This window comes from Tessaracoccus lacteus (assembly GCF_029917005.1).
Taxonomy (GTDB): Bacteria; Actinomycetota; Actinomycetes; order Propionibacteriales; family Propionibacteriaceae; genus Arachnia; species Arachnia lactea.
The window spans coordinates 2,797,726-2,855,396 of the sequence record NZ_CP123967.1; the positions used below are offsets into that span (position 1 = coordinate 2,797,726).

Sequence of the window (57,671 nt, forward strand, 5' to 3'; positions counted from 1 at the left end):
CCAGTACCCCGTCGGCGTCCCACACCTCGACCGAGTGGACCCAGCCGGTGCGGTGGAGGTGCGAGTAGGCGGTGCGGATGCGCGAGTCGATCCAGCCGTCGGGCCTGGTCGGGGATCCGCAGGCCGCCATCACGCGCGGGAAGGCGTGGTCGACGGTGGTGGAGTACCGCTTCGCCATCTTGCGCAGCGACCGGGTGACGCGGACCCCGTCGATGGGGATGAGCCCGCGCTGCATCGGCGACCACCAGCCCATCGCCTCGCTGTCGAGCGGCATGGGGAAGACACCGGCGCGGTAGGCCTCCAGGGCGAGCGCGGCGTAGAACTCGTCGGAGTAGCCGATGAGGTCGCGGGCTGGCCACTGGTCCGGGGAACCGAACAGCGCTGACAACACGTGCACAGTCTGGCACCCGCCACCGACCAGCGGGCGACGCGCTCACGGGACGGCGTGGCCTGGCCGCGGGACTGCCCGCACGTTCCCCTGAACCGACCCCGTCCGCCCCCTGAGAATCCTGGATTGCGGATTCCACGTGTGACACTGTTGAAGGCGGAAGGAGGCCCGATGAGTGAGCCGAACCAGGTCGTCGCCCTGACGGAGGGCATCACGGCGGGCGCTTTCCACGAGATCCTGGACCTCGCGATCGAGGGCCGCGGCAAGCTGCCCGGAGCGAAGCAGTCCGCCAAGCAGCTGCTCCTGGCGAAGAACGACGCGGAGGACGCCATCGCGCGGATGGTCGCCTCCCACGTGGCGATGGCCTCCGGGCAGGGGTTCGCGACGAACTGGGGCGGGTTCCTGGTCTCGATCGTGACCATCCCCGCCAATGTCACCGCCGCCGCGTTCATCCAGGCCCGGCTGGTCGCGGGCATCGCGCACCTGCGCGGCTACGAACTCAGCGACCCGCGCGTGCGCACCGCCATCCTGATGGTGATGCTCGGCCCGTCGGGCAACGCGAACCTCGTCGCGAACGGCGTGCTTCCGTCGTCACCGCTGGTCGTCGCGACGGCGCCGGTCTTCGACGCGCGGCTCGACCGGCAGGTCGCCAAGGCGCTGCTCGACCGTTCCATGAACCAGCTGACCGGCAAGCGCTTCGGCGTCTGGCTGGGCAAGCGGATCCCGATGGTCGGGGGCGGGGTCGGCGCCGTCGTCGACGGCTGGTCGACCGCGTCGATCGCCAAGCACGCGCAGGCCGAGTTCCCCAGTCGTCGGCCGAAGCTCACCGGCACCGTCGTCCAGGCCGGCTGACGGGCTGTATCCCCGTCGAACCTTCGTGGTGGGACCATAGACGCCACCCTTGTCGACGGGCGCCACCGTTGTCGACCGACGCCACCCTTCTCAACCGACGCCACTCTTGTCGACCGACGCCACCCTTGTCGACCGACGCCACCGTTGGACACGCATGCCACCGCTATGGCGGTGGCTCTATCGCAAGCGGTAGCGCCTGCGTGTAAGGGTGGCGTCGGGAGCCAACCCGGTTCCCTGAGCTCGTCGAAGGGCGCCGAGCGCAGCGAGGCGGAGCACCGGCACGAAGACCCACCTGGGCAACGGGTCACACGTAGTCGCGGGGCACGCGCTCGGTGATCAGGCACGTCACCTCGTACGTGATCGTGCCCATCAGCTCGGCGAGTTCCTCGACGCCAATGCGCTGGTCGCCGTCGGACCCCATCACCACCACCTCGTCGCCGACGCTCACCGTCGGGTGGTCGGGGCCGAGGTCGACCATGATCTGGTCCATGCAGACGCGCCCGACGACCGGATAGCTGCGGCCGTCGATCAGCACCCGGCCCCGGTTGGACAGCAGGCGCGAGTAGCCATCTCCGTAACCGATGGCAGCGGTGGCGAGCCAGGTGTCGCGGGGCGCGGTCCAGGTGCGGCCGTAGCCGACGGTCTCGCCCTCGCGGATGCGCTTGAGGAACGACACGCGCGTGATCCAGCTGCCGACGTCGCGCAGGGCCCGGGTGTGCTCCGTGAGCGGGTCCGGGTAGGAACCGTAGATCATGACGCCGGGGCGGACCATGGTTGTGCGGCCGAGGTCGTGGCCGAGCACGGCGCCAGAGTTGGCCGCGTGCACCAGCTCGACCGGTCCAACCACCGCCTCCAGGTCGTCGACGGCCTGCTCGAAGCGGGCGAACTGGGCGCGGGTGAACTCCTCGCCCGCGGGGACGTCGCTGATGGGCAGGTGGGTGAAGATCCCGCCGACGTGCAGGTCGGGGCAGTCGGCGAGGACGCGCGCGAGATTGCCGACGTTCTCCGGCTCGGTCCCGACGCGACGCATGCCCGTGTCGACGGCGACGTGCACGTCCACCCGTCGTCCCGCCTCGGCTGCGGCAGCCTGGGCAGCGCGGGCCTCGTCGACGGACCCGACCGACAGCGTTATGTCGGCCGCGATCGCTTCGGCCAGGTCTCCGGGCAGCGTCGGGGTGAACTTCAGAATGGGCAGTGTCACCCCTCCGTCGCGCAGGCGCGCTCCCTCCGACGTAATGGCGACGCCGAGCCAGTCGGCGCTGCCGCGCGCCTGGATCGCCCGGGCGACGGGCACCAGCCCGTGGCCGTACGCGTTGGCCTTGACCGCGGCGAGCACCTTGCGCCCGCCTGCCAGGTCGCGCGCGGCGGCGAGGTTGGCGTGCAGGGCTTCCAGATCGACTCGGAACCGCGTGGGCGTGGGCATGGCTCCAGTCTGGCCCCGTGGCGGCCCGATGTGAAACGCACTCCCCCCGTCGCCCAACATTCCGTGCACAACGATGCGTATACCGGGAGCGCTGAGCCTATGTTGCAGCGCTCCGGGTATAGGCATCGTTGGCACGCCACACCCCAGGGATAGGGAGGCCGTGGACGGGAGGCCCTGCGTCCGCAGGTGACGCCCCAGCCGACTGCGCGTGGACTCCGCCTCGCTCCGCTCGGCGCCCTTCGACGAGCTCAGGGAACCGGGCTGCCTCAGGGAACCGGGCTGCCTCAGGGACTGGGCACAACGATGCGTATACCGGGAGCGCTGAGCCTATGTTGCAGCGCTCCGGGTATAGGCATCGTTGTGCACGCACCCAGGAACCGGGCAGCTGTGGACGTCGGAGCGTGGCAGACTCGACCCCATGTCGAACCAACAGTGGAACAACGGCCAGGGCTCGAACGAGTGGGCCAAGCCTTCCTCCGCCGAGTCCGCGCAGGAATGGGCCAAGCCGTCGTCAGCACAGTCCGCGCAGGAGCCGCCGGCGGGCACCTCCTGGGGCCAGCCTCCGGCCTCCGGAACATCGGCACAGGAGTGGTCGCAGCCAGCCCAGGGCACCAGCCAGTCGGCACAGGAGTGGGCCGCCCAGGGATCCGGCCAGCCCGCGCAGGAGCCGCCGGCGGCCACCTCCTGGGGCCAGCCTCCGGCCTCCGGAACATCGGCACAGGAGTGGGGCTCGGCTCCCTCCCAGAGCTGGGGACAGCCCCAGCAGCCTGCCCAGGACTGGAGCCAGTCCCAGCAGCCATCCCAGGACTGGAGCCAGCCCCAGCAGCCCGCCCAGGACTGGAGCCAGCCCCAGCAGCCCGCCCAGGACTGGGGGCAGACGCAGGGCGGACAGCAGTGGGGCCAGCAGCCCCAGCAGACCTGGGACCAGAGCCAGCAGCCCACCGGCCAGGGATGGGACCAGGCCCAGCAGCCGCAGCAAGCCGGCCAGCAGTGGGGCCAGCAGGGTTGGGGACAGGGCCAGGGCCCGCAGGTCCAGCCCGCCACCCCCGTCGAGCCGAAGCCCAGCCCGTTCGACCTCAGCGTCCGTAAGCTCTCCCTGCCCGACGCCGCCGGACTCATCTTCATGCTGGGCGCGATCGCGCTGGTCGTCGAGTGGCTGTTCGGTTTCATCGCCGTCCTGGCCAGCGGCAACGACTTCATCGCACCCTCCGGCTGGGCCATCCTCCAGTCGCTGATCGGCGGGCTGGCCGGGGTTCTGTTCAAGCTGCTGGTGCTGCGCGTGCTCGTCGAGATCGGCGTGGCCGCCACGCGGATGCTCGCCCGAGACGGCAAGGTCAAGGACACGACCGATGAGGAGCCGCCCGCCGCCTGACCGGACGGTCCCACGCCCGGGCTGGTTGACGTCGACCCGACGGCAACCGTCCCAGGCCGGGGATCCGCTCTGGCGTCCCGCGCCTCGTGTCCGGCCTGACATCCCCCTCGGTCCCCCGCACCGCCGGCCGCCTGCGGGCGAGTCCGCGGGTGCCTCTGTCACTGGGAATTACGCATGTCCGAACTGGCCATCCTCCGCGCGGCCGGGTCCGACGAGTACCCGGAACTCGTCGCGATCTGGCGCGGAGCAGTCGACGCCACGCACGACTTCATCTCGGTGAGCGACCGCGAAGATATCGAGGCTAGGCTCGCCTCCGTCTACTTCCCTGCCGTCAATCTGTGGGTCTCCGAACGCGACGGTCCTCCCATCGGTTTCGCCGGGGTGATCGGCGCCAGGCTGGAGATGCTGTTCGTCGATGCAGCCCAGCGCGGTAGCCCTGTCGGTTCAGCCCTCCTGGACCACGCGGTCGGGGTGCTCGGCGTCACCGAGGTCGATGTCAACGAGCAGAATGCGTCGGCCGTCCGCTTCTACACCCGCCGGGATTTGCCGTCGTCGGCCGAGAGAGCGACGACGAGGGGCGCCCCTACCCGCTGCTTCACCTGCGCCTCACGCCGTCGGTCCAACCCACCGCCTCGCTCCGCTCGGCGCCCTTCGACAAGCTCAGGGAACCGGGTCGTTGAGCCTGTCGAAACGCCCTGAGCGAAGCGAAGGGGACCCCTTGACCACCGCCTCTTGACCACCGCCTCGCTCCGCTCGGCGCCCTTCGACAAGCTCAGGGAACCGGGTTGAGCTCAGGGAACCGGGTTGAGCTCAGGGAACCGGGTTGAGCTCAGGGAACCGGGTCGTTGAGCCTGTCGAAACGCCCTGAGCGAAGCGAAGGGGACCCCTTGACCACCGCCTCTCGACCACCGCCTCGCTCCGCTCGGCGCCCTTCGACAAGCTCAGGGAACCGGGTTGAGCTCAGGGAACCGGGTCGTTGAGCCTGTCGAAACGCCCTGAGCGAAGCGAAGGGCCCAACCTGATCACGCCTCGCTCCGCTCGGCGCCCTTCGACAAGCTCAGGGAACCGGGCTGAGCTCAGGGAACCGAGTTGAGCTCAGGAACCGGCCAGGCTCAGGGAGCCGACCGCAGCCTCCTAGAAGAGCAGCGCCAGGGCCGGCTCGGCGAGGATCTCCGCGATGTCATGCAGGAAGCTGGACCCCTGTTCGCCGTCGACGATGCGGTGGTCGAACGAGATGGCCAGCGTCGTCACCCAGCGGGGTTCGACGCGCTCGTCGGCGCCCGTCCCGACGACCCACGGCCGACGCTCGATCGAGCCCATGCAGAAGATCGCCGACTCGTTGCCGTTGATGATCGGCGTGCCCGCGTCGATGCCGAACACGCCGACGTTGGTGACGGTGAAAGTGCCGCCCGCGTAGTCGGCGGGCTGCAGCTTCCCCTCACGGGAGACCTGGACCAGCTGGTTGATCGCCTGGCACAGCTGCAGAAGGCTCAGCCGCTGCGCACCCTTGATGTTGGGCACCATCAGTCCGCGCGGGGTGGCCGCGGCGATGCCGAGGTTCACGTCCGCGTAGTAGACGATCTCCTGGTTCTCCTCGTCCCACGACGTGTTGAGGTCGGGGTTGCGGCCCAGCGCGAGGCACACGGCCTTCGCGTAGACGAGCAGCGGCGAGATGCGCAGGCCGGTGAACTCCCGACGCGACTTAAGCGTCTCGACGAACTCCATCGTCCCCGTGACGTCGACGGTGACCCACTCGGTCACGTGCACGTGCGTGTTGACGGAGCGGACCATGTTCTCGGCCGTCACCTTGCGCACACCCTTGATCGGGACGCGACGCTCGGCGCGGCCCTGGAACGGGTCGTAGGCGCCCAGCCCCTCCGTCGGCCCGAACCCTCCGCCGAAGCTGGAGCCCTGGTAGGGGTGACCCGCATGGGTGCCCGGCTCGCTGGCCGACGACTGGAAGAACGCGTTGTCGTTGAGGATCCGACCCTGCTTGGGCTGCTCATCCAGGTGGAGGAATGCGGCGGCTGCCTCGACGTCGCGGCGCGTGATGGTCCCGCCGATCCCGGTGCCGACGACCCCACGGAGGTCAACCCCCAGGTCCTTGGCGTACTGCCTGACCGGCGGCTTGGCGCGCACCGCATCGGCGTCGGAGGCGAGCACGAGCGTGGACTCCCTCGGCGCCTCGCCCGTCGACGGCAGCGGGTCACCCTCCGGCTCGGCCTCGACGGCGGCGGCGGGCTGGACCTCGTCCGTGCGACGACCGGGCTCGTGCTGCGAGTAGGCCGTCGACAGCGCGTCGGAAGCGGCGGCCTCGCGGGCCTCCGGGCGGCCGCGTCGACGACGCCGGCTCGGCTCCTCGCTGGCCCCGTAACCCACGAGGTTCGGAGCGGACCCCTCCTCGTCAGGCTCCGCGACGGCCGCCTCGCCCTGGCCGTCCTCGATCTCGACGATCGGCGTGCCGACCTCGACGGTGCTGCCCTCGGAGACGAGCAGGCCGGTGACGGTTCCGGCGTACGGGCTGGGCAGCTCGACGAGCGACTTGGCCGTCTCGATCTCCACCAGCACGTCGTTGATCTCGATCACGTCGCCCTCGGCGACCCGCCACGCGACGATCTCGGCCTCGAGCAGGCCTTCACCGGGATCGGGCAGAAGGAAATGCCTCTTCATGTTCGGTCCTCTCAGTAGGCCAGGGACGTGTCGACGGTGTCGAGGATGCGGTCGATGCTCGGCAGGTACTCCGACTCGACGCGCGCGGGCGGGTAGGGCATGTCGAAGCCTGCCACGCGCAGAACCGGCGACTCCATCACGTAGAACAGCTCCTCGGTCAGCTTGGCGGCGATCTCGGCGCCAAGCCCCAGCGTCAGCGGAGCCTCGTGGACGACGATCGCGCGACGGGTGCGCCGCACCGACGACATGACCGTCACCCAGTCGACGGGGCTGATCGTGCGCAGGTCGACGACCTCCAGGTCGGTGCCCTCCTCCGCGGCGACGGCGGCCGCGTCGAGGCAGGTCTTGACCATGGGCCCGTAGGCGAGCAGCGTCGCGTCCTTGCCGTGGCGCACTATCGATGCCTGGTGCATGGGCGCGGGGCGGTCGGTGAAGTTGACCTCGCCCTTCTGCTGGTAGCGGCGTTTGGGCTCGAGGAAGACGACAGGGTCGTCGGAGCCGATGGCCTGCTGGATCATCCAGTAGGCGTCGTTCGGGTTGGCGCAGCTGACGACCTTCAGCCCGGGCGTGTGCGCGAAGTACGCCTCGGGTGACTCGGAGTGGTGCTCGACGGCGCCGATGCCGCCGCCGAACGGGATCCGGATCACCATCGGCATCTTCTGCCGACCCCCGGTGCGCATGTGCATCTTGGCCACCTGCGACACGATCTGCGCGAAGCCGGGGAACACGAACCCGTCGAACTGGATCTCGACGACGGGGCGGTAGCCGCGCATGCACAGGCCGACGGCGGTGCCGATGATGCCCGACTCCGCCAGCGGCGAGTCGACGACGCGATTCTCGCCAAACTCGGCCTGCAGTCCCTCGGTGATGCGGAACACCCCGCCGAGCTTGCCGATGTCCTCGCCCGCGAGCAGCACCTTCGGGTCGGCCTGCAGCGCGCGGCGCAGCCCCCGGTTGAGGGCCTTCGCCATGGTCAGCTTCTCGTTCATGCGTCCTCCCCTGCGAGGTAGGCGGCGTACTCGCGGCGCTGCGACTCCAGCGCGACGGTGGGTTCGGCGTAGACCGTCTCGAACAGTTCGTCCATGGTGACGTCCTTCAGTTCCGCGATCGTGGCTCGCACGTCGGCGCCCAGCGACTTCGCCTCATCCTCGACGGCGGCCAGCCATGCGTCGTCGACCGCCCCGAGGTTGCGGAGGTAGGTGGTGAGTCGCAGGATCGGGTCGCGGCCGCGCCAGGCCTCCTCGTCGGAGGACTCGCGGTACTTGGTCGGGTCGTCCGAGGTCGTGTGGGCGCCCATCCGGTAGGTGTAGGCCTCGATGAACGTCGGCCCGTCGCCATGACGGGCGCGCTCCATGGCCCAGTCGGTGACGGCCTTGACGGCCAGTACATCGTTGCCGTCGACCTGGATGCCCGGGAAGCCGAAGCCCTGGGCGCGCTGGAACAGGGGGATGCGCGACTGCAGCGCGATCGGCTCCGAAATGGCCCACTGGTTGTTCTGGCAGAAGAACACGACGGGGGCGTTGTACGAGGCGGCGAACACGTACGCCTCGTTGACGTCGCCCTGACTCGCCGCGCCGTCGCCGTGGTAGACGATCGCCGCCGCGTTCTGGCCCGAGTCGTCGTTGCCGACAGCACCGTCGAGCTGGATCCCCATGGCGTAGCCGGTGGCGTGCAGCGCCTGGCAGCCGATGACGATCTGGTAGTTCTTGAACTTCTCCAACAGCTCCCAGTGGCCGCCGTCGGTGCCCCGGAACAGCCCGAGAAGGTTGGACAGCGGCACGCCGAGCACCATCGCGACGGCATGTTCCCGGTAGGAGGGGAAGCAGACGTCGGCGGCGCGCAGGGCGTGGGCCGAGCCGACCTGGGCCGCCTCCTGACCGATCAGCGGGGTCCACAGCCCCAACTCGCCATGCCTCTGCAGCGCCGTTGCCTCGGCGTCGAAGCGCCTTGCCAGGATCATGTCGCGAAGATAGCCGGCGAGGTCGTCGGCGCTTCCCGTGAACTCGAAGTCGTCGTTGGCGACGCGCTCGCCGTCGGGCGTGAGCAGCTGGACCATCTCGACACTCTGACCGCGCACGTGGCCCCCTTCCTAACCTACGAAACCGTAACTTACGCCAGCGTAGCCTCTACCCTCCGCGGTTCTGAGTCCTCGCGGTCCACACCTCGGCCCCGCCATTTGTGGGAAGCCGACAAACACCGCAAGCAGTCCGCCGGGCGTGACCCTCCCCATTGAAAGAGTGAGCGTGGCCCACGGGCCCTCACCGTTGTCGACAGCACAGGGAGACCCCATGAGTTCACATCCGAGACGCCTGACGGCGGGCTTCGCCGCGACGGCGCTGGTCGCCGGCGGCATCGCCCTCACCAGCGCGGCACCGGCCAGCGCCGCCGCCGGCCAGGTATGCACCGACCCCGCCAGCACCGTGAGCCTCTTCGGCTTCAACGACTTCCACGGGCGCATCGAAGGCGCCGCCGCACTCTTCACCCCCGTCGAGGAGGAGCGTGCGGCCAAGGGCGACGACAACGTCGTCCTGCTCAGCCAGGGCGACAACATCGGGGGCTCCACCTTCGTCTCCGGGATCCTGGACGACGAGCCGACCCTCGACATCCTGTCCGCCATCGGCGTCGACTCGGTCACGGCCGGAAACCACGAGTTCGACAAGGGATGGAGCGACCTCCGCGACCGCGTCATCCCCCATGACACCGACATCCCCTACCTGGCCGCGAACGTGTACGACGCGGGCACCGAGGACGTGGCCGCCGGCCTGCAGGAGTACACGATCGTCGAGGCCGGCGGGCTGAACATCGCCGTCGTCGGTGTGGTCACCGCGGCCCTGCCCACGCTCGTCTCCCCCGCCGGCATCGCGGACCTGACGATCGGGGACCCCGTCGAGGCGGTCAACCGCGTCGCCGACGAGCTGGCCGAGGACCCGAACGTCGACGTGATCGTCGCGAGCCTCCACGAGGGCGCGCTCGACGGCAGCTCGACCATCGAGGCCAACGCCTCGGCGTCCGAGGCGTTCCGGGAGATCGCGGAGGATGTCTCCCCCGACGTCGACCTCATCCTGGGCGGCCACACGCACCAGGACTACGCCTGGACCACCGCGAACGGGGCCCCGATCCTGCAGGCGTGGGAGTACGCCAAGGCGCTGTCGAAGATCGAGCTGGGAATCGGCGCCGACGGTGGGTACTGCGGCATCGCGGGCGACCCTAAGGTCGTCACGATCGACTCGGCGCACGTCGGCACCACCCCCGCCATCCAGGAGATCAACCAGATCGTGACCGACGCCAAGGCCATCGCCGACGAGCTGGGCGCCGAGGTCGTCGGCGAGGCCGACGCGGCCATCTCCACGCCGGCGAACGGCGGCACGGGCACACGCAACGTCGAGTCCCCGCTCAGTAACCTCGTCGCGCAGATGTTCTACGAGACCCTGAGCAACGGAGACGAGAACTTCATCGGCCTTCAGAACCCCGGCGGCACGCGGGCGAGCTTCGACGCCGGTGACATCACGTACAAGGAGGCGGCGGAGGTCCTGCCGTTCGCCAACACGCTGATGACGACCAAGGTCACCGGCGCGCAGTTCAAGAAGGTCCTCGAGCAGCAGTGGCAGCGCAAGGCCGACGGGTCCCTCGACCCGACGATCACGCGCCTGTACCTCGCGCTCGGCATCTCTGAGAACGTCACCTACACATTCGACGAGTCACGCGAGTGGGGCGACCGGATCACCTCCATCACGGTGGGCGGCGAGCCCATCGACCCGGCCGGCACGTACACCGTCGGATCGGGGTCGTTCCTGATCGCCGGCGGCGACAACTTCTGGGAGCTGGGCAACGGCACGGACACAGCGGACACGGGCCGCGTCGACCTGGAGACGTGGGTCGGCTGGATCCGGGAGTCGGGCGCGCTCAGCCCGGACTACACCAAGCGCGGCGTGTCCGTCACCGGCGCCACGGCCCTGACCGAGGGCACCGCGTCGAGCTTCACGCTGGGCCAGCCCATCTCGGGTGCGCTGGCACCCGACACCCTCGACATGCTGCTCGACGCCACGGGGGCCCGGGTCAGCCCGCGGCTGCCCAACACGGAGGTGACGGCGAAGCTCGGCGACGTCGTCGTCGGAACCGGGACCGTGACGGCCGGGGCGTCGACGGTGTCGGTGACCATCCCCAAGGGGACCGTGAAGGCGTCCGGAGCGCGGACCCTGACGTTCACCGTCGAGCCGTCGGGGACGACGGTGTCGGTGCCGGTCACCGTCACCGCGGTGCCGAAGGACAAGCCGACCAAGCCGCACAAACCCGGAAAGCCCCATAAGCCGGGCAAGCCCCACAAGCCGGGCAAGCCCCACAAGCCGGGCAAGCCGCACAAGCCCACCCCGTCGAAGCCGGGCAAGCCCGGCAAGCATGACGGGAAGGGGCCGTCGAAGGACAAGGGCAAACCGCACAGGCCCGGCGGCGGAAGGACGAGTGCCCGCGCCTGCTGACCGCTGACAGTTCACGGCGTATTCCCGTCCCGTTCACCCAAGGGGCGGGAATACGCCTTGTCTGCTTTCTAGGGTGATGAGCGCCATGCACACCACCGAAAGATTCCGGCCCAGCGCGGGAAGAACGCAGAATCCGATGAATCCTGTCGACGTGACCGTGATCATTCCGGCGCACAACGCCGAGGAGACCATCGGCGAGCTGCTGGACTCCGTCCTCAGCACCCCCGAACTCGCGATCCAGGTGATCGTCGTCGACGACTGCTCCTCCGACGCCACCGGCGAGATTGTCGGGGGCTACGCCGAGCGGGACCCGCGCGTGGCGCTGCTGCGGCACGAGACCAACCGTGGGGCCGGGATCGCCCGCAACACGGGGTTCGCCGAGGCCGAGGGTCGGTTCACGCTCTTCTTCGACGACGACGACGTCTTCCACCCCGAGGCCCTTGTCACCGCGGTGCGGGCGCTCGAGCGCGGTGGGCAGGACGTCGCGGTGCTGAAGTACCGCTACCGCAGGGCGCACGACGACCAGGACCAGGCGATGACCAACGGCGACGAGGCCCTGTGGTCCAGCCTCGTCGGCACCCGACACTCGCGGAGGCTGCGGTTGGATCAGGCGCCGGAGCTGCTGGGACTTACGAACTACCCGTGGAACCGGGTGCTGAGGACGTCGACGTACCGCCGGGCGGGCCTCAGGTACGGGTCGACGATGGTGAACAACGACATCCTCGGGCACTGGTACTCGCTGCTGTTCGCCGACCAGATCCTGCTGCTCAACGAGGTCCTCTGCACCCACAGCGTGCTGCCGGGCGGCACCAACCTCACCAACCGCAGCAGCCGCGACCGGCTGTCGCTTCTCGACGCCCTCGACGAGACCTACGACCTGCTGCGCGCCCACCCGTCGCGGCTGCGGCGCTACTCGCACCACTACTGGAGCACGACGATGAACATCATCAGCTGGGCCGGCGAGCGGGTCTCGCCCGATGTGCAGGAGGAGTTCGCGCTGCGGACCCGCCGGCATCTCCTGCGGATCAGCATCCCGGAATTCGGCAAGCTGACCCGCTGCAACCCGGCGCTCGCGACGCGCATGACCCGTCGAGCGATCGGATGACCGCCATGCCCCTGCTCTCGGTGATCGTCACCAGCTACAACATCCAGGACTACCTGCGCACCAGCCTCGACTCGATCCTCGCCCAGAGTCTGCGCGATATCGAGATCATCGTCGTCGACGACGGCTCATCGGACGCCAGCCCCGACATCATCCGCGAGTACGCGGCCCGCGACCCGCGGATAGTGCCCGTCATCCGCGGCGTCCGCAGCCCGGGCGGGGTCGCGACGGCGGCCAACGCGGGGCTCGACGTCGCGACCGGCACCTACGTCGGTTTCGCCGACGGCGATGACCTCTACGCGCCCGACATGTTCGAGAAGCTCGTCGGCGCGGCGGTGGAGAACAACTCCGACCTGGTGATGTGCAACTACCGGCTCTTCTCCGACGCTTCCGGAGGCGCGATGTGGCCGCTCGACGGTGTCGTGGCCGGTGCCGCCAGCCCGCCCGGGGCTGGCGCTTCCCCCGCGCTCGAGCTTGATCCACCGGCGGACGAGCACCGCTGGGCAGAGCTGTCGAAGGACAGCTACGAGCTGGACGACGACCTCCGGCACACGCTGCTGCGGTTCGTGGCCGTGCCGTGGCGCAAGCTCTACCGACGCCAGCTTCTCGAGGAGCACGCCATCCGGTTCCCCGTCGGTGACTACTTCTTCGAGGACAACCCCTTCCACTGGTTCGTGCTGCTGCAGGCCGACTCGATCTCGCTCGTACGCGAGGTGCTGTGCCTCCACCGCGTCGCCCGCGCCGGGCAGACGATGGCGACGGCCGACGAGCGGCTGCTGCGGATCTTCGAACACCACGCCACGATCCACGCGTTCCTCGAGGAGCAGGACCGCCGCGACGAGTTCGCGCCGTCGCTGCTGGGCTGGGCCATCTCGCAGCTGGAGTGGATCAGCCGGAAGGCGCCGCGGAAGCTTCACCGGGAGCTGTACGACGCGGTGGTCGCGGTGTTCGACCGGTACTCGGAGGCCGAGGTCCTCCAGGCGCTGGCCGAGGGCCGGAAGGGTCGCCGGACGCGGAACCTGTCGATCGCGCTGGCCCGGCACAACTTCGCCCGCTTCGCGGAGGTACTGCGCACCGAGGAGGACCGTCGCTACGCGCTGCCCATCCGGCTGGTGAACCACCTGCGCTACTCGGGCGTGCGGAAGACGGCCAGGATGAGCGTCCGCTACGCCCGCCAGCGTTTCCGGGTCAGCGCCCAGCTGTCGGCCGCGGTGAACCGGCTGACGCCCCGTCGTGAATCGGTGACGAACGAGCACCTGCTCTTCGCCCTGGCGTCGCTGGAGGACCGGCTGGAGCGGATCGAGTCGCAGCTCGACTCCCCCGACGTCGGCGACCGGTCCCCGGTTCCCTGAGCTTGTCGAAGGGCCCTGAGCGCAGCGAAGGGAACCCCCTAGCTCCACGACTCCTCTCGCTCCGCTCGAGGCACCTCGACAAGCTCGGCGACCCGGCTCCCTGAGCTTGTCGAAGGGCCTGGCCTCCCCGGCTCCCTGAGCTTGTCGAAGGGCCCTGAGCTCGTCGAAGGGCCTGGCCCCCCCGGCTCCCTGAGCTCGTCGAAGGGCCTGGCCTCCCCGGCTCCCTGAGCTTGTCGAAGGGCCCTGAGCTCGTCGAAGGGCCTGGCCTCCGCGGTTCCCTGAGCTTGTCGAAGGGCCCTGAGCTCGTCGAAGGGAATCCCCTAGCTCCACGACTCCTCTCGCTCCGCTCGAGGCACCTCGACAAGCTCGGCGACCCGGGTCCCTGAGCTTGTCGAAGGGCCTGGCCTCCGCGGTTCCCTGAGCTCGTCGAAGGGCCCTGAGCGCAGCGAAGGGAATCCCACTCGCTTCTCGAGGCGAGCGGAGCGAGAGGAGCCGCTTACAAGCAGCGAGGTTTACCGACGCTGCCGCTGACATCATTCGAGGTCGATCACGCTTCTGGTCGGCTGGCCGACCAGAATCGCGATCTGCTTCCGGCTACTCCCCGGCCCGTCTCACAGGAAGGTAGCCAGCAACGTTCAGGGTCAAGTCCCGGGAGGTGGTGTAACGGCTGATCCTTCGGGTGGGGTGCTCAGAAGGGTGGTTGGTCGGTTTCGATGGGGTCGGGCTGGTCGGTGGTGACGGGGGCCGGAGGCCATTCGTGGAGGTCCTCGGGCCAGGGGGCGGTAACGCCGTGTTCGTCCCACCAGCCGGTCTCGTGGCCGGCGGCGAGGGCGCGTTGGTAGTCGAGATGGGTGTGGCCGGGTCCGTAGATGTCGCGGAGTCGGGTCATGCTGCGGGCTCCAGTTCGGGCAGGGTGGCGGTGGCGTCCTGCGGGTCGGCGGGGGCGGTGGTGGTGGTGCGGGCTCGGGTGAGCACGTCGAGGGCGAGGTAGCGGCGGCCTTCGGCCCATTCGTCGTGTTGTTCGGCCAGGACGGCGCCGACGAGGCGGACGATGGCGTCGCGGTCGGGGAAGATGCCGACGACGTCGGTGCGGCGGCGGATCTCGCGGTTGAGTCGCTCGTTGGGGTTGTTGGACCAGATCTGCCGCCAGAGCTCCTTCGGGAAGCTGGTGAACGCGAGGACGTCGGCGCGGGCGGCGTCGAGGTGGGCGACGACGGCGGGGAGCTTGCCGGTGAGGGTGTCGAGCATCTTGTCGTACTGGGCGTGGACGGCCTTGGCGTCGGGCTGGTCGTACACGCTGTGCAGCAGGGCCTTGACGGCCCCCCCAGGCGCTCTTGGGGCACACGTCCATCAAGTTGGCGGCGTAGTGCGTTCTGCAGCGTTGCCAGGTGGCGCCGGGCAGGTTCGCTGCGATGGCGTCGACCAGGCCGGCGTGCGCGTCGGAGGTGACGAGCATCACCCCTTGTAGGCCGCGGGCGACCAGGTCAGCGAAGAACGTGTTCCACGCCTGCCGGGTCTCGCTGGTGGCGACCTTGATCCCGAGGACCTCGCGGTGGCCGTCGGCGTTGACCCCGGTGGCGACCAGCACGGCAGCGTTCACCACGCGGCCGTCCTCGCGGACCTTCATCGTCAACGCGTCGGCGGCCACGAACGTGAACGGCCCCGCATCCGCCGGTGGCCCGGTCCGGAAGGAGGTCACCTGGGTGTCGAGGTCGGCGGCCATCCAGGAGACCTGCGACTTCGACAGGCTCGTGATCCCCAACGTCTGGACCAGCTTGTCCATCCGGCGGGTCGACACCCCGAGCAGGTAACAGGTCGCGACCACGCTGATCAACGCCGACTCGGCCCGCTTGCGGCGCTCCAGCAACCACTCGGGGAAGTAACTGCCCGAACGCAGCTTCGGGATCGCGACGTCGACAGTGCCGACCCGGGTGTCCAACTCGCGATGCCGGTAGCCGTTGCATTGGGTCACCCAGTCCGCCGACTGCTGGCCCCACTCGGCACCACACACCGCGTCGGCCTCCGCCGACAACAAGGCGTTGATCACCGTCGCCAGCAGGTGACGCATCAGGTCCGGCGACGCGTCACCCAACGCTTGGCCCAACAGCCGCGCGGGATCGACAATGTGAGGAGCGGTCACCGTGATGGTTCCTTTCGAGAGTGCTGTGAGAGGTTCACTCGAAAGATCACGCGGTGGCCGCGCTCACGCCCCGGCGACATGCCGGGGGGACGATCACACGAACCGCGTTACACCACTATCAGGGACGCGACTTCGCCTGCCCTGACCTGACCTCGTTCTGCCGGCTAGACGAGCTCGGCCTGGAGGTTACCGGCCAACTACTGGAGCGTGGCCGAGCGGTCCTCGCCTGCCGGGTCGTGGACCCGGATCAGTGGTGCCGACGCTGCGGCTGCGAGGGCGCCGCGCGTGACACCGTGACGCGGGCGTTGGCGCATGAGCCGTTCGGCTGGCGGCCGACCACGCTACTGGTCACGACCCGCCGCTACCGCGCGGCGAGTGTGGTCATGTGTGGCGGCAAGACACCAGCCGCGCTGCGGAGCCGCGGGCGAAGCTGTCACGCCGCGGGCTGCGGTGGGCGTTGGAGGGCCTGGTGGTTCAGCATTTGACCGTGGCCGGGGTCGCCGAGGGGCTGGGGTGTCGTGGAACACCGCCAACACGGCGGTCCTGGCCGAAGGCAGGCGGGTCCTGATCGACGACCCGACCAGGTTCGAGGGGGTGACGGCCATCGGCGTGGATGAGCACGTGTGGCGCCACACCCGCCGCGGTGACAAGTACGTCACCGTCATCATCGACCTGACCGGCATCCGCGACCGCACCGGCCCTGCCAGGCTGCTCGACATGGTCGAGGGGCGCTCGAAGCAGTCGTTCAAGCAGTGGCTGGCCGAACGCGACCAGGCATGGCGCGACGGCGTTGAGGTCGTCGCGATGGACGGGTTCACCGGGTTCAAGACCGCCACCACCGAAGAGCTGCCCGACGCGACCGCCGTCATGGATCCCTTCCACGTGGTCCGCCTCGCCGGCGACGCCCTCGACCGATGCCGGCGACGCGTCCAACAAGCCATCCACGGACACCGGGGCCGCACCCACGACCCGCTCTACTCGGCGCGTCGCACCCTGCACACCGGCGCCGACCTCCTCACCGACAAGCAGAAAGACAGGCTCACCGCCCTGTTCGCCGACGATGACCACGTCGAGGTCGAAGCCACCTGGGGCATCTACCAACGCATGATCGCCGCCTACCGCGAACCCGACCGCACCCAAGGACGCGCCCTGATGACGGCGACGTCAAGGCGTGGAAGCAACATGGGGCTCGCCGGCCAGTAGTCGAGCGAATGCTTCGGTCGGTGTCAGGAAGCCGAGCCGGCGGCGGGGCCGGTTGTTGATCTCCTCGGCGATCGTGGTCAGGTAGGGCTGGTGGTCGGGTATCGCCGTGCCTTTGGGCAGGTACTCGCGGTAGAGCCGGTTGGTGTTCTCGTTGCTGGGCCGCTGCCAGGGCGAGTGGGGGTCGGCGAAGTAGACCGGCATGTTCGTGGCCAAGGTGACCTTCGCGTGGTGGGCCATCTCGCTGCCCTGGTCCCACGCCAGTGACGCCGTTATCATCTGGGGCAGCTCGTTGAAATACTCGATGACCGCGTCCGCTGTGCCCTCGGCGTGCTTGGAGGGCAGAGCCAGCAGCCCGGTGAAACCGCTCATCCGCTCCACCAGTGTCGCCGCGCAGGAGGCACCGTTCTTCCCGATGATCAGGTCCCCCTCCCAGTGGCCTGGCACCCGGCGCTCGGCGGCGTCCTCGCCCCGTTCTGAGAGCGGGACCATCCCGATGATCGGCCCGCCCCGGGACCGGCCCGTAGTGCGGGGCCTGCGCTTGGTGCGCTTGGACTGCAGGAAGATCCCCCGCCGGGCGAGTTCCCCGCGCGGGATCGCGTAGATGTACTGGTAGATCGCTTCACCAGAGACGGTGCGGCCCTGCGCATCGGGAGAGTTCGCCATACGGCCAACAGTCGGGTCGCTCGCCTCCAGGCGCAAGCGGCCCGCGATCTCGTTCGGCGTCCACGACGCGGCCAGGTCAGCATCCACCCGCGCCTGCAGCACCGGATCCCCCGCGACCTTCCGCTGTTGCGGACGGGCCCGGCGACGCTGCGCGGCCACGTCTGCGGTCACGGCCTGGTAGCCGCGGGTCTTCGTCGCGTTCCGACGCAGCTCCCTGGAGACCACCGACGGGCAACGCCCCAGGTGACGGGCAATCTTCCGCACACCCCAACCCGCCTTCGACGCCGTGGAGATCTCCGACCTGTCACTGAACGACAACCCCACCCGCGACATCCACACACTCCATCGATCAGCCCCCCGCCGATCAGGAGTGTTGCTTCAACGCTATGACACCACCGCAGTCCCGCTGGACCCAGCTGATCATCAATGGCATCAGCCGCCTCAGAGGCCTACCGGCACCCGCGACCTGAACCCCAGACCTCCACACGTCCCGCTCAACCTGGAAGCCCTCGGCCTGGAACCCCGCACCGCAGACGTCACGCGGGGCCTTGTCACACCCACCTGCAAGAATCAGAGCCGCATCGACGCCACCGGCGCCGACAAGCCCCGATCAGACCCGTCACGAAAGATCGAGGCTAGGCCCCGTGCATGCGGAGGATCGCAAAGGTGTCGATCAGTCGCGCTGGAAGACATCCCTGGAGTAGACGCGCTCGGAAACATCCTCAAGTTCGGCTGAATGCCGGTTGGCGATGATGACATCCGCTCGCCGCTTGAACTCAGCCAGCTCGTTGACCACTTCGACGCCGTTGAAGGCATCCTCCTCCACCGACGGTTCATAAAGAATGACAGGCACGCCTCGGGCCTGGAGCCGACTCACAATGCCTTGGATGGAGGACGACCGATAGTTGTCGGACCCCAACTTCATCGCCAGCCGGAAGATTCCCACAACGCTCGGCTTGCGCTCCAGAATCTGGTCGACGATGAACTCCTTCCTGGTCCGATTTGCATCGACCACAGCACTGATGAGGTTCTGGGGGACGCGCGAGTAGTTCGCCAGAAGCTGCTTGGTGTCCTTGGGCAGGCAGTAGCCTCCGTAACCGAACGAGGGGTTGTTGTAGTGACTGCCGATCCGCGGATCCAGACTGACCCCATCGATGATCTGGCGGGTGTCGAGCCCGAAGGTTGCAGCGAAGGTGTCGAGTTCGTTGAAGAAACTGACTCGAAGCGCCAGATAGGTGTTCGAGAACAACTTGATGGCCTCAGCCTCAGTGGGACCGGTCTGAAGAACCGGAGCGTCCCCGTCGACGGTCACCGACGCCAGCATCTCCCCGACCGACGCCCCAACATCGCCTCGGTCACCAACCACGATCCGCGAGGGGTGGATACAGTCGTAGAACGCACGTCCCTCCCGCAGGAACTCGGGGGAGAAGACGATACATGCGCCGGGGAAAGCCTCGGCCAGCGATCCAGTGAACCCCACTGGAACCGTCGACTTGATGATCACTACCAGGCCCGGTGCCGACTCCAGCGCCTCGGCGACAACGCTCTCCACCGACGAGGTGTCGAAGTAGTTCGTCTCCGGGTCATAGTCGGTGGGAGTGGCCACCAGCATGACGTCGGCACCCTCGACCGCTTCCTTGAGTGACTGGGTTGCCACGAGAGTGGTCGGCTTGGTTGCCAGGTAGGCTTCCAACTCAACGTCTACGATCGGTGACTGGTATGCGTTGACCATGTCGACCCGCCGAGGGTCGACGTCCACCGCCACAACGGAGTGGCGCTGCGACAGGGCTGCCGCGTTCGCCATTCCGACGTATCCGAGCCCAACGACCACAACCCTCATGCGAACACCTCACTGACCTTGTTGGTCCAGAGCGAAAGGGCCGAGGCGATTGCCATGTGCATGTCAAGGTACTGATACGTCCCGAGGCGCCCACCGAAGAAGACGGACGGCACGGAGTTTGCCAACTCACGGTACTTGAGAAGTCGCTCCCGGTCATGAGCGGTGTTCACCGGGTAATAGGGCTCGTCAACGCCTTCTGCGAAACGGGAGTATTCCCTGGTGATGAAGGTCTTCTCGCGCTGATAATCGCGTTCCGGATGGAAGTGGCGGAACTCGTGGATACGGGTGTAGGGCACGGCCATGTCCGCATAGTTCATGACACTCGTACCTTGGAAGTCACCCACATCCAGAACCTCGGACTCGAAGTCGAGGGTCCTCCAGCTCAGCCTTCCCTCCGCGTAGTCGAAGTAACGGTCAAGCGGCCCCGTGTAGACGATCGGCAAGGCCTCCTCAACCGCCTTGCGGTTGAGGGGCTGATCCTCATCGAAGAAATCGACGCCAAGCCGGACCTCGATGTTTTTGTGATCCGCCATGCGTTCGAGCCAGGCCCCGTACCCATCGGTCGGCAGCCCTTCGAACGTGTCGTTGAAATATCGATTGTCGTAGTTATAGCGGACCGGCAACCGGCTGATGATCTCCGCGGGAAGCTCCTCAGGCGAGGTCTGCCATTGCTTCGCGGTGTAGTCCCTGATGAATGCTTCATACAGAGGCCGACCAATGAGCGAGATCGCTCGCTCCTCCAGGTTCCGAGCGGTGCCAGACTCGAACTCTTTCGCTTGGGAGGCGATCAGCTTGCGCGCCTCACCTGGCCCCATTGACGAACGGAAGAACTGATTGATCGTACCTAGGTTGATGGGAAGCGGGAAGACTTCGCCGCGGAACGTGGAGAACACCCGATGTTCATAGTCTGTGAAACTTGTGAACTTGTTGACGTAGTCCCAGACGGAGGCGTTTGAGGTGTGGAAGAGATGGGATCCATATCGATGGATCTCGATGCCAGTCTCCGGATCGCTTGAAGAGTAGGCATTTCCCCCGATGTGGTCTCTGCGGTCGATAAGGACGACCTTGCGCCCAGAGACCGCCGCACGCTCCGCAAGGGTGAGCCCAAAGAGACCTGAGCCAACGACCAGCAAATCCATTACAGAAACCTAACTCTCAATGCTTACGGGAATGAACATGACCCATGTTCTGAACAACTCGGGCGAAGAGACTCAGCACAGGCTCACCACTACGTTCACCAATGCTCTTGGGTGATACGGCCGCCTGCCGCGAGAACTGGTCCTGCGAGTTATGCAGGACCTGATAGACCACGCCGGCGAGATGCTTGGCGACAAACGGATCGTCACCGCCCCACGACAGGAGGGTCTGGAGCATGGCGGGGACTGACCCGAGGTACCCCAGAGCCGAATCAGCATGGGCGCCACTTGTCATGATCGACCCAGCGCGCACCCGCCGACCATAGAGCTCGACCCGTGCGTGAGCCGCGCGCCCAGCCGCCACCATGAGGGCGAACGTAAAAGCATTATCCTCGTGAATGATTCCCTTCTGGAACCGCAACCCAAGTGACTCGATCAGACTTCGCCGAGCGAGATACAGACAACAGCTGACCCGGTAGTCATGATGGCTTCGCTGCTCTGCGAGCAGATTCGCCCCAGGCATGATGCGGCCATACGATCGAGACCGTTGGTAGTACTTCCCAAGGATCTGCCACGAGTCGCTTACCGTCTCCCCCTCAAGGAATGAGCGGGCGTCGTATCCCATGATGTCAAGGTCATTTTCCGACGCGTAGGCCAGCAGCGCGGGCAGATCAACAGGGCGAAGAACGTCGTCGCTGTCCAGAAAAAGGGCGTACTCGCCGGACGCCACTTCAAGACCGCGATTACGCGCCCCTGACAGGCCACTGTTCGCCTGATGCACCACAACGAGACGAGAATCGCTGCGCCGGTACTCTTCGAGGATCTCAGCGGACGAATCGGTGGATCCATCATTGACGCACACCACCTCGAGAGGAACTCCCGAAAACTGGAGGACACTCTCGAGGCATTCGCGGAGGTAGTCTTCCATGTTGTAGACAGGCACAATCACTGAGAGCATTGGCCCCGCCTCGGCATCGCCAGTCAGCCCCTTCGGTTCACCAACGTCCGGCCCCTCTCCGGTCGATGCCGGCGCCTCGCCTATCATCTCTCTGAGCGCCTGGGCCAAGCCGGGATCATGGAGTCGAGCGGGCTCCACACCTTCGAGCCCCAACCGGGCGCACCACTCGTCCCTGAGCGCCACCAGCAGAGCTGTCCTGGCCGCCGGATCGAGCGTCCGCAGGTTCCACATTGAGAGTTCTACCGCATACGACAGAAAATCGAGCTTGAAGACCCCATAAAGTTCTCGCGACTCCAGTTCCAGGCGCAGCCCTTCGAGCGCGAGCAGGTAGTTGTTCCAGGACCGCTCGCGCGTCCGAGAGAGGGATGAAACCACCTCACGCCGTTGGTGGATCAACGACTCGTCGAGAATGACGATCCTGTCTGCCACCGAGATGGCGGTCATGACGAAGCGCAGGTCGTTCGTGGTGCGCAGGTCTTGGAACTCGAGCCGGTTACGCCGTACGAAATCTGCCCTGAACAGCTTGTCCCAGGCCCATCCCTGGAAGAGGCTGAAAATATCCTTCTGAACATGCCGCGCACCGAACACTGGGGCGTCGGGCAGCAGGTGCCTGCGGATACCATGGGCAATCGGTCGATAAACTCCGGGCTGTCCGTCATTGAACGAGTCTGCCTGGAATACACAGACATCGGCCCCGGCACCCTCTGCCGTGCGTACCGCCTTCTCAACCATGGTCGGATCAAACACATCATCCGCGTCCAGGAAGAGCAAGTACTGACCCTGCGCAGCTCTGATGCCTACGTTCCGCGCTGTCCCAGCTCCCGCATTCGGCTGGTTGATGACCTTGACGCGGCAGTCAAGTGCGGCGAAGTGCCCGAGTATTGCTTCGCTCAGATCCGTGGAGCCGTCGTTGACGCAGATTACCTCAATGTTGCCATGCGTCTGGCCGAGCGCTGAGTCAAGGCAGTCCTTCAGGAACCTGGCCGCGTTGAACACCGGGATGATCAGCGACACCAGGGGCACTCCCAGCCCCTTTACGGGCTCCCCAGCTCCGGGGGCCGTTGTTGGGGGCAGCGCGGTGTCGTGCGACTTGAGCAGACACCCAGCGAGCTTCAGCCGGCTCGAGTCGTTCACCAGTTCCTGCAGCGCGCGCCAGTTGTTGCCGTTGAAGAACTCACGCCGAAGCTCGGCTCGCGCCTGCGCCGCGTTGTACTCCTTCTCGGTGTACTCAAAGAACTCTCCCCGGATCTCCGGAGCCAGACGTTCGAGATTCCACCGGAAGGCCTCGAAGCGGGCCCCTTGGAAGATGGGGATGATCGTTTCGCGATGCTCCAGGGTATTGATGAACTCCCAGATGCTGGAGTACTCGTCAGCGACCGCCCAGACCTTTCCCGGATCCTTCACGGAGGACGCCGCGTTGTCCGTCCGGTAGTAGAGGTAGGCGTCATCCACCAACACCGCTTCGGACGCCGCGGCCCAGACCTTGAAATTGAAACCCGCATCCTGGTAGGAGGCTCCGGGGGTCTCCAGGAACTGGATCCCATTCTCCTGCAGGAAACTGGCCTTGTACATCCCGGCCCAGATGGCCGGCCGCGCCCGGAAAATCCAGGGCTCGGAAGCGGGCCGTAGAACCTTCCCTGCCTTGTCAGCCGGGAAGAGGGCGACCTTGTTGATTTTGACCGTCGGGGCTGTCGTGACCGCGTTGAAGTTACCCTTAACGACGTCGACCCGCCCGTCGAGAGAAGCTGCATAGAGCCCCTCGAACATGAGCGGCGAAGCATAGTCATCGGGTTCCAGAATCCCGATGTACTCACCCGTGGCATGCCGGAGGCCCACGTTCATCGAGGCCCCGTACCCACTGTTGCTCTTATGGATGACCTTGAACCTAGGGTCCTGAGCCGCATAGCGATCCAGCACTTCAGGAGAGGTATCGGTTGAGCCATCATTGATACAGATGAACTCGATGTCCTCAAGAGTCTGAGCGGCCAAGCTGTCCAGGGCCTGCTCCAGGAAGGGCACCGCATTGAACGTTGGCACCAGCACCGATACCTTCGGGCGACGCATCATGACCTCCTGGTTCTCAGATTTTCAGCAAACTCAATCAGACCATCATGAATCTCGCCGAACGCCGGATTAGTGGACGGCAGGACCGCTCGTAACGAGAACGTCCTCCGGAGGTCTGCCTCCAGGGATTCATGCTGTTGACGCAGCTCCGTGAGGTGCGCCAAAGCTTCATCCCGTTGACTCGCGAGGGTGGCGTTTTCGGCGCGTGCGACACCAAGGGCAGCCTCAGCCTCGGCGAGTTTCCCTCGAAGGCGCTCGACCTCGGCCACTCTCCCGCGGTTGGCTGCAGTAAGCCGCTCCTCCCGAGCCGCTGTCGTATCGGTGGTCTCGCGCAGGTCTGCGTCCAGGTCTGCCCCACGAGCGCCTGCGATAAGCAGCGCGTCCTGGCGGTACAACTGCCCAGAGTGGAGCGCCCGTCCCAGTTGATACCCGTCCGCGCCGTTCCATCGGACCAACTGCTGACTTGGAATATCGAGGAGATAGAGTGGGTACTTACGAGCCAACTCGAGAACATCCTGCACCGGCATGTGCAGGATTTCGATCATCACGACGGCATAGTCCGCGCTGGCGATCAACCCTGCCCCACCGGACAGGACCTGCATCTCGTAGCCTTCGACATCAACCTTTAGACACAAGGACCGAGGATAAGGAGCACAGAACGAGTCCAGCGACACCTGGCTCACGGTCACCCGGTTCAGCTCCCCACCGGTATCTGTGCCAGGGGGAGCTAGATGCGTAACACCACTCCACTCAGCGTCAACATCGAGGTGAACCAGCTCCGCGTCCTGACTCCCGACTGCTACGTCAGCCAGCTCGACCGGCCAGGGAAGATTTGAAAGGGTCGCGCTCAGGTAGGGCAGAATGAGCGGGTTAGGCTCAAAGGCGACCACTCGCGACGCCGAGACACTCTCGATTCCAGCAAGCATCTCCCCATAGTTCGATCCGATATCAAGCACCAGATCCCACTCGGGTACGAGGCCCAGGGCCAACTCCCACAGTCTTAGCGAGTTGGGATAGGGCACCCCGTTGCTTCGTGCCAGTTCCCGCCCCCGGGCATCCTGATCAGAGAAGTAGATGGTTCGCCCATAACGGCACTCGACCTCAGCCATCTCAGGCGTGTTCGGGTGCTGCGGCGGCTCGTAAGGAGCGTTCACTGCCGACCCACAAGTCCATTCGCGACGCGCTCGCTGAACTGTGCGGCGGACTCTCGGGCTGCTTCAATCTCCTGCGTGAGTTGAGCAACCACGGTCTGCAGTTCGCCGATGCTGGCCTCGTTGGCCTTGGCAACTCGAAGGGCCTCATCCGTCGATCCCTTGACTGTCCCGAGGACCTGCGTCACAACGCTCTGCGAGAACTGCAAGGCATCCAGCCCGCGCTCCTGCGCGCTGGCATGAGATGACACCCCACGTTCCAGGGAGCCGGCGGTCTTTGCCTGGCGGGCCAAGGCCTTGCCGAGCCGGGAGTCACCCTTGACGACCTGACGCCACGTCCGGGAGGCGAAAAGCACCTGAAGGATGGCCATCATGCCCAGCAGAGCAAGGGCGAAGAGCCCGGCCAGCCTATCGCTGCCGACGAGCCAGAAGATGATTGAGAGGGCACTCAGCAGGGCTGACCCGCTCGCTAGAACCCATTCTTGCTTGGACAGCTGCGGCACAGAAGCTCCTTATGGCAAGGCCGCCTGGTGGCAGCCCTGAACGGCGTGGCCTACGAAGCCACCACTAGTCTGCCCACCCTATCACGACGGCAACGAGTGCCTGCCGTGACAGAAGCGTGTTCCCGCGTGGATCAGGATCGAAGTTTGGCCGCCAGGCGGCGGAACTTCGTGGCAAGCCTGGCAGGGACACTACGGCGGGCCGGGATTACTGGAGCAGCGGCTTGGCCGGCTGCCTCTGCTGTGCGCAATCGTCGCTCGAGCTTCTTTCTGGCTCGATCCTGGCCCCAGGTGCGTCGGAATAGCACGAACAGGGACTGTGCATCGGCGGCCGGGTCGAGTTCCCCGATGCTATCGATCATTTCCTCAGATAGGGATACAGCATTATTTCGCGCCGCCCTGAACATAGAATGCGCTATTGCCCCGAGCTCATGATTCACGGTCGCATCGCCGAAGTCCCGGTATCGCAGGAGCCGAAGCATTGCCACCCAGACGTAGAAATAACTCCGCGCAGATGCGAATCTGCTACTTGCGGTCATGATGGATTCCGGCCGCACCCGGCGCCCATAGAACGGGACAGATGAGTGCCCGACCCTCGTGGCACTCAGGAGCGCCTCCAGAGTGAAAAGATTATCCTCATGGATCAACCCCCGGACAAACTGGAGCCCCCCATCACCCAGCAGGTCCCGTCGTATGAGATACAGACAGGCGCTGGCCCGGTAGTCAGAATTCTGGTTCATGGAGGCGGCCATACCTGCCCCGGTGGTTACGGACCGGTAGACCGACGATCGCTGATAGTAGGTCGCGTAGCGGCGCCATGCTGAGTCCTCGACACCCTCCTCACGGATTGATTCTCCGTCGAACAGGAGCAAGTCCAGGCTCTCGGCTTCTGCCCGACCCAGCAGTTCAGCCAGTTGGTCATCGAGCCAGAGATCGTCGCTGTCCAGGAAGCAGACGTACCGTCCCGTCGCCAAGGCCAGCCCGGCATTCCGGGCGGCCGACAGGCCCGCGTTGGTCTGGTGGACGACGGTGACCCGCTCATCCCCGGAGGCGACATGGTCCAGCAACTCTCCGGATCCGTCATTAGAACCATCATCGACGCAGATGACCTGCATCCGGACGCCGGACTGGCCCAGTGCACTGGTCACTGCTTCGCGTACGAAGGCCAACGAGTTGTAGACGGGAATGATCACGGACACATCGAACTGGGCTGGCAGATGCAGGCTCGGTCTGGGCGGCAAATCCTCGGCCCCACTCGACCCCGCGTGAGCTCCGCCTCCGAGGGAGGCCAGGCGCAGGGTCTCTCGCGCCTCACGCTGACTTGTCCTGGCTTCTCCGGCGACCCTGCGGTTCTCGTGGAAGAGAAACTCTGCGGCCGACTCGGTAGTGAACCGGCCATATGCCGCCGCAAGGTCGGCGCGAAGGAAGTAGTCCCCGCTCAGCCCGGCCATGGAGAATCGCCTCATCAACATGGACGGCAGCCCGGCGTAGAGCTGCATAAAGGAAGAGGGAGTCCGCTGACGCCTCAAGGATGAGGACGACATTGATACAACAAGGTTGTCAAAGGCCCGCTGATACACGGGCAGCAGCCCCTCGTCCAGTAGGCGTTCTCGAATGGCGTCGAGGGCCTCTGCGAACTCGAGAGGGTCTTCGTCGACCGTCGCCTGCAACCCGGAGGACTGTTCTATGCGGTAGGAGACGAGCACCTCGTCGACATAGGAAATGCGGCACGCCAAGGCGAGGGCTATATAGGTGAAATAGGCGTCATTAGTTCGCCGGAGGGATTGGAAGCGGAGGCCGGCCGTCACCAGGAAGTCACGGCGAAAGAGCTTGTTCCAGGCGGATGCGTTGAATGCGAAGAAGAGGCGGTCGCCAGCGTCTTCTGGGGCAAACGGCAGGGAGCGCGGCAGGTCGTCCACCCGCAGCATCCAATCGGCTCGTTCCGTCTCACCCGTCAGCGAGTTGAGCGTTTGAAACCGACATGCGACCACATCGGCGCGGTCGACCTCAGCGCGCTCGACGAGCGTTTCGAGCATCTTCGGAAGAAAGAGGTCATCACTGTCCAGGAACGAAACATAGAGACCTCTCGCCACAGCGAGGCCAGCGTTGCGGGCGTCACCAGCCGAACCGGTGCAAGGGCCGGGGATGATCCGGACGCGGCTGTCGTCCCGGGCAAAGTTCTCCATGATGGACGGGGATGCGTCCGTGGAACCATCGTCGACAAGAACGATTTCGATCGAGTCGAGGCTCTGGGCCCCGATTGCCTGCAGCGTCGAAGACAGGTGCTCTGCAGAGTTGTGGACTGGGACGACCACCGAGACTACGGGCTGCATGGTGCTGTCTTGGTCACTCGGTTGCAAGGTACTAGCTCCAGCTCTGAGACCGACCCGGGTCGGTCAGTTCGAATGTTGAGGGCACGGGATAGTAGGCATCGAGGAACCGTTGAACCTCATCGGGGTCGATCGGCACCTGATCTGGCACCGGCGCATCGTTGAGGCAGAAGACCTCACGGTCCCGGAGCATCAATCGCTCCAGGCGTGGTGCATGACTTCTATCCTTCAGGTTCACATAGGTGTACTTGAGGTTGCCGGGGACCGCACGCCCAGTGAGCTGTGCGAAGTAGTGATGAAGCTGGTCCGCGACGATGTCGCTGTGATGCCTGAAAGCGTGTCCCCAGGTTTGCACATACGCCTCGCGGAACCGTTCCTCAAGCTCATGGTTCACGGACCGGAGCTGCGGGTGCGGTGTATGTTTGATGGCCCGCGATATCGTCAGGCCGAATGCTTCTTGAAGCAGGGTCCGCATGTTGCGCGTCAGATTGAAATGAGGTTCATCATTGGATGTCGCCGGACCGAACTTCCGACGGTTATTTGCCGGCGAGACGAGGGCGACGCCGGAGCCCAGGAAGAACCTCTGGGGCCGTAACCAACAGCCGAGAAACACATCGTCGTTGATATAGATGTAATGCTCGGCCAGGCCCTCAATGTGGTGAATATTTGAGATGATGGCATTGGAATTGAATGACGGCAGGTACGCCTCCGACCGGAAGATCTCCCTGTGGTCGACCACCCTGATTCTTGGATTCTCGGTGTCGAGCCATGAGGGCACCTGTCGGTCCGTCACGAGATAGATGCGTCGCACCCACGGCGCAAAGTAGTCGAGCGACCGTAGAGAGTATTTGAGTTCGTCCCTGCTGGTGAAGCGAGACTCCATAGTCGCCTCTGGATGGTAGGGGACGCCCTCGCTCTCCGCCATAGCCGCAGCCCGGCGAGACAACCAGTCAGGGTCATCACCATCGACCCAGGTGTAGACCACATCGATGGGAAAGTCGACATCGTCGAGCATCCGCCTACCAAGAGCTGCCGGGGTGCTGCAGGGAACTCCGTGCCACTGGGCGGGTTGGAGCCGGAAGTCGTCGGGAGCGAGTTGGCGAGAGGCTCGATTCTCGCGTGGGCCCAGCATGTAGTCAACGCCGGCCTCGTTCTCTCTCCTCCAGATTTCCAGGCCGCACCCGTACTCCTCCCCCACAATCCAGCCAGATCCCCCGAGGTCCCGCGGGGTGTAGATGGTGAGGGACGCCTCGGGGGCGATCAGGAGTGGCTTCAGGCTCTCTCGATCGATTGCCTCGAGGGGGTAGCGGCGGCCTTGCGCCCACAGCCAGTATCCCTTGCCGGCAAGCGAAAGCACAGCTCGGCTCACGTCTTCATGGTCCGAGACATTGACCCCGAGCACGGCAGCGGGATCCGTCTCCGACGAAACGAGCCATGATTCGACGCCGTTAGCAGCCAGCGCTTCCTGCAGCGAAGCCATCGTCGCAACGGCGATCTCGTATGGGAGCGACGTTGCCACGGGAACCACCACGCGTCGGTAGGCGCGGTGCGACCGGCGACGATCGAGCAGTCCTCGAGCTCCCGCGAACACGCTTCGTACGAAACGTCGTGAGTCTGCGGAGAGCGACCCGTAGAGCAGCCGTACCGGCCGGCCCAGAACCTCAACCATCGATCCCATCTTGCTCCTTGCCATAACGTCCTTGACCATGTCAGAGCACCGGCGGCCTTCCGTGCCGGGTCATCTTCCAGTAGGTAGCCCACCGGAGCTTCCTACGGCGACGTCCACTCCAAGGGCTCGTAGTCCAGCCGTCCATCCAACCGTCCCACCATGCCCGGTCCGCGTTCTCCGGCAGATCGCGCACGAGGTGGTGCAGGGTCCAGGTGAAGACGTAGGCCCAGGAGAAGGGCCACCTGAGGCAGCGGCGGGCGAGCCACACCCGGTTGCGCGCATTCATGTAGTGCAGTTCCTTGTGCCGCGCCTGATCCACTACGGGGTGGGCGACCTCAAGGTCGCCGCGGTACTCCACCCGACGCCCGGTGTCCCACACGCGCCAGGCCAGCTCGATGCCTTCGTGCGCGTAGAAGAACTCGTCGGGCCAACCGCCGCTGGCGTCGAAGGTGTCACGCCGCAACAGAACCGCGGTCTCGAGCACGGAGAACACTTCGCTGCTGCGCGCCGGGTCGCCCTTACGGATCCGAGGGATCCACCGGCGGGGCTCGTCGCCGGGACGGTCGGGATCGATGATCCTCGGCTGCAGCATCCCGAGGGTGTCGTCGGCCCTCATCAGCGCAACCGCCTCCTCGAGGAAGTTGTCACGGGGAAGCCACGATTCGTCGTCGAGGAAGAACACGTACTCGCCGGTGACAAGTTCGGCCCCCCGGTTGCGGCCGGCCGGAATGCCGAGATTCTCGCCCAGCAGGTGCACTCGCACGGCGTCAGGCGCCTCGACCGGCCCGGCTCCGTTGACCACCACGACCGTGTCGAGTTCGACCCCACGCTGGCGACCGAGGGACTCCAGCGCCCGCATCAACTTGCGGGGGCGCTGCCCCATGGTCAGCACGACGGCCCCCACGCGGGCGGCGTTCACCGCGCCACCAGCCTTGCCGATTTCCAGATCGCGATGAAGTGACCCATCGTCACCGGCCAGATCAGCACCGTCACGCACACCACGTACCAGGGCCAGACCGGGGCGGCGGCCAGTGCGACGAGGGCCGCGACAAGGCTCACCAACGTGAGTTCGATGGAGTGGAACATGCGGTGCAGGGGCACGACACCCGCGACGCGCCGCAGCCGTGCCGTCATCGACGCGCTGGTGATGGCGCGCACGGAGGGGGTGTCCGGCAGCCGCGGAAGACCCGCATTGGTGCGGGCGAGGGTCACCATCATGTTGAGCGACTTGTTGAGCCAGATGCCCGCCATCAGGAGTGCGCCCGCGAACATGAATCGCCAGTCGGTCGGGGCGGCGGCAAGCGCAACGGACACCCCGAGGAAGAGCCCGATCGACCCCTCGGCCACGTAGTGGCCGATCTGGTCGAGGAAGATCCCCCTGGGGCTCATGGTGCGGCGCCAGCGGGCGACCTCACCGTCGCAGCAGTCGAGCAGCATCTGCAGTTGGGCGAGCAGGGCCGCGACGACCACACCCCAGGGGGCAGGCAGCAGCAGCGCGGGGCCGGCCAGCCCGCCTGCGACGATCATCAGCCAGGTGACACCGTTGGCAGTCAACGGGGTGCGGACGAGCAGCCAGGTGAGGTAGATCGACAACCGACGCATGTACAGCGTCCCGGTCCAGTGCTCGGCGGATCGCGCCATCACCCAGTCGGGCTGGACGGCGTCCCTCAGCTCCGTGAGAGAGGGGGCGGCGGGGCGGTCCGTGGGCGTCATCGGCTCGCCTCGTACGCCCTCACGACCTCATCGGTGGGGCCGTCCATCTCGAGCACACCCCTGTTGATCCAGATGGTCCTGGCGCACGTGTCGCGGATGGAGGTCATGGAATGCGAGACGAGGAAGATGGTGCCCGCCTCGGTGGCCAACTCACGGATCCTGGCCTCGGAGCGTTTACGGAAGGCCTTGTCGCCCACGGCGAGCGCCTCGTCGATGATGAGGATGTCGTGGCTGCGGGCGGCAGCGATGGAGAACTTCAGCCGCGCCTGCATGCCTGAGGAGTAGGTGCGCATCGGGAGGTCGAGCGAGTCACCCAGGTCGGCGAACTCGGCGATCTGCGGTTTGAGTTCCTCCATCTCCTCCCGACTGAAGCCCATTGCGAGCCCCCCGAGGATGATGTTGCGCGACCCGGAGAGGTTGGGCAGCAGCGCGGCCCCCACCCCCAACAGGTTGGGCCGTGACCGCGCGTAGACCGCGCCGGACGCGGGCGGCGTCAGGCCGGTGAGGGCGCGCATCAGCGTCGACTTGCCCGAGCCGTTGGAGCCGACCACGCCGATCGTCTCGTTCTCGTAGGCGGTGAGGGAGACCCCCTTCAGCGCGTGCACCTCCCGCACGCCGCGGGTCAGGTTCAGCAGGCCGCTGCGGGCACTGCCTGCCGCCTTGCCGGAGGCGAACACCCGGTACTTCACGTGCAGGTCGTCGACGATCACCACCGGGGTGCGCCCCCCACGCCCCTCGTCAGTCACGGCCATAGCGCTCCTCGGCCCGCCAGAAGAACACGGCGCCGAACATGAAGGTCGCGATCGAGCTCGCGGCCAGCAGCCCCCAGTAGTAGCCGGGGTAACCGGCCGCCCCGATGAGGTGGTGGCGGGCGATCTTCAGCACCTGATAGAGCGGGTAGAAGTCGAAGATCCGCAGCAGCACCGGATGGTTCGCAAGGATCTTGTCCACGGCGAACAGCACCCCGGACATGTAGAACAGGAGGCGGCTGATGAAGGGCAGCAGCTGCGTCAGGTCGGAGACGTGCACGGTGAGCCGGGCCGTGACCAGGCCGACCCCGGCGCTGACCAGCGCCAGGCATGCGGTCAGCGGCAGCATGTACAGCCATTCCAGGCGGGGGAAGTGCCCGAACAGCATCAGGATCGGCACCAGGACCACGAGCATGATCAGGAACTGCAGGAACCGTTCGATGATCGCGGCCAGCGGGAGCGTCATGCGGGGGAAGGCGAGCGACTGCACCAGGTTCCGGTTGCCCGTGAGCGACTTTGACCCGTCGTTGAAGCAGCCCTGGAAGAACTCGAACAGGAACACGCCGATCACGACGAAGGCGGGGAAGTCCGGTGGCCGGTTACCTGCCTGCAGGAGCCCGAAGATGATGCCGTAGATCCCCGCGTTGAGCAGCGGGCGGAGCACGACCCAGGCGAGCCCGAGACGGTTGCTCTCCAGGCCCGCCCGCATCCGGTAACGGGCCATCGTGACGATGAAGTCGCGGCGTTGCCACACCTCCAGCAGGTACCTGAGGAACGGAGGTCGCGCACCAACCCGCGGCAGATCTGCTGCCGGGGCCGAAGCGGTGAACGTCACGTCTGAGATGCCTTTCGCCAAGGAACTCCAGCACCCTGCCGGGGCACATCCATTCTCGGCAGGAGGTGGCGCCGAGCAGCCAGCAGCAGCTGACGACGTCGGTAGTCTATCGAGGATCCCGACGGCTTCCCAAGCGGACTCAGGAAGCCGCCTCCTCGGCGCTGGGGAACCAGCGGTCAAGTTCGGTGACCGTGCCCAGTTCGTCGAAGGTTCCCGTGACCGCATCCGCCGCACGGCGCACCTCCTCGGCGGCGTCACCGACCGCGACCCCGCGACTCGCCCACTGGAGCATCTCGATGTCGTTGCGGCCGTCGCCGATGGCGAGCACGTCCGCCCGGTCGATCCCGAGCGCCCCGCACACGATCTGCAGGCCGTGGGCCTTGTCGACGCCCTGCGGTGCGATGTCGAGCCAGGCAGACCACCCGATGAAGTAGGCCACCTCGTGCAGTCCAAGCTTGGCGACGACCTCGGAGAACTTCTCCTCCGTGCTCTCCGGGTCGCGGACGATGACGCGGGAAACGGGCCGTGAGGCCAACTCGTCGATGGTCTCGATCGTGACGTCGCCCTGCAGCTCGCCCGGCGGGAACTCGCGGCTCACCCGCCAATGCAGGCCATCCTGGACGGCGATCCGCGCGGTGGGGGTCACTTCGGCGACCTGCCTCACCACGGAGGCGGGGTCGAAGCGGGTCTCGTGCCGGACCTCGAAGGGCGGGTTGGTGACCACCATCGCCCCGTTCGACGACACGGCCCAGCCCGCGGGCAGGCCCAGTTCCTCGAAGATGGTCCGGGTGGCGAGCCAGGAGCGGCCGGTGGTCAGCACGACGGGCACACCCGCATCGACCACGCGGCGCACGGCCGCGTGGACCTCCGGAGGCATCACCCCGAAGCCGTCGACCAGGGTGCCGTCTATGTCGAGCGCCACCATCTTCGGGTGAAGTCCATCTGCTCGTCGACCTTTCGTTTCACTGGGCGGAAGCACCGGGTCAGCCAACCGGCCACCTCAGGCGACCGGTGCCAGGACCTCCCGGCCACCGAGGTAGGGGCGGAGGGCCTCCGGGACACGGATGGACCCGTCGGCCTACTGATGGTTCTCCAGCAGCATGATGATGATGCGGGTCATGGCACACAGGGTGCCGTTCAGGGTCGCGACGGGACGCACGCCGTCCTCGAAGCGGCCACGGATGTTGAGCCTGCGCGCCTGGAACTCGGTGCAGTTCGACGTCGAGGTGACCTCGCGGTAGCGATTCTGCGTCGGCAGCCACGCGTAGCAGTCGTACTTGCGTGCCGCGCTGAGCCCGAGGTCACCGGAGGCCACGTCGAGCACCTCGAACGGCAACTCGAGCGCCTGGAGGAAGGCCTTCTCGTAGCCAAGGAGCAACTCGTGCCAGCGCTCGGCGTCGGCCGGGTCGCAGTAGACGAACATCTCGACCTTGTCGAACCAGTGCACGCGGAAGATGCCGCGGGTGTCCTTGCCGTAGGAGCCGGCCTCGCGGCGGAAGCACGGGGAGTAGGCGGCGTAGGTGCGCGGCAGGCTTCCACCGTCGAGGATCTCGTCGGAATGGTAGGCGGCGAGCGCCACCTCGGAGGTGCCCACCAGGTACAGATCGTCCTCCGCAAGGTGGTAGACGTCCTGCGCCGCCTGGCCGAGGAACCCGGTGCCCTCCATCGCCGACGGCTTGACGAGGGCCGGCGGGATCATGGCCGTGAAGCCCCACTCGGTGGCCTTGCTCATCGCGAAGTTGAGCAGCGCGATCTCGAGCTGGGCGCCGATGCCGGTGAGCACGTAGAAGCGGGAACCCGAGATCTTCGTGCCGCGCTCCATGTCGATGGCACGCAGGCCCTCACCGAGCTCGAGGTGATCCTTGGGTTCGAATCCCTCGGCCGCGAAGTCACGCGGGGTGCCGAAGCGCTCGATCACGACACCCTCGTCCTCACCGCCCTCCGGGACGCCGTCGATGACGAGGTTGCCGAGCTGCTTCATCAGCTCGTCGAAGCGGGCCCCGCCTCCGCGGTGGCCGACTGCGAGGCCTTGACGTCGGCGGCGAGCTGCTTGGTCCTCGCGAGCAGGGCCTGCTTCTCGTCGCCCTTGGCCTGGGCGACCTGCTTGCCGAGCGCCTTCTGCTCGGCGCGCTGGGTCTCGGAGGCCAGGATCGCGGCCCTGCGCGACTCATCAGCGGCGATCAGGTCATCGACGAGTTCGACCGAGGCGCCGCGGGCGGCCTGGGAGCGTCGGACGCGGTCGGGATCTGCGCGCAGCCACTTCGGATCAATCATGGGCCCAACATTACCCATCGGAGACCGTTCGGCCGCTCTGGAAATGACAGTCTGATTTGGCCCCACTGTGACGGTCCGTTCTGGCTCCGGGTGGTGACACGCGGGCCGATTGTGACGGTCTGATCTGGCCCCACCCTTGAGGCTGGTCGTTGAGTGTTCGTCGACGATGAAGGGGTGGGCCGGAGTGTCTGGTGGGAGTCGTGTCAGGGTGTTCGAAGCGATCCGTAGGGACCGTCGGGATGATCCCGATGTGTCGATTCGTGAGTTGGCGTCGCGTCATGGGGTGCACCGGCGCACGGTGCGGCAGGCGTTGGTGTCGGCGGAGCCGCCGCCGCGGAAGGTGGCGCAGCGGGAGGCGCCGGTGCTGGGGCCGGTGAAGCCGTTGATCGACGCGATGCTGCGCGAGGATCTGGACGCGCCCCGCAAGCAACGCCACACGGCCCGACGGATCAGGGAACGTCTGGTTGAGGAGCATCAGGTGGTGGTGGCCTATCCGACGGTGCGTGACTATGTCCGCGACGCGCGGCCGCGGATCGCCGTCGAGGCGGGTCGGCAGTTGGTCGAGGTGTTCGTGCCGCAGACTCACGCTCCTGGCGCCGAAGCCGAGGTCGACTTCGCCGACTTGTGGATCGTGTTGGCGGGGGTGAAGACCAAGGTGTTCTTGTTCACGCTGCGGTTGTCGTACTCGGGTCGGGCGGTCCATCGCGCGTATTCGACCGCCTCACAGGAGGCGTTCCTCGACGGGCACCGCTACGCCTTCGAACAACTCGGCGGCATCCCGAGGGTCCATATCCGTTACGACAAATTGAAGGCGGCCGTGTCGCGGGTGTTGATGGGCAGGACCCGGGTCGAGTCGGACCGGTGGGTGACGTTCCGGTCCCACTACGGCTTCGACGTGTTCTACTGCCGTCCCGGGGTGGAAGGGGCACATGAGAAGGGCGGCGTTGAGGGCGAAGGCGGCCGTTTCCGCCGCACCCACACCGTCCCGATGCCGAAGGTCGACAGCATCGCCGAGCTGAACGCCTACTTCGCCCGCTGCGACGCCAAGGATGACCATCGGCGCGTCGGTCAGCGGGTCAGTACCGTCGGCGACGATTTCGCCGCCGAGGCCGCCCTGCTGCGGGACTTACCATCGGAGGCGTTCGAGACTGGGATCAGTTTGCGTCCGCGGGTCGATCGGCACGCGCGGGTCACCGTCCGCCAATGCCAGTACTCGGTGCCCGCCCGCCTGGTCGGCCGGCAGTTGAGGGTGTTGCTGCGCGCCACCCGGGTGCTGGTCTTTGACGGGCCCCGGCTGGTCGCCGAACACGAACGCTCCACCGTCCGCGGCTCGGTCAGCCTGGTCCTGGACCACTACCTGGAGGTGTTGGCCTACAAACCCGGCGCGCTGCCCGGGGCCACCGCCCTGGTCCAGGCCCGCAAGAACGGCGTGTTCACCGCAACCCATGACCACTACTGGACGGCAGCGAAGAACGCCTACGGCGACAAGTCGGGCACACAGGCGTTGGTCGAGGCCCTTCTGCTGCACCGCCAGTACCCCCACGCGCAGGTAATCGCCGGGTTGCAGGCCGCGCTCAGCGTTGGCGCCCTGGCCCCCGAGGCCGTCGCCGTCGAAGTGCGTCGCGCCGGCGAAACCACACCCCAGCTGGGGATCGTCGAGGTCGACGGCCAGATCGCCTACCCCACCGACACCAGAGGCGTCCCCAACGTCGCCATCTACGACGAACTACTCACCCAAGGAGCCCGATGACGACCCTCACCCCCCCAAGCCGTCGAGGTCGCGATCGACACCGCCTGCCGGACCCTACGACTACCGACCATCCGCACCCAAGCAGCCCCCGCTGCGGCCCTGGCCGCTCGGGAGCAGCACACCTACCAGGGCTTCCTGGCCGAGTTGCTGCTCGCCGAGTGTGACGACCGTGACGAACGCCGCCGAGCCCGCCGCGTCCACGACGCCGGCTTCCCCCGACCCAAGCGACTCGACGACCTCGACTACAGCGCCAACACCAGCCTGAACCCGGCCGTCATCAACACCCTCGCCGCTGGCGACTGGATCGCCAAAGGCCGACCCCTGTGTCTGATCGGCGACTCCGGGACCGGGAAAACCCACCTCCTCATCGGGATCGGCACCGCCGCCGCCGAGGCCGGCTACCGGGTCCGTTACGTCCTGGCCTCCCGCTTGGTGAACGAGCTCGCCGAAGCCGACAACGACCGCGCCCTCACCAAAGTCATCGCCCGCTACGGCCGCGTCGATCTGCTCTGCCTCGACGAACTCGGCTATCTCCAACTCGACCGCCGAGGCGCCGAACTCCTCTTCCAAATCCTCACCGAACGCGAAGAGAAGACCGCCATCGCCATCGCCTCCAACGAACCCTTCAGCGGCTGGACCAAGACATTCACCGACCCCCGCCTCTGCGCCGCCATCGTCGACCGCCTCACCTACGACGGCACCATCATCGAAACAGGCACAACCAGCTACCGCCTCGCCCACACCCGCGCCAGTGGGGCCAACTCAAGCCGTCCCAGTGGAGCCAAGTCGAGTTGACATTCTCAGAGCCTCAACTGGAAGACACCTGCCGAGGTGTTCGAGGAGCAGCTACGCTCACTCTCACAGCCCGGTGTTGCATCGACCGGTTGAACCCAGCCAATTCCGGTCACGGAAGTTCCTGGCAGCGCTACGCCAGCACGGGCTCGCTGGTTCGATGGGCCAGGTCGCCTCGGCCGGGGACAACGCCGCCATGGAATCGTTCTTCGCACTGCTCCAGAAGAACGTGCTGGACCGGCGGCGCTGGGCCACCCGACAGGACCTGCGAATCCAGATCGTGACCTGGATCGAACGCACCTACCACCGCCGACGACGACAGGCCCGACTCGGCCGCTTGACCCCCATCGAATACGAGACAATCATGACCACACCGGCCCTCCAGGCCGCCTAACCCAACCTGTCACCAAGACGTGCAGCAGTCCCACCACGACGGTGGCGTCCGTGTCCAGCGGTGGCGCCTGCGGGTTGCGGTGGCGACGGTCCGGAACGACGGCGCGCCCCCGCCCGCCGCCGTCGACGCGCCACCCGTAAGCACACACACCACCCTTAGGCGCACACGCCACCCTTAGGCGCACACGCCACCCTTAGGCGCACACGCCACCCTTAGCAGCAAAAACCACCACCACGACGGTGGCGTCCGTGTCCAGCGGTGGCGTCTGCGGGTTACGGTCAGAGCACTCGCGCGTAGAAGGGACGCAGCGTCCTGCCCGACGACAGCGACTCCAGCATCTGGTCCGACGCGGCCAGCGCCTCGCCGATCGTCACGTCCATGTCGAGGTACCGGTAGGTCCCCAGTCGACCGACGAACGTCACGCCCGACGCGGCCTCGGCCCGGGCGACGTAGTCACGCAGGAGCCCCTTGTCGTTGGCGAGTCGGATCGGGTAGTAGGGCGTGTCGTCGGGGCCGCAAAGGCGGCTGAACTCGCGGAACGCAACCGTCTTGTCGTGCTCCTCCCACGGCGCGAAATGCTTGTGCTCCGCGATGCGGGTGAAGGGCGTCTCGAAGTCGCCGTAGTTCATCACCGAGCAGCCTTGGAGGTCGCCGTCGGCGCGGATCTCCTCGAAGTCGAGCGTCCGGTATCCCAGCCGCCCCTGGTCGTAGCCGAACCAGGCATCCAGCGGCCCGGTCCACACGACGTGGTCGAAGTCGACACGGTCGTCGTCGGTCAGCGGTGTGCTCAGCCGCACCTCGATGCCGGGGTGGTCGAGGATCGCCTCGACGATGGTCGTGTAGCCGTGACGCGGCATCGCCTGGTGCGGGTGGTTGAAGTAGGAGTCCTCGTAGGAGAACCGCACCGGCAGCCGCTTGAGGATCGACGCCGGCAGCTCGGTCGGGTCGAGTCCCCACTGCTTGCGCGTGTAGCCGTAGAAGAAGGCCTCGTAGATCCGGCGGCCGACGAACTTGAGCGCCTGCTCCTCGAAGTTGGCGGGCTCCCCGATCGTGGGGTCGGACTGCATCTCGATGAACTCGCGCGCCTCGTCGGGGCCCATCGCGGTCTCGAAGAGCTGGTTGATCGTCAGCAGGTTGACCGGCAGGAGGTAGACGCGACCGCCGACGGTGGTACGCACGCGGTGGTTGAAGGGCACCATCTCGCCGAAGCCGTTGATGTAGTTCCAGACCCGCTCGTCGCCGGTGTGGAAGATATGTGGCCCGTAGCGGTGGATCATGATGCCCGTGTCCGGATCGCGCTCGGTGTGGCAGTTGCCCGCGACGTGATCGCGCTGCTCGAAGACCACCACGCGGTGGCCCTCCTCCGCGAACCGACGGGCGATGACGGCCCCCGAGAACCCGGCCCCCGCGATGCCGATCTGCATATCGTCTCCCTCTGCTCCGCTAGCTGCCTACGCACTCCATATAAGCGGCCATGGACTCTCCCCGGGAGGGCATTGGGCGCGAGTTATCCGCATGTTCAACCACGCCATGTACCCCGTCATCTGCTGTTCATACGACGCTCACCCTCCCGACCCCCACCGTTGGTCGACCGGGGCATCTTGGTCCGTAGGCTGCCTGATGTGAAGCCCCCAAGGCGCCCGCGTTGGAGCGTGGTCATCCCCGCCCACAACTGCGCGCATTACCTGACGTGGACCCTGCAGAGCGTGATGGGTCAGCTCGGCTGTCGCTCGGACGCCGAGATCATCGTCGTCGATGATGGCTCCACCGACCGACCGCACGAGGTGGTCGACCGCTTCGGCGGGGGCAGAGTCACGATCGTGCGCAGCGATACCCCGCGCGGTGCGGTGCCGAACTTCAACCACTGCCTCGCGCAGGCGTCCGGCGAGCTGATCCACCTCCTCCACGGCGACGACCTTGTCCTTCCAGGCTTCTACGATGCCATGGACCGGGCCTTCGAGACGCCCGGGCTGGCGGCCGCCTTCTGCCGGACGCAGCACGTCGATTCCCACAGCAACCCCATGGCCGTGACCCGGCGCTATGTCCACGGCGGAGGCGTGTGGGGAGGAGCACTGATGGCGCTCGCCGCGTCCAACCGGATCTCGACGCCGTCGATGGTCGTCCACGCCGACACCTATGCCGCCGTCGGGACATTCGACGAGACGCTGCCACACGCCGCCGACTGGCACATGTGGGCACGCGTCGCGGCGCACGGCCCCGTCTACTTCGTCGACCAGGTGCTGGCGCAGTACCGCGTGCACGAGGCGAGCGACTCCAGTTCACGCATCCGCACGGGTGCGAACATGGCGGAGCGGTACTCGGCGTTGGAGCACGTGCTGAAGCTGGTGCCGCGGAACGTCCGGCCGAGGCTACGACGGTCGGCAGCGGCGCTCGGGTGCTACTACGCGCTCAGGATGACCAGGCGCCAGCTGCGCGCGGGCAATCTCGGCACGGCGGCGGTCCAGGCCGGATGGGCGGCACGATCGCTGCGACGGGCGGTGCTGGCCGCATGAGGGTCGCCGTAGCAGGACTGGGTTACGTGGGACTCGCGAACGCGACGCTGCTCGCGCAGCGACATGAGGTGGTTGCTCTCGACATCAACGCCGACCGCGTCGTGGCAGTCAACGAGCGGCGCTGCCCGATCGAAGACGTGGACATCGAGCGGTTCTTCGCCGAGGTGCCGCTCGATCTCAGGGCCACGACCGAACCGACGGAGGCCCTCGTCGGCGCCCGGTTCGTGGTCATCGCGACGCCGACGAACTACGACCAGGAGCTCAACGAGTTCGACACGTCGTCGATCGAGGCAGTCCTCGACCAGGTCGAAGAGCTGTCGCCGGACTCGACCGTGGTCATCAAGTCGACGGTGCCCGTCGGGTACACGCGCCGGATCCGCGGCGCCTACCCCGGGCTGCGGATCCTGTTCTCGCCGGAGTTTCTCCGCGAGGGCCGGGCCCTGCACGACAACCTGCATCCGTCGCGGATCGTGGTCGGTGACCCGGGCCCGGAGGCGGAGGAGTTCGCCCGCACCCTGCAGGAGGCGGCGCATGAGCCGGCGCCGGTGCTCATCACGCACACCACCGAGGCCGAGGCGATCAAGCTGTTCGCCAACACCTTCCTGGCACTGCGGGTCGCGTACTTCAACGAGCTCGACAGTTTCGCGCTGCAGCACGACCTGGACGCCCGGATGCTGCTGGAGGGGGTCTGCTTCGATGCCAGGATCGGCAGCTTCTACAACAATCCCAGCTTCGGCTACGGCGGATACTGCCTGCCGAAGGACAGCCAGCAGCTGCTCGCCAACTACCGCGACGTGCCGCAGAACCTGATACGCGCCGTCGTCGACTCCAACCAGACACGGCAGGACGTCATCGCCGCCGACGTGTTGGCGCGGGGTGCTGAGGTGGTCGGTGTGCACCGGCTGACGATGAAGGCGGGGTCGGACAACATCCGGGAGTCGTCGGTGCAGGGCGTGATCCGTCGGCTCCGCGACGCTGGGGCCACCGTCGTGATCTACGAGCCCATGATCGAGGGCGCGACGTTCGCGGGCTGCGAGCTCGTCGAGAGCCTCGACGAGCTCAAGCGTCGCGCGGACCTGATCATCGCGAACCGGTGGTCCGACGAGCTGGACGACGTCGCGGATCGGGTCTACTCCCGCGACGTGTTCCGCGCCAACTGACTCCGTCGGGGCACCCTCCCCACGAACCGTGTGCCGCCCTTCCCGCGGATCGTCGGCCGTCCTTCCCACGCGACCCCGTCCGTCGCGCTCCCTCGGACCGTCCGGCGCGGTCCCGAAAATCGACCAGTGAACGGTTCTCCCCGGTCCGGACACGAGAAGCGCACACTCCCTCGTGGGTCGGGTCAGCCTGCCAGCGTCGCGACCAGAACCGCCTTGATGGTGTGCATGCGGTTCTCGGCCTGATCGAAGACGATGCTCGCCTCCGATTCGAAGACGTCGTCGGTGACCTCGACGCCCTCGATGCCGAACTGCTCCTTGAGGTCGCGGCCGACGGACGTGCCGAGGTCGTGGAACGCAGGCAGGCAGTGCATGAACTTCACGTCGGGGTTGCCGGTGAGGGCGAGGAGTTCGGCGTTGACCTGGTAGGGCCGCAGCAGCGCGATCCTCTCGGCCCAGACCTCCTTGGGCTCACCGAGGGAGACCCAGACGTCGGTGTAGATGAAGTCGCAGCCCTTGACCCCGACGGCGACATCGTCGGTGACGGTGATGCGGGCGCCGGTGGTCTCCGCGATGGTGCGGGCCCGCTCGACGATCTCGGGGGCGTTGTGCTGCGAGACCGGCGCGACCATGCGCACGTCCATGCCCATCATGGCGCCGGAGATCAGCAGCGAGTTGCCGACGTTGTTGCGGGCGTCGCCCATGAACGCGAAGGCGATCTCGTTCAGCGGCTTGTCGGAGTGCTCGATCATGGTGAGCTGGTCGGCGAGCATCTGCGTGGGGTGCCAGTCGTCGGTGAGCCCGTTGAAGACGGGCACGCCGGCGTGGGCGGCGAGGGTCTCGACGACGTCCTGGCCGGACCCGCGGTACTCGATGCCGTCGTACCAGCGGCCGAGCACACGGGCGGTGTCGGCGGCCGACTCCTTGTGTCCGATCTGCGAGCCGGACGGGTCGAGGTAGGTGGTGGTGCCGCCCTGGTCGGCCATGGCGACCTCGAACGCGCAGCGGGTGCGCGTCGACGTCTTCTCGAACAGCAGCGCGACCTGCTTCCCCTCGAGCCGCTTCGTCTCTCGACGCTCGCGTCGCTCGGCCTTCAGCTCGGCTGCGAGGTCGAGCAGACCCCGCCATTCGTCGGTGGTGAAGTCGAGTTCCTTGAGGAAGCTGCGGCCGAGCAGGCTCATGGCGGCGCCTTTCGTGAGGTGAGTCTTCACCCTAGTACCGCGCACGTCGGCGCGGTCGGCAGGTTCATGCGTCGCAGGAGTTCGCCGGCCGCCATACGGTCCAGCCCCGCCCACTTCCTCATCCCGCGCACAACTGTGGCCTGGTCCCCAGCACCCGGAAACAGCGCGCGTGCTGGGGACCAGGCCACTCTTGTGCGCGAACCAGGCTGGCTCGGGCGGAGGGCGCCCAAAAGGAGGGCGGCCACGCAGGCAGGCAGCTCGATCAGGCCGCCCCGGAACCGGTCACGCAGGCGTGGCCGGGTGCCACTCTGCCGTGACGGCTTCCAGGATCCCCGGCATGGCCGCCTCAATGTCCGACAGCGTCGACTCGAAGCCCGCCGGGCCGCCGTACCAGGGGTCGTCGAGGGGTTCACCCTTCTTCTCCGGGTTGTAGTCGTTGAGCAGCTCGACGGGGACGCCGGGGGCCAAGCCGCGCAGCCGGGCGACCTGGAACGGCTCGACGGCGATCACCAGGTCGGCGTCGCGGAGGTCAGCCGAGGTGACCTGCCGCGCCTCGTGGGCGTCGGTGCGGTAGCCGGCGTCATCCAACACGCGCACGGCCCGCAGGTCGATGGGGTTGCCACGTTCCTCGTCGGAGATACCGAAGCTGGACACCTCGACGTCGAGGCCCTGCTCGTCGATGAGCTTCTCGGCGACGCGCTCCGCCATCGGGGAGCGGCAGATGTTGCCCCAGCAGACGAAAACCAGCTTTGTCATGCGGACACACTAGCGACCGGCACGGCTGCCGGGTGGAGTCGGTGGACCCAGGTAGGATGCCAGCAGTCGGTGGAAAGTGACAGGGTTACAGGCATGCACATCTTGGTGGTGGACGACGATCAGGCCGTTCGAGATTCGCTCGCTCGCTCGCTGACCTACTCCGGCGACGACGTACAGACCGCAGCCGACGGCGTGGAGGCCCTCGCCAAGCTCGTGAGCTACCAGCCGGACGCCATCATCATGGACGTGATGATGCCGAGGCTCGACGGTCTCGAGACCACCCGGATGCTCCGCCAGGGCGGCAACGACATCCCCATTCTCATCCTGACAGCGCGCGACGCGGTCGGCGACCGGGTCGACGGCCTAGACGCCGGCGCCGACGACTACATGGTCAAGCCCTTCGCGCTCGACGAGCTCCTCGCGCGCCTGCGGGCCCTCACCCGGCGCTCGAAGCCGGCCCCCGAGGCCGAGTCGCGGGTGCTGACCTTCCAGGACGTGACCCTCGACACCCAGCACCGCGAGGTGACCCGCGGCGGGCAGCACATCTCCCTGACGCGCACCGAGTTCGCACTGCTCCAGGTGTTCATGGAGAACCCCCGTCGCGTGATGGAGCGCAACACCCTGCTGAACGAGGTGTGGGGGTTCGAGTTCCCGACGACGGCGAACTCGCTCGAGGTCTACATCGGCTACCTGCGCCGCAAGACGGAGGCCGGCGGCAAGTCCCGCCTCATCCACACGGTGCGGGGCATCGGTTACGTCCTGCGTGAATCGCCCCCGTGATCGGCAGCTGGTGGATCCGGATCAGTCGGGCGATCAACCGCCTAGCCAGTGGGCAGTCACTGCAGTGGCGCCTGGCGTTCCTGACCGGTCTCTCCGTCGCGCTGTCGGTGATCCTCGTCGGCGGCGCGACGTACACCGTCGCGCGGTGGTCGCTGCTTGACCAGCTCGACAACGAGCTGACCGCCGTCGCACAGGACCTGGCGACCACCGTCGCCACGAACATCGAGACGATGGGTGGCCTCACGTCGGGCACGCTCGAGACATCGAACGGCCTGATGTCACTGGTGCGTGCCGACGGCGTGGTGTCCCAGATGCCCGGGCAGAGCGTCGACCTGCTTGCCGGACCCGAAGAGATCAGCATCGCGCGGCTGCGCGCCGGATCGTCGGCCCGCGATGTGTACGAGGGCGGCGTCGTCTACCGCGCCGTCGCCGTCCCGTTGACGACCTCCGAGGGCCACTACGCGGTGATGTTCGCGCGCCCCACGACCGCGCTCGAGTCGACGCTGGCCTCGCTCTGGCTGGTGCTGCTGACCGCCGGGCTCCTTGGCGTCGTGACGACCACCACCGCCGCGCTGTGGACCGCGCGCGCCGTCCTGGCACCCGTGCGCCGACTGTCACTGGCCGTGAAGGCCGTCACGCAGACAGACCAGCTGAACCCGATCCGTATCTACGGCCGTGACGACCTCGGCGAACTGACGCAGTCGTTCAACACCATGCTGAAGTCGCTGCAGCAGTCGAGGGAGCAGCAACGCCAGCTGATCGCCGACGCCGGCCACGAGCTCCGCACCCCGCTGACGTCGATGCGCACGAACGTCGAACTGCTGGTGGCCGACGACAAGTCCGGCATGCTGCCCGAGGGTGCGCGCTCCGAGGTCCTCGGCGACGTCGCGGCCCAGCTGGGCGAGTTCTCTGCGCTGGTGGGCGACCTCGTCGCCCTGACCCGCGACGACCACCTCCAGCGCCCCCACGAGTTCCTCGACCTGGCCGAGGTCACCGACTCCGCCATCGCCCGCGCCCGCCGCCGCGGACCCAACATCAACTTCGCCGTCTCGATGGAGTCCACCCCGGTGATGGGCGACCCGTCGACGCTCGAGCGGGCCATCACGAACCTGCTCGACAACGCGGTGAAGTTCTCGCCGTCCGACGGGACCATCAAGGTGGACCTGCGCGACGGAACCCTCACGATCGTCGACGCGGGCCCGGGCATCGACGAGGACGACCTGCCCAACATCTTCGACCGGTTCTACCGCTCCGACAAGGCCCGCAACACCCCCGGCACGGGCCTTGGCCTGTCCATCGTCGCGCACACGGCCAAGGCGCATGGGGGCTCGGTGAAGGCCGGTAACGAGCCAGGCGGCGGCGCCAGGTTCACGTTCAGGATCCCCGTCGCAGAGATCCCGGAGGAGTTCCGGGACTGACGCTCCTAAGACAGGAAGGCTTCCAGACTAGCGACTGCGCAGTAGCACTTTGGAACTCCTATCCACCGCGCAGCCGATCCAGCACTGGGGAGCAGCCTCCGTATCAGATCTACGCCGTCGCATGCTGCGTACACCACGTAGCCATGTAGTATTCCAGCCACGCTAGTTCCAACGGTGGACGGAGGATGGAATGAACGACCATGTCGGCCGCGACAAGAATAATCCGTTGGATCAGGCCAAGCCTCCAGACTCAGATGCCTCCGCGCACGAGTCTGCAGGTGCCGCCCCGGGCCCACGACGGGTGCGGAACTGGCTCCGTAGCCCATATCAACCGTCTACGTGGCAAATAATAGCATTAGCATGCATCGGTGGATTCTTCTCTAACCTCGTCTTTCCTTCTGGCTTTACGGTCGCAAACTGGATACATGAAGATGCCGCCTCGGCCGAACAGGCCGAACAACTAAAGGAAGTAGCCAAAGAGATTAGAGAAGGGTTCCGAGGACTAAACCCAAGTCCCACAACCAGGACCGAGACAGCCTCTCAGGATGCATGCCGAGACGACGGCGAAATGTATGACGGAGGAAGCTGGGGCCCTTCGCGACCATTGTTTCGAACTATAGACGCGCCCCCGACATACGCACATTTCAACTCAGTCATCACAAACCCTGCCACCGGCGACGAGCGCAACTTCTACGTCGTCAGAGATGCAGCGATAACGCAGGATGGCGGATGGCAAGACAGTGTGACCGTAGAGCGTGGACATACTTACGTGATGCGGATCTACATCGTGAACAATTCAACAGACGACAGCGCTCTAGCCACTGGCACCCGACTCACGGTCAGCCTTCCAACATGCACGGGAACATCAATCGGCAGTTCTGCTTACATCTCCGCGTTCGACAGTTTCCCCGGGGAACTCTGGAACGATGTCGCATTCACGAGCGACGAGCCTTTCAATCTCGCCTACCGCCCCGCTACCGCAGAGATCTATAACAACGCTCAAGGAAGTCCCTTCGCTTTGACAACAACGGATTTCCTAGAGGCCGAGGGACAACTGATTGGATTCGACGACTTTGATGGCGTCGTGCGACCCGGTTACGCGTACGCCAACTACTTCTACTTCGAAGTTGTGCCCCAGTTTGCTCCTGAATAGACTCTCCGCGCTCCACATCTGGACAGGCGGACAGAACGACCTGGGGCTGCCCAACCTGTGTGTCGTGGAGCATGCGCATGATCGACAGCGGGCGAAGTTGATCAACGCTCCAGTTCCACGGCGCCACGCGGTAGTGGTGGCGGAAACGACGATGGCGGTGCCCGGAGCGGTCGCGTGCGGTGACCTCGTTCATGGAGCAGGACTCACAGCTCGCGCGCCTAGAACACTGCCCATCAGCCGGGCCACGTAGTGGACAACCGGGCAGATGCGGCGGGAGAACGCCTAGGTCCACGGCTTGCCCATCCAGCTAGTCTGCGTCTAAAGACCCCGTGGCGAGCCGTCAAACGTGTCCTTGGAGCAGCGGGCGACGATGAGACCCGCTTCGCGGGTGTGACCACATTTTGCGTTGACGAACGCATCTGGCATCACGTCTCCACCAAGCCTATCGACCAGGGCGGCCGCGGCCCGAAGAACTAACCGCCATGGTTGATCTCACCCGCGACAAGCACTGACATGTCCGGGCGTCGCTCCTCGAGCCTGGCCCCGGGTCGCTCTGGGGAGGCTTACTGGCTCATCGCAATTGAGGGTGTAGGTGTGGTCTGAATCCTCCGGCTTCGAGCAGACTTCGCGCGATGTAGTGCGTCAGGTTCCGGAAGCCCAGGGCGGAGCCGCGGAGGTGTTCGAGGCGCCCGTTGATGGCCTCGGTGGGGCCGTTGCTGGTGCCGGGGCGGTCGAAGAACGCGAGGATGTCTGCGGCGCGCAGCTTCAGGGTCCGACCGAGCCTGCGCAGTTCGATGACCCCGGAAGGCACACCGTGGGTGAGGGAGTCGATGAGCTGTTGCATGACGAACTTGCCGAGCTTCCGGTCGGGTTCCCGGTAGGCGGTGACCATGCGCTGGTAGATGCCCCAGGTCGCCTCAACGTCGGCGTGCTGCTCATCGGCGAACAGTGTTTCCAGACGGGCCTGCTGCTTCTGCGTGAGCAGGCTCGCTCCGGTGTGGAGGGTGCGGCGGGCCTTGTAGAGAGGATCCTCCTTCCTCCCGCGTCGCCCGAGAGCGTCACGTTGGACACGGCGTCGGCACTCATCGAGCGCATCACCGGCCAAGCGGACGACGTGGAAGGGATCCATCACCGCGGTGGCGTCGGGCAGTTCTTCGGTGGTGGCGGTCTTGAATCCGGTGAATCCGTCCATCGCGACCACCTCCACTGCAGAGCGCCATTGCTCCGGTCGGCTGGCGAGCCAGGTCTTGAACACGTGCTTGGAGCGACCTTCGACCATGTCCAACAGGCGGGCCGCGCCGGTGTCGTCCCTGACCGGGGTGAGGTCGATGATCACGGTGACGTACTTGTCGCCGTGCCGGGTGTGACGCCAGATGTGCTCGTCGACGCCGAGCACTGCGACGCCGTCGAAGCGGTGCGGGTCGTTGATCAGCACCCTGCGTTCTTTGGCCAAGACCGCGTCGTTGGCGGTGTTCCACGACACCGCCAAGCCGTCGGCGATCCGGGGCCACGGTCAGGTGGGCCAGCACCAGGCCTTCCAATGCCCACCGCAGCCCACGCCGGGACACCTTGGCTCGCGGCTCGGCGGCCTTAGTCATGTCCTGGCGCCACACATGCCCGCATTCGGCGCAGCGGTAGCGACGCACCGTGACCAGCAGGACGGTCGGCCGCCAGCCGAACGGCTCGTGCGCCAGCCGACGCACCACAGTGCCGCGCGGGGTCCCCTCGCAGCCGCACCGCCGGCACCACTGATCCGGCTCGACGACCCGGCAGGCCAGCACCGCACGATCCGGGTCGATCTGTTGGCCCACGGCCTCGAGACCGAGCTCGTCAAGACGGGTGAACGTGGTCAGGTCAGGGCGCGTGAAGGTAGCGTGGGACACGTCGAGGTCTTCCGGATGGGCAGTGTGAGAACTTCCATCATCGGGAGGCCTCGACCCTCAACCACGCACCGACGCGCCGCCCCTGATCACCCCGCCGATACACCCTCAACTGTGATGAGCCGGCTTACTCATCATGGCTACGCGACCGCCGCGACACGCTCTCGAAGGCGTCGAGATCGCCACGCTGGACCCGTTGAACGGCTACCAGAACGCAAACGACCAGGTGGCGGACGACCGGCCACACCCCCTTATGCGCCCTCGAGCAGAGCATTGAACAGCCTGATCGGAGTGCGGTCAAGGACGTAGGTGTCGGACACAGTAACGTGTGACAGCCCGCGTCCGCGCAGTTCCGTCACCGCTCGCCTGACTTGGGGATTCCAATGCGCGTCCTCGTGTCGCCAGAGCGGGTGGCCAATGACGACAGCCGCCCCACGGCCCTCTGGCGAGACAAGTACCGGCAGGCCGTTCACCCTGTGCTGCTTAACTCGCAGGTGTGGACCGTAGCCATCAGCGAAGCTCTTCATCAACGCCGTGGTGCGATCAGACCAGCGGGATAGATCGAGGCTGCGCCCAAGGACAAGATCCACGACGTCAAGCCCGAGTCGCCAGTCCAGCGCCCAGTGGTTGAAGCGGTTCTCGTAGTTGCGGAGGCATCCAGGGCACGACGATGTACAGGCGGTTTCATGCGGATCGTCCCGCAGTCGCGCTCCTGTCGCATCCCGAATCGACGTCAGAAGCCTCTCGAACGTCGACGACGCTCCGAGCTCAAGCGCGTAGCCCGCGCCGTTGTCGAGGGCGTCGGCGAGGAACACCCGTGCCGAGACGGTGGTGCCGTGGCGCGTCGGTTGTAGCCCGACCTCGAGCTCGGACTGCTCAATATCGAGGTACTCTTTGGCGGCGTTACGGAGTAGTTCTGCGAAAGAAAGCAGAGCACCCTTACCCGCCGGACAACCCCAGGGCAGCGTCGCGACCGCGCCGTCGGGGAGGGCTAGTGCGTCGAGCCCGATAAGGAGCACGTCGGTACGGCGAACCTCGCCGATCGCGGCCGGATCCAGGGCTTGCCCGCCAGTCCGCATGAATTCTGGTAGCGGGCGCCGATACAAGTCACGATTCTGCGCTACAACAGAGCCATCAGGCTGACGGTTCAGCTCAAAGAGCTTTCGGTTGTTGTCGTTCACGGCTACGACCTCAGCTTGCTCAAGCAGGCGGAGCGAGACCCCGTGAAGCCTTGTCTCTTCCCCGAGTTCGGTGTTCGTAGAGAGTTCGGAGTAGCCGGCGTACATCGGAGTAATGTGCGAATCGTCGTAGTCCGGCTGACTGTAGATCGTCCGATAGCCCTCGGGCTGGTACAGCGAGAACGATCTCATTGCTTCACCGCACACTGAGCACTTGAGAGACTCATCCGTCGGGCGAGTGTCGAGGCTGCCGCATTGGCCGCAGCGGTGAACTGGAAGCGGAGTGCCGAGGGGATCTTTCGATCGCGTGCTGGCCCCGATGATGTTGTAGGCCGCGAAACCGACGGCGAGGTGTTCGGCACCGTCCTTGACCACGACCGCTCCCGGAGCGAACGCGGTGATAGACATTCGCAGGTCGCGGTCGGCGACGGTGTGCCGCTCGGCATCGCCAGCCCGTCGAAGCGGCTTTGAGTAGAGCGGCCGGACCCGGGTCGGGAAACCGAACATCGGAAGCACACCAGCGTTCGCAAGCAGTTCGCTGAGTTCGACGTGCTGGAAGTACGGGTTCCCGACAGCTTCGTCGATGTCTGCCGCCAGGTCATTCCGAGCCCAGTTCATGAGGTCGTCGACGTCGAGTGCGGTGTACGCGCTGAACCGCTCGCAGACCTCGGGAACGTCATTCGATACCTGGAGCCATGCCTCGACGTCCGCGCGCCGCGATGCCCAGTCATTAGTCAAACCGAACGTGCCATGGATGCTGTCACCAGTGCGCCGAGGCGGATTCTGACTGGCGAGGAATGCCCGCCGCAGAAGCTCTGCCGCGACTACGCGTCGAACAATCCTCGGCCGAGACAAGTCAATGAACGGCGGAGGCGGATCAGCCGCGGTCATCTTCTCGGGCGCCTGGAAGTAGTAGTCATCGTGCGCACGATCGCGTGAGACGGTGACCGCGAATGAGAACGGCTGACCCGAGCGCCCTGCCCGCCCGACGCGTTGTTGATAGTTGAAGCGCTGGGGTGGCATGTTCGCCATCGCGACAGCTCGGAGGGAGCCGATGTCGACACCGACCTCCATCGTAGTTGTCACCGAAAGCAGGTCAAGCGGATCAGCGAGTCCACTCTCGGCGGGCGCCGGCAGCACCGCGCCCTTGAACAGACGCTGCCGCGTCCGCTGGTCAGCGAGCCGCGTCTGGCCCGTGAGTTCAGCGACGCGCATACGGCGAAGTGGCTGCGAGGCGAGCCATCCGTAGTAGTCGAGTTCCTCACACCACTCCTCCTCACGCAGCACACCGCTCGGGCATTCCTCATTGGTGCAGACACCGGCCGACGGGTGCAGATGAGTTGTGCCGCAGTTGTCACACACCCAGACCTTGTCTCCAGGGGTCCTCAGTTCGAGGGCATCCTGCCCGGTCTGAGTTCTGACTGCCCAGGTCTCGTCGACGATGCCGCTCACTCGGAGGAACTCGCCGACGTTGGACAACAGCTTCTGTCCGTCGACCTGCTGCTTCGCTGCGACCCTCTTGAGGTAGGTGCCAACGACCTTCGGAACTGAGTTCGATCGGGCCGCGTACCCGCCCTCGAATCTCTTCGCGATTCCGAGGAGGCGGATGACGCTAGCGACCACGTCCCCCGCGATGTCCGTCGAGAATCCCCAGTCGGCGGGCGCAAGCGGCCGTGCCCTCACGACTCCAAGGCGGGTCGATTCGAGATCGCGCGATGCACGGTCGAAGACGGCATCTGCGACCGCGGTTGCAGTGACACGGTAGCGGTCCTGGCGGATGGGTCGTGCGACCGCGTCTCTCAGCGGCTCCCAGGCGTTGCGAACCGGCGGCTCGTAGGCGCGATACCACGGGACGCCAGCCTCGCTTTCAGCCACCGATGGTCCCGGCCCAGCCGGGTTCACGCCGACCTCAAGCATTACCCGTTCGGCATCGTGGATGAGCGTCGCCCACGGCAGGGACTCGGTCTCCTGTTCTGCGGCAGAGATCGTCGCCAAGTCCGATGCGTCAGCCGCGCCGAGCCTCTCCAGCCGTAGCTTGTCGAACAGCTCTCGACGGCTAGAGCGGAGCAGTTCGGCGCGCTCAAGTCCGTCACCATCGAGTTCGTTCCGCAGGAGCGCGCGCAGAATCGGAACAGGATTCTCGCGCCCGTGGAGGAGTTGCCGGACGACTTGTCGCACTTGGTCACGGAAGTTGTTGAGCGCGATCCCAGCGGCGAGGCGCGCGGAGTCGTCCCTGCTATCGGTGAAGACGATCGTCCTCGACTCCGCCGCCTCCGACCCAAGGCTGCGGAACAACTGGGACACCGCCATCTGGTTGAGTTGCGCCCGGCCAGACGTGTGGGCACGGATCGGTGATCGGACGTTGCCGGCGAAGAAGACCGCCGCATCTCGGTTGTCCTGACTCCCGCCGCATCTCGGACAGGCTTCCGGCAGCGCGGGGAGTGCCAGCCCCCTGTCATCGCCCGCGTTGTGGCTGAGGATGACCGCTGGAATGCCGTCGGGCGAGTTGCCGAGAATAAGCGACCCGAGTTTCGGGTTCCAGGTCGCGGCTCCAAAGTTGGTCTCGATGGTGGCCTGGTTCTCGTCCATGTCAGCAGGGAGTTTGTGACGGCTGGGGGCGTCAGGAACCGGCGAACCGAGCCAAAGCCATCGGTATTCGTCGTCGTTCCTTCGATACACGAAGTCACCCGAGTTCTCACCCGGTGTGACCGGGGTCGTTGAGAGCACGACCGCCCCGCGATCGGGTCGGTCCACGACATAGCCCCCGAGACTGACATCGCCACACTCGAAGCAGTAGAGAAGCTCAAGCACCCGCGCACCACAGTCTGCACAGGTCGACCGCGGCGTGTCGTACATCCGGCCTACTCGACGAGGCTCTGACTCGGTGCCACCAGGGCACGCCGGGTCGGTGCAAGCCCAGAGCCCGCGCATTCCTCGCATCATGACGTGGCCGCGGAACTGGATCGCGGGCTTCGCAGCGTCTGCGAGACCATTGAGCATCGCCTCGAGCGCCGACGATGCGGACGGTTCGCCACCAAACAGGCGAGTCGCGACAGTGTCTATACGCGTAGCCTTCGGTCGTCCGTCGGCAGGGTCAGCGCACGCAGCAGCAATCGTCTCTCCCCACTGATCTCTTGCCGCAACTGCCGACAACTCCTCTGGGGCGAGGCTCAGCACCTCCAAGGCTCTCGGCTTCTTCCCTGGCGCCAAAGGCCGCGGCTGCCCCGGCTCGATCAAGAAGGACTCCCTGTCGACGCCAAAGAAGCGCTCCAGATACTCCAGACCCGAGTCATCTCCGGGAAGGGAGGCGCTCGTCGCGATGATTCTGAACTGGTCGGATGAGGGCTCAAGTCCGATCCGCGATGCCAGGTTTCGAACGACCATCCCGACTTCGGCTCCGGTGCTACCTCGGTACAGGTGCAACTCGTCTACGACGAGGGTGAAAACGTGATCGGACGACTCCTGGAGCCACCGCCGGGTTGACTCGAATATCGGCTCCTCCACGTCGCGCATCAACATCACGTTGAGCATCGAATAGTTCGTGACGAGCACGTCGGGTGGGGTGGCAATCATGTCCCACCGGGTGATGAGTTCGCCAGCGTGGGGGTCCTGAAACTGGGCTTTGAGGTCCGGGTCGTTGAGGTCAGCGAGCCGAGCATTCAGACGCGATAGCTCCCGCATGTCGCGCGCAGCGTCAGCGGTGGCCGGCGCCGAGACCTTTCCTGTCGGAACTCCGCCCGACCCCGGAGTCGCTCCGGTGTAGCGGCCAAACCAGAGGTCAATGGGCGACTCCAGGTCCCGAAGGCCGCGCACGGCCCGGCGGAGCCGCGCTACCTGATCCTCGACCAGCGCGTTGGTGGGGTAGAGGATGACGGATCGCATCGCTGCAGCGGTCGTTTCAACTGCTCGTGTCGGCCGCCAGTTGTCATTCTGCCGCGCCAAGTCCCACCATTCGTGGATCGGGGATAGCGTAGTCACTGAGCGCTTCTCGGCCACGATACGGGTCAAGAGCGGGATCAGGAAGGACTCCGTCTTGCCGGACCCGGTGCCCGAAGTCACAACCGGGTTGTGCGCGATCGCTGATGTGAAGTGCGTGGCAAGCGCAGTCACCTGGTGTTTGCGGAGCTTGACCCCAGCGAGCGCGTCCGGCGTCACGCCGAAGACAGCGTTAATGACGTCGCCGAGATCGCGTACGTCGACTCCGGCCCGGCTGGCCGCCTCAGCGACTGACGCGACCCCGTCGTAGGGCAGGACGGGCTCAAGCATGAGCGGGGCGAACAGGTTGCCCTGCCCTTCGAGGAGCAGGCTGCGTCGCTCTTCGACGAGGGCCTGGTCCCGCAGCGCGTAGGCGGTGTCGATGTACCGCAGAAATGCGTCGCGGAGGTCATCGGCGATCTTCACGGGGGTGGGAAAAGACATGCTGCTCACCGGCTCACTCTGTCGTAGATGACGTCGGCGACGGCGCGCGGCACTGACGGGTACTGGAGCATCCGGTGACTCACGATCTCTCGTGGTGCTCGTCCGGAACAAAGCGCGAAGGCACGTCCATACAAAGCCGGCAAGTCAGCGCCCAGCGGTGTGACGACTGATCCACTGCGCGAGTTGTAGCCAATGAGGGGGTCGCCGGCCCACAGGTTCGCGATGTGCTTCACGAGTTGCGCGTTGCCAAGCCCAAGGGTGCCGTTCGCGATGTCATCGGCGGTGCGAATCACATAGGTCGAGCCAAAGTCCCTTAGCCGGTAGGAGCCAACCCGCGCCAACGAGGTAGCCGCATGCCACGAGGCCGATGCCGTGTCCCAGTACTCTGCGGTCCGATAGCTCGGCACGACTACCCGCTCGAGCGCCATCGCCACCTCGCTGAGTGGCGGCAGCGCCTCGACGATGTCCTTCACCGGTGAGGTCTCCAGGACAGTGATCCCGGCCTCGGCCAAAGCGTCGACAGGCAAATGCCCAGCGACCTCCACGCGGGCGAGTTCGGCATCAACGCTGGTGCGTACAATGGCGCCGGTGCCGAGTAGCTCCTTGAGCTGATCTACCAGCCCGCTGGAACGAGCCCCGACGAGCACCCACTGGCCGTCACTCATCGGAACAAGGGTGGAAGTGTTCACCGCCCATTCGGTCACCTGCAGATAGTTGTTCCTAGCGACGTCCACGTGGCCGACCACCTCGAGACGTCGGAGGAACGAGTCGGCGAACAGGCCCGAGCCCTCGATCTGCGCGGCGACTCGCTCGAACACCGCGAACGAGCCGGTCCCGACATGGTTCAGTGCATCGAACGCCACCTCGAAGTCTGGCTCGCCCGACTCCATTACCGGCGGGATCGCTGGGACAGAGATCGCCTTCGCATCGCCATCCTTCTTCTTCGCAGCCCGCGCAGTCCCGGCAAAGCGGCGCACGAGCCCGCAGGTCGTGCACTCACCCTCGATACTCCGCGTCCGCGCTTGGCCGGGGAGCACGGGCGGGAGCTGGAATCGGTGCATCCCTGTGATGAGACACGAGTCGCTCGCCATCGGGACGCCCACCCGAGTCTTCGCGACCGATGCGATAGATGTGCTTCGCGCTCGGGGCACAAACTCCGGCATCGGCGCTGCGCCACCGTCACGACGCGGCTCGAGACCTGCTGTCCTCGCTCCGTTGACATGGCTCGGCCACTCAGCGGGGCCAGCGGTCAACGGCCAGCGCCGCGAAGAGTCGGGCGAGTAGACCAGACGGATATCGACGTCCTCGACGCGGAACTGCGGAGTGTTGGCCGAGCGCAGTCGGAGAAGCGCGGTTGACGACGGCTTGTTTGCGTTGTCGACAAACATCGCGACGACGTACTCGCCGTCAGTCAGGCCACGATCCGCGAGAGGGAGCACCGCGAGTTCGCCGCACTGAACAGATTCGGCGATGAGCTCGGCAGAGTCGATGCGTGTGCCACGGAACACACGAACGCCGACCGAGGATGCTCCAGCAGCAAGTGCGACCGCTTCAGGCGGCTCCATCGCTGACCACTTGCGAAGCAAGCCAGGAAGCACGAATCCCCCGCGCAGCGTGAGACTTGTCCGTGCGCGGGGAGCGAGCGGAAGCAGATCGAAGTGGAGTTGCCCGGTCGGTGCAGAAACGATCTGGACGTGCCGGTAAACGACCCACCCCTGCGGCGCGCCTGGGAGTTCGGCGAGTTCATGCCATCCCGGTCGGGCGTGAGTTGCAAGGTGAGCCTCCACCCGCTGCCGCGCATCTGACCGGGCCAGGACGAGGCTGTCCTCGCCGAGCGAAACACGCTCGACCTCAACGAATGCCCCCTGGAGATCATCCCATCGGAGCGGCGTGACTCGCTTCGGACGACGACCAAAGAGGCGACCTTGGTCGTCCCCGAACTCGCCTGCCAGCTGCTCTCCAACGAGCGACGCTGCACTGACCCCCTCAGCGCCAGAGAGCCGGGTAGACCCACCGGGCCCGGCAACAGTCGGAACAATCGACTCCCCATCCGCGAGTTGGAAACGGGCGATGCCCGGCCCTTCTGAGCGGTACGGGAGCATGATGTTGAACTCGATAGACTTGCGAGGGAACGTCCGCAAGAACGCCAGCAGGCGTGTCGAGACGACGGGCCGCGCAGAGGAGACCGATTCGATCCCTGACCCATCCCATGCTTCGAGTTCGAGACAGGCAGCACCAACGATGCGCTCTTGGGCGGCAGGAACTCGCCAAAGGTGGGCAAGATGAGAGCTGAGGGGGAGGCTCGGAGTGGCGGCCGCATAAGGTTCCATCGCGAGACTCATGTCGTCCGGCGAGATGCGTAGGCCCGGGGTCATGCCCTCGATGGCGAAGAACTCGTGGAGGCCAGCGCGATCGTGCTGACGAACGACCGCCTGTGACATCGGCAGCCCGATAAAGGCATGGCTGCCGACCGCGTACGCCGTCGGGATGCCCCTCTCTCCTTCCCACGCTTCGAGCCAGGAGTTCAGCGACCCCCACAGCAGATCGGCGACCCGGCGATAGTCATTCTCGACCCGCGCGTACTCGGTCGTCGGGACATGCAACAACCGATGCAGCCGGGAGTAGTAGTTGTGCGCGGCAAGGTCACCGTCCGCCTGCATCTGCTCTGCTGCGATTGACAACACCACGAGAAGCGGGAGCGCGGGTGGAGTTTCAAGGGGCGAGCGCCGATGGCGCTTCGCAGCCTCAGCCTGCCAGTGGAATGGGGCCACACCGCACTCGTCCAATTGAAGTGACGACCTGGCGACAGCCGACAGCCCAGCGAGCGTTCGATCTTCGATTTCAGCGGACGCGAGTACGTTCCGTATCACCTCGGTGTCGGCCAGCGCATAAACCGGTCGCCCAGCCTGAGCAGAGTCGAACATGACGTCCGCGATCGCTTCGCTCACGCGCTCGTACTCTAAACTCACCGCCAATATCCCCTCACATGTCATACCGACCGCCCAGCAACAAGGACGGGTTCCGTGCGGAGTGGGTTCGTCCTAGAAGCGCCTTCCTCCCGAGCGTCTGTCCGCTTGCTCGCTGCGGAGGCATGCTTGGTTCCCAGGGGTTCCGGGTCGGCAATACGTGAGGAGTCGGGATTGCCCAGCCCCTCGAGTAAGCGTTCGGCAATCGCCTTGACAACACGGGCATTGACGGCGTTGCCGAGCGCCTTGTAAGCCTCGATGTCGGATGTCGGTAAGGAAATGCCACCGAGGCTTTGGAGTTCAGCGCACTCAGCAGGTGTCATGTAACGGCGTTCGCCAGTCAGGTTGGCGCCGAGGATGGGAACCTGTGTCTGGGTGAAGGCGATGAGGCTGGGGGATGTCGTAGGCCGCTTGATCCTGAGCCCAGAAGCACGAACCTGCAGGACGAAGTTGTCGATGTTCCGCGCCTCGCCCT

At 66.1% G+C, this 57,671-nt stretch carries 38 protein-coding genes and 5 pseudogenes (2 of these 43 only partly in view); 15 read left to right on the plus strand and 28 right to left on the minus strand.

The window, feature by feature from the left end; translation table 11 throughout:
• Positions 1-391 carry the 5' portion of a leucyl/phenylalanyl-tRNA--protein transferase gene (aat, locus tag QH948_RS13010; protein ID WP_281144765.1) on the minus strand. It extends 341 nt beyond the left edge of the window, so the window shows 391 of its 732 coding nt (coding positions 1-391); its start codon is at positions 389-391; the stop codon falls past the left edge of the window.
• A 168-nt stretch (positions 392-559) separates the two neighbouring features.
• On the opposite strand from aat, the gene QH948_RS13015 reads away from it, so the two are divergent.
• Positions 560-1,240 (plus strand): EcsC family protein, encoded by a 681-nt coding sequence (locus tag QH948_RS13015; RefSeq protein ID WP_281144766.1) that lies wholly within the window; start codon positions 560-562, stop codon positions 1,238-1,240.
• Between the two features lie 304 nt (positions 1,241-1,544).
• On the opposite strand, the gene alr is transcribed toward QH948_RS13015, so the two are convergent.
• Positions 1,545-2,663: an alanine racemase gene (gene alr / locus QH948_RS13020; RefSeq protein ID WP_281144767.1), complete on the minus strand. Its 1,119-nt coding sequence runs from the start codon at positions 2,661-2,663 to the stop codon at positions 1,545-1,547.
• Positions 2,664-3,081: 418 nt separating this feature from the next.
• On the opposite strand from alr, the gene QH948_RS13025 reads away from it, so the two are divergent.
• Together QH948_RS13025 and QH948_RS13030 are read left to right on the plus strand one after the other, a co-directional pair.
• Positions 3,082-4,035: a hypothetical protein gene (locus QH948_RS13025; RefSeq protein WP_281144768.1), complete on the plus strand. Its 954-nt coding sequence runs from the start codon at positions 3,082-3,084 to the stop codon at positions 4,033-4,035.
• Between the two features lie 174 nt (positions 4,036-4,209).
• Positions 4,210-4,734 carry a GNAT family N-acetyltransferase gene (locus tag QH948_RS13030; RefSeq protein WP_281144769.1) on the plus strand — a complete coding sequence of 175 codons (525 nt, stop codon included), beginning with the start codon at positions 4,210-4,212 and terminating at the stop codon, positions 4,732-4,734.
• 435 nt (positions 4,735-5,169) lie between these two features.
• Here the strand turns inward: QH948_RS13030 and QH948_RS13035 are convergent, their stop codons facing one another.
• The 3 genes from QH948_RS13035 to pdhA are packed head-to-tail and all read right to left on the minus strand — an operon-like array spanning position 5,170 to position 8,782.
• Positions 5,170-6,687 (minus strand): dihydrolipoamide acetyltransferase family protein, encoded by a 1,518-nt coding sequence (locus QH948_RS13035; protein WP_281146206.1) that lies wholly within the window; start codon positions 6,685-6,687, stop codon positions 5,170-5,172.
• Positions 6,688-6,716: 29 nt separating this feature from the next.
• The gene (locus QH948_RS13040; protein WP_281144770.1) at positions 6,717-7,694 is read right to left on the minus strand and encodes an alpha-ketoacid dehydrogenase subunit beta; all 978 of its coding nucleotides are present in this window, start codon (positions 7,692-7,694) and stop codon (positions 6,717-6,719) included.
• Positions 7,691-8,782 carry a pyruvate dehydrogenase (acetyl-transferring) E1 component subunit alpha gene (gene pdhA / locus QH948_RS13045; protein ID WP_348634930.1) on the minus strand — a complete coding sequence of 364 codons (1,092 nt, stop codon included), beginning with the start codon at positions 8,780-8,782 and terminating at the stop codon, positions 7,691-7,693. Before pdhA ends, QH948_RS13040 begins: the two co-directional genes overlap by 4 nt.
• Before the next feature lie 211 nt (positions 8,783-8,993).
• Here pdhA and QH948_RS13050 point away from each other — a divergent pair, with 211 nt between their 5' ends.
• The 3 genes from QH948_RS13050 to QH948_RS13060 all read left to right on the plus strand — a co-directional run bounded on the left by QH948_RS13050 (position 8,994) and on the right by QH948_RS13060 (position 13,634).
• Positions 8,994-11,180: a 5'-nucleotidase C-terminal domain-containing protein gene (locus QH948_RS13050; protein WP_281144771.1), complete on the plus strand. Its 2,187-nt coding sequence runs from the start codon at positions 8,994-8,996 to the stop codon at positions 11,178-11,180.
• A 151-nt stretch (positions 11,181-11,331) separates the two neighbouring features.
• The gene (locus tag QH948_RS13055; RefSeq protein ID WP_281144772.1) at positions 11,332-12,285 is read left to right on the plus strand and encodes a glycosyltransferase; all 954 of its coding nucleotides are present in this window, start codon (positions 11,332-11,334) and stop codon (positions 12,283-12,285) included.
• A gap of 5 nt (positions 12,286-12,290) precedes the next feature.
• Positions 12,291-13,634, plus strand: coding sequence for a glycosyltransferase (locus QH948_RS13060; protein WP_281144773.1), 1,344 nt, complete (start codon positions 12,291-12,293; stop codon positions 13,632-13,634).
• A 688-nt stretch (positions 13,635-14,322) separates the two neighbouring features.
• Here QH948_RS13060 and QH948_RS13065 read toward each other — a convergent pair.
• Positions 14,323-14,523, minus strand: a complete 201-nt coding sequence (locus QH948_RS13065) for a hypothetical protein (RefSeq protein WP_281144774.1) — start codon at positions 14,521-14,523, stop codon at positions 14,323-14,325.
• Positions 14,520-15,774, minus strand: a pseudogene (locus tag QH948_RS13070) (IS256 family transposase). The gene QH948_RS13065 and the pseudogene QH948_RS13070 overlap by 4 nt, the downstream one beginning before the upstream one ends.
• Positions 15,775-15,866: 92 nt before the next feature.
• Between QH948_RS13070 and QH948_RS13075 the strand changes: the two are divergent.
• Positions 15,867-16,929 (plus strand): annotated as a pseudogene (locus QH948_RS13075) (ISL3 family transposase); the annotation flags it as partial.
• 9 nt (positions 16,930-16,938) lie between these two features.
• Here the strand turns inward: QH948_RS13075 and QH948_RS13080 are convergent.
• The 14 genes and pseudogenes from QH948_RS13080 to serS all read right to left on the minus strand — a co-directional run bounded on the left by QH948_RS13080 (position 16,939) and on the right by serS (position 34,859).
• Complete coding sequence (locus tag QH948_RS13080; protein WP_281144775.1) at positions 16,939-17,904, minus strand: IS30 family transposase; 966 nt, start codon at positions 17,902-17,904, stop codon at positions 16,939-16,941.
• A 409-nt stretch (positions 17,905-18,313) separates the two neighbouring features.
• On the minus strand, positions 18,314-19,444 hold the full coding sequence (locus QH948_RS13085) for a nucleotide sugar dehydrogenase (RefSeq protein ID WP_281146208.1): 1,131 nt from the start codon (positions 19,442-19,444) through the stop codon (positions 18,314-18,316).
• A gap of 32 nt (positions 19,445-19,476) precedes the next feature.
• Positions 19,477-20,619, minus strand: coding sequence for a UDP-galactopyranose mutase (glf, locus tag QH948_RS13090; protein ID WP_281144776.1), 1,143 nt, complete (start codon positions 20,617-20,619; stop codon positions 19,477-19,479).
• 16 nt (positions 20,620-20,635) lie between these two features.
• Positions 20,636-23,641, minus strand: a complete 3,006-nt coding sequence (locus QH948_RS13095; RefSeq protein WP_281144777.1) for a glycosyltransferase — start codon at positions 23,639-23,641, stop codon at positions 20,636-20,638.
• On the minus strand, positions 23,638-24,747 hold the full coding sequence (locus QH948_RS13100) for an FkbM family methyltransferase (RefSeq protein ID WP_281144778.1): 1,110 nt from the start codon (positions 24,745-24,747) through the stop codon (positions 23,638-23,640). Before QH948_RS13100 ends, QH948_RS13095 begins: the two co-directional genes overlap by 4 nt.
• A 41-nt stretch (positions 24,748-24,788) precedes the next feature.
• The gene (locus QH948_RS13105) at positions 24,789-25,292 is read right to left on the minus strand and encodes a hypothetical protein (RefSeq protein ID WP_281144779.1); all 504 of its coding nucleotides are present in this window, start codon (positions 25,290-25,292) and stop codon (positions 24,789-24,791) included.
• Between the two features lie 131 nt (positions 25,293-25,423).
• Entirely contained in the window at positions 25,424-27,622 is a 2,199-nt protein-coding gene (locus QH948_RS13110; protein ID WP_281144780.1) for a glycosyltransferase, read from the minus strand.
• 31 nt (positions 27,623-27,653) lie between these two features.
• Complete coding sequence (locus QH948_RS13115; RefSeq protein ID WP_281144781.1) at positions 27,654-29,327, minus strand: stealth family protein; 1,674 nt, start codon at positions 29,325-29,327, stop codon at positions 27,654-27,656.
• 1 nt (position 29,328) lies between these two features.
• Positions 29,329-30,207, minus strand: coding sequence for a glycosyltransferase family 2 protein (locus QH948_RS13120; RefSeq protein WP_281144782.1), 879 nt, complete (start codon positions 30,205-30,207; stop codon positions 29,329-29,331).
• Entirely contained in the window at positions 30,204-31,001 is a 798-nt protein-coding gene (locus tag QH948_RS13125) for a CDP-alcohol phosphatidyltransferase family protein (RefSeq protein ID WP_281144783.1), read from the minus strand. Before QH948_RS13125 ends, QH948_RS13120 begins: the two co-directional genes overlap by 4 nt.
• On the minus strand, positions 30,998-31,753 hold the full coding sequence (locus QH948_RS13130; RefSeq protein WP_281144784.1) for an ABC transporter ATP-binding protein: 756 nt from the start codon (positions 31,751-31,753) through the stop codon (positions 30,998-31,000). Before QH948_RS13130 ends, QH948_RS13125 begins: the two co-directional genes overlap by 4 nt.
• A complete protein-coding gene (locus QH948_RS13135; protein ID WP_281144785.1) occupies positions 31,740-32,585 on the minus strand; it encodes an ABC transporter permease in 846 nt (281 codons plus the stop codon). Before QH948_RS13135 ends, QH948_RS13130 begins: the two co-directional genes overlap by 14 nt.
• 139 nt (positions 32,586-32,724) lie before the next feature.
• Entirely contained in the window at positions 32,725-33,510 is a 786-nt protein-coding gene (locus QH948_RS13140; protein ID WP_281144786.1) for an HAD family hydrolase, read from the minus strand.
• Positions 33,511-33,585: 75 nt separating this feature from the next.
• Positions 33,586-34,859: pseudogene (serS, locus tag QH948_RS13145) on the minus strand (serine--tRNA ligase).
• A 166-nt stretch (positions 34,860-35,025) separates the two neighbouring features.
• Between serS and istA the strand changes: the two are divergent.
• The 3 genes and pseudogenes from istA to QH948_RS13160 form a co-directional block, all read left to right on the plus strand.
• Positions 35,026-36,609, plus strand: coding sequence for an IS21 family transposase (istA, locus tag QH948_RS13150; protein WP_438874102.1), 1,584 nt, complete (start codon positions 35,026-35,028; stop codon positions 36,607-36,609).
• A gap of 33 nt (positions 36,610-36,642) precedes the next feature.
• Positions 36,643-37,404: an IS21-like element helper ATPase IstB gene (gene istB / locus QH948_RS13155; protein ID WP_281146209.1), complete on the plus strand. Its 762-nt coding sequence runs from the start codon at positions 36,643-36,645 to the stop codon at positions 37,402-37,404.
• A 97-nt stretch (positions 37,405-37,501) separates the two neighbouring features.
• Positions 37,502-37,795 (plus strand): annotated as a pseudogene (locus tag QH948_RS13160) (integrase core domain-containing protein); the annotation flags it as partial.
• A gap of 278 nt (positions 37,796-38,073) precedes the next feature.
• On the opposite strand, the gene QH948_RS13165 reads toward QH948_RS13160, so the two are convergent.
• Entirely contained in the window at positions 38,074-39,219 is a 1,146-nt protein-coding gene (locus QH948_RS13165) for a UDP-galactopyranose/dTDP-fucopyranose mutase family protein (RefSeq protein ID WP_281144788.1), read from the minus strand.
• A gap of 198 nt (positions 39,220-39,417) precedes the next feature.
• Here QH948_RS13165 and QH948_RS13170 point away from each other — a divergent pair, with 198 nt between their 5' ends.
• Positions 39,418-40,308: a glycosyltransferase gene (locus QH948_RS13170; protein ID WP_281144789.1), complete on the plus strand. Its 891-nt coding sequence runs from the start codon at positions 39,418-39,420 to the stop codon at positions 40,306-40,308.
• Positions 40,305-41,468 carry a nucleotide sugar dehydrogenase gene (locus QH948_RS13175; protein ID WP_281144790.1) on the plus strand — a complete coding sequence of 388 codons (1,164 nt, stop codon included), beginning with the start codon at positions 40,305-40,307 and terminating at the stop codon, positions 41,466-41,468. The genes QH948_RS13170 and QH948_RS13175 overlap by 4 nt, the downstream gene beginning before the upstream one ends.
• A gap of 182 nt (positions 41,469-41,650) precedes the next feature.
• On the opposite strand, the gene argF is transcribed toward QH948_RS13175, so the two are convergent.
• Positions 41,651-42,646: an ornithine carbamoyltransferase gene (argF, locus tag QH948_RS13180; RefSeq protein WP_281144791.1), complete on the minus strand. Its 996-nt coding sequence runs from the start codon at positions 42,644-42,646 to the stop codon at positions 41,651-41,653.
• 282 nt (positions 42,647-42,928) lie between these two features.
• Positions 42,929-43,402 carry a low molecular weight protein-tyrosine-phosphatase gene (locus QH948_RS13185; RefSeq protein ID WP_281144792.1) on the minus strand — a complete coding sequence of 158 codons (474 nt, stop codon included), beginning with the start codon at positions 43,400-43,402 and terminating at the stop codon, positions 42,929-42,931.
• A 93-nt stretch (positions 43,403-43,495) separates the two neighbouring features.
• On the opposite strand from QH948_RS13185, the gene QH948_RS13190 reads away from it, so the two are divergent.
• The 3 genes from QH948_RS13190 (at position 43,496) to QH948_RS13200 (ending at position 46,753) form a co-directional block, all read left to right on the plus strand.
• Positions 43,496-44,182 carry a response regulator transcription factor gene (locus tag QH948_RS13190; RefSeq protein WP_219082668.1) on the plus strand — a complete coding sequence of 229 codons (687 nt, stop codon included), beginning with the start codon at positions 43,496-43,498 and terminating at the stop codon, positions 44,180-44,182.
• 32 nt (positions 44,183-44,214) lie between these two features.
• Entirely contained in the window at positions 44,215-45,600 is a 1,386-nt protein-coding gene (locus tag QH948_RS13195) for a sensor histidine kinase (protein WP_438874143.1), read from the plus strand.
• 772 nt (positions 45,601-46,372) lie between these two features.
• On the plus strand, positions 46,373-46,753 hold the full coding sequence (locus QH948_RS13200) for a hypothetical protein (protein WP_281144793.1): 381 nt from the start codon (positions 46,373-46,375) through the stop codon (positions 46,751-46,753).
• A gap of 571 nt (positions 46,754-47,324) precedes the next feature.
• On the opposite strand, the pseudogene QH948_RS13205 reads toward QH948_RS13200, so the two are convergent.
• The 4 genes and pseudogenes from QH948_RS13205 to QH948_RS13220 all read right to left on the minus strand — a co-directional run.
• Positions 47,325-48,636, minus strand: a pseudogene (locus QH948_RS13205) (ISL3 family transposase).
• Positions 48,637-48,884: 248 nt separating this feature from the next.
• Positions 48,885-54,230 (minus strand): DEAD/DEAH box helicase, encoded by a 5,346-nt coding sequence (locus QH948_RS13210; protein WP_281146211.1) that lies wholly within the window; start codon positions 54,228-54,230, stop codon positions 48,885-48,887.
• Between the two features lie 5 nt (positions 54,231-54,235).
• Positions 54,236-57,178 (minus strand): hypothetical protein, encoded by a 2,943-nt coding sequence (locus tag QH948_RS13215; RefSeq protein ID WP_281144794.1) that lies wholly within the window; start codon positions 57,176-57,178, stop codon positions 54,236-54,238.
• Between the two features lie 41 nt (positions 57,179-57,219).
• On the minus strand, positions 57,220-57,671 hold the 3' portion of the coding sequence (locus QH948_RS13220; protein ID WP_281144795.1) for a DNA cytosine methyltransferase. The gene runs 1,033 nt beyond the window's last position; 452 of the gene's 1,485 nt are visible here — the last part of the coding sequence; the start codon falls outside the window, past its right edge; the stop codon is at positions 57,220-57,222.

Coding starts and splice junctions, on each gene's coding strand:
- QH948_RS13015 (WP_281144766.1), top strand. CDS start 560: ATGAGTGAGCCGAACCAGGTCGTCGCCCTGACGGAGGGCATCACGGCG.
- alr (WP_281144767.1), bottom strand. CDS start 2,663: ATGCCCACGCCCACGCGGTTCCGAGTCGATCTGGAAGCCCTGCACGCC.
- QH948_RS13025 (WP_281144768.1), top strand. CDS start 3,082: ATGTCGAACCAACAGTGGAACAACGGCCAGGGCTCGAACGAGTGGGCC.
- QH948_RS13030 (WP_281144769.1), top strand. CDS start 4,210: ATGTCCGAACTGGCCATCCTCCGCGCGGCCGGGTCCGACGAGTACCCG.
- QH948_RS13040 (WP_281144770.1), bottom strand. CDS start 7,694: ATGAACGAGAAGCTGACCATGGCGAAGGCCCTCAACCGGGGGCTGCGC.
- QH948_RS13050 (WP_281144771.1), top strand. CDS start 8,994: ATGAGTTCACATCCGAGACGCCTGACGGCGGGCTTCGCCGCGACGGCG.
- QH948_RS13060 (WP_281144773.1), top strand. CDS start 12,291: ATGCCCCTGCTCTCGGTGATCGTCACCAGCTACAACATCCAGGACTAC.
- QH948_RS13065 (WP_281144774.1), bottom strand. CDS start 14,523: ATGACCCGACTCCGCGACATCTACGGACCCGGCCACACCCATCTCGAC.
- QH948_RS13085 (WP_281146208.1), bottom strand. CDS start 19,444: ATGGCGAACGCGGCAGCCCTGTCGCAGCGCCACTCCGTTGTGGCGGTG.
- glf (WP_281144776.1), bottom strand. CDS start 20,619: ATGGATTTGCTGGTCGTTGGCTCAGGTCTCTTTGGGCTCACCCTTGCG.
- QH948_RS13095 (WP_281144777.1), bottom strand. CDS start 23,641: ATGATGCGTCGCCCGAAGGTATCGGTGCTGGTGCCAACGTTCAATGCG.
- QH948_RS13100 (WP_281144778.1), bottom strand. CDS start 24,747: ATGGCTGAGGTCGAGTGCCGTTATGGGCGAACCATCTACTTCTCTGAT.
- QH948_RS13110 (WP_281144780.1), bottom strand. CDS start 27,622: ATGCAGCCCGTAGTCTCGGTGGTCGTCCCAGTCCACAACTCTGCAGAG.
- QH948_RS13115 (WP_281144781.1), bottom strand. CDS start 29,327: ATGGTCAAGGACGTTATGGCAAGGAGCAAGATGGGATCGATGGTTGAG.
- QH948_RS13125 (WP_281144783.1), bottom strand. CDS start 31,001: ATGACGCCCACGGACCGCCCCGCCGCCCCCTCTCTCACGGAGCTGAGG.
- QH948_RS13130 (WP_281144784.1), bottom strand. CDS start 31,753: ATGGCCGTGACTGACGAGGGGCGTGGGGGGCGCACCCCGGTGGTGATC.
- QH948_RS13140 (WP_281144786.1), bottom strand. CDS start 33,510: ATGGTGGCGCTCGACATAGACGGCACCCTGGTCGACGGCTTCGGGGTG.
- istA (WP_438874102.1), top strand. CDS start 35,026: ATGAAGGGGTGGGCCGGAGTGTCTGGTGGGAGTCGTGTCAGGGTGTTC.
- QH948_RS13165 (WP_281144788.1), bottom strand. CDS start 39,219: ATGCAGATCGGCATCGCGGGGGCCGGGTTCTCGGGGGCCGTCATCGCC.
- QH948_RS13175 (WP_281144790.1), top strand. CDS start 40,305: ATGAGGGTCGCCGTAGCAGGACTGGGTTACGTGGGACTCGCGAACGCG.
- argF (WP_281144791.1), bottom strand. CDS start 42,646: ATGAGCCTGCTCGGCCGCAGCTTCCTCAAGGAACTCGACTTCACCACC.
- QH948_RS13185 (WP_281144792.1), bottom strand. CDS start 43,402: ATGACAAAGCTGGTTTTCGTCTGCTGGGGCAACATCTGCCGCTCCCCG.
- QH948_RS13190 (WP_219082668.1), top strand. CDS start 43,496: ATGCACATCTTGGTGGTGGACGACGATCAGGCCGTTCGAGATTCGCTC.
- QH948_RS13200 (WP_281144793.1), top strand. CDS start 46,373: ATGCGGATCTACATCGTGAACAATTCAACAGACGACAGCGCTCTAGCC.
- QH948_RS13210 (WP_281146211.1), bottom strand. CDS start 54,230: ATGTCTTTTCCCACCCCCGTGAAGATCGCCGATGACCTCCGCGACGCA.